The sequence below is a fragment of the Mycobacterium cajalii genome, assembly GCF_045809005.2.
GTDB lineage: Bacteria > Actinomycetota > Actinomycetes > Mycobacteriales > Mycobacteriaceae > Mycobacterium.
Window position 1 is genome coordinate 1,654,335 of record NZ_CM141436.1, and the last position, 55,343, is coordinate 1,709,677.

Annotated in this window: 52 protein-coding genes, 1 tRNA gene and 6 pseudogenes (2 of these 59 cut by a window edge); 33 read left to right on the forward strand and 26 right to left on the reverse strand. The window is 68.3% G+C overall.

Annotation, left to right across the window (positions count from 1 at the left end):
- Positions 1–402, forward strand: partial view of a hypothetical protein gene (locus tag ACJ512_RS07905; protein WP_407686738.1) — the 3' portion only. It extends 375 nt beyond the left edge of the window; the window shows 402 of its 777 coding nt (coding positions 376–777); the start codon falls outside the window, past its left edge; its stop codon occupies positions 400–402.
- 10 nt (positions 403–412) lie between these two features.
- On the opposite strand, the gene ACJ512_RS07910 is transcribed toward ACJ512_RS07905, so the two are convergent.
- A complete protein-coding gene (locus tag ACJ512_RS07910) occupies positions 413–850 on the reverse strand; it encodes a hypothetical protein (RefSeq protein WP_407686737.1) in 438 nt (145 codons plus the stop codon).
- Positions 851–869: 19 nt separating this feature from the next.
- Positions 870–1,553: a M15 family metallopeptidase gene (locus tag ACJ512_RS07915; protein WP_407686736.1), complete on the reverse strand. Its 684-nt coding sequence runs from the start codon at positions 1,551–1,553 to the stop codon at positions 870–872.
- Between the two features lie 60 nt (positions 1,554–1,613).
- Here ACJ512_RS07915 and ACJ512_RS07920 point away from each other — a divergent pair, with 60 nt between their 5' ends.
- Together ACJ512_RS07920 and ACJ512_RS07925 are read left to right on the forward strand one after the other, a co-directional pair.
- The gene (locus ACJ512_RS07920; RefSeq protein WP_407686735.1) at positions 1,614–3,119 is read left to right on the forward strand and encodes a serine hydrolase domain-containing protein; all 1,506 of its coding nucleotides are present in this window, start codon (positions 1,614–1,616) and stop codon (positions 3,117–3,119) included.
- 122 nt (positions 3,120–3,241) lie between these two features.
- Positions 3,242–3,472 carry a hypothetical protein gene (locus ACJ512_RS07925; protein WP_407686734.1) on the forward strand — a complete coding sequence of 77 codons (231 nt, stop codon included), beginning with the start codon at positions 3,242–3,244 and terminating at the stop codon, positions 3,470–3,472.
- A 20-nt stretch (positions 3,473–3,492) separates the two neighbouring features.
- On the opposite strand, the gene ACJ512_RS07930 is transcribed toward ACJ512_RS07925, so the two are convergent.
- Positions 3,493–4,344, reverse strand: a complete 852-nt coding sequence (locus tag ACJ512_RS07930; RefSeq protein ID WP_407686733.1) for a phytanoyl-CoA dioxygenase family protein — start codon at positions 4,342–4,344, stop codon at positions 3,493–3,495.
- Positions 4,345–4,462: 118 nt separating this feature from the next.
- On the opposite strand from ACJ512_RS07930, the gene ACJ512_RS07935 reads away from it, so the two are divergent.
- Positions 4,463–4,855: a nuclear transport factor 2 family protein gene (locus tag ACJ512_RS07935; RefSeq protein WP_407686732.1), complete on the forward strand. Its 393-nt coding sequence runs from the start codon at positions 4,463–4,465 to the stop codon at positions 4,853–4,855.
- A gap of 7 nt (positions 4,856–4,862) precedes the next feature.
- Here the strand turns inward: ACJ512_RS07935 and ACJ512_RS07940 are convergent, their stop codons facing one another.
- From ACJ512_RS07940 to ACJ512_RS07950, 3 genes are all read right to left on the reverse strand, one after another.
- Positions 4,863–5,384: a DUF732 domain-containing protein gene (locus ACJ512_RS07940; protein WP_407686731.1), complete on the reverse strand. Its 522-nt coding sequence runs from the start codon at positions 5,382–5,384 to the stop codon at positions 4,863–4,865.
- A gap of 212 nt (positions 5,385–5,596) precedes the next feature.
- Complete coding sequence (locus tag ACJ512_RS07945) at positions 5,597–6,196, reverse strand: DUF732 domain-containing protein (RefSeq protein ID WP_407686730.1); 600 nt, start codon at positions 6,194–6,196, stop codon at positions 5,597–5,599.
- Positions 6,197–6,216: 20 nt separating this feature from the next.
- The gene (locus ACJ512_RS07950) at positions 6,217–6,876 is read right to left on the reverse strand and encodes a TetR/AcrR family transcriptional regulator (RefSeq protein ID WP_461480023.1); all 660 of its coding nucleotides are present in this window, start codon (positions 6,874–6,876) and stop codon (positions 6,217–6,219) included.
- Positions 6,877–7,116: 240 nt separating this feature from the next.
- On the opposite strand from ACJ512_RS07950, the gene ACJ512_RS07955 reads away from it, so the two are divergent.
- Positions 7,117–7,506 (forward strand): DUF4267 domain-containing protein, encoded by a 390-nt coding sequence (locus ACJ512_RS07955; protein WP_407686728.1) that lies wholly within the window; start codon positions 7,117–7,119, stop codon positions 7,504–7,506.
- Positions 7,507–7,540: 34 nt separating this feature from the next.
- Here ACJ512_RS07955 and ACJ512_RS07960 read toward each other — a convergent pair whose 3' ends face one another.
- Positions 7,541–8,977, reverse strand: a complete 1,437-nt coding sequence (locus ACJ512_RS07960) for a protein adenylyltransferase SelO (RefSeq protein ID WP_461480103.1) — start codon at positions 8,975–8,977, stop codon at positions 7,541–7,543.
- Between the two features lie 127 nt (positions 8,978–9,104).
- Between ACJ512_RS07960 and ACJ512_RS07965 the strand changes: the two genes are divergently transcribed.
- The 3 genes and pseudogenes from ACJ512_RS07965 to ACJ512_RS07975 form a co-directional block, all read left to right on the forward strand.
- Positions 9,105–10,022: an HpcH/HpaI aldolase/citrate lyase family protein gene (locus ACJ512_RS07965; RefSeq protein WP_407686758.1), complete on the forward strand. Its 918-nt coding sequence runs from the start codon at positions 9,105–9,107 to the stop codon at positions 10,020–10,022.
- A gap of 20 nt (positions 10,023–10,042) precedes the next feature.
- Positions 10,043–10,738 (forward strand): mycothiol-dependent nitroreductase Rv2466c family protein, encoded by a 696-nt coding sequence (locus tag ACJ512_RS07970; protein WP_407686726.1) that lies wholly within the window; start codon positions 10,043–10,045, stop codon positions 10,736–10,738.
- A gap of 175 nt (positions 10,739–10,913) precedes the next feature.
- A pseudogene (locus ACJ512_RS07975) lies at positions 10,914–11,408 on the forward strand (LLM class flavin-dependent oxidoreductase); the annotation flags it as partial.
- Between the two features lie 2 nt (positions 11,409–11,410).
- Here ACJ512_RS07975 and crcB (ACJ512_RS07980) read toward each other — a convergent pair.
- Positions 11,411–11,791 carry a fluoride efflux transporter CrcB gene (gene crcB, locus ACJ512_RS07980; protein WP_407686725.1) on the reverse strand — a complete coding sequence of 127 codons (381 nt, stop codon included), beginning with the start codon at positions 11,789–11,791 and terminating at the stop codon, positions 11,411–11,413.
- A complete protein-coding gene (gene crcB, locus ACJ512_RS07985) occupies positions 11,788–12,186 on the reverse strand; it encodes a fluoride efflux transporter CrcB (protein ID WP_407686724.1) in 399 nt (132 codons plus the stop codon). The genes crcB (ACJ512_RS07980) and crcB (ACJ512_RS07985) overlap by 4 nt, the downstream gene beginning before the upstream one ends.
- A 109-nt stretch (positions 12,187–12,295) precedes the next feature.
- Here crcB (ACJ512_RS07985) and pgm point away from each other — a divergent pair, with 109 nt between their 5' ends.
- From pgm to ACJ512_RS08010, 5 genes are all read left to right on the forward strand, one after another.
- Complete coding sequence (gene pgm / locus ACJ512_RS07990) at positions 12,296–13,927, forward strand: phosphoglucomutase (alpha-D-glucose-1,6-bisphosphate-dependent) (RefSeq protein ID WP_407686723.1); 1,632 nt, start codon at positions 12,296–12,298, stop codon at positions 13,925–13,927.
- 73 nt (positions 13,928–14,000) lie between these two features.
- Complete coding sequence (locus tag ACJ512_RS07995; protein ID WP_407686722.1) at positions 14,001–14,246, forward strand: hypothetical protein; 246 nt, start codon at positions 14,001–14,003, stop codon at positions 14,244–14,246.
- A 24-nt stretch (positions 14,247–14,270) separates the two neighbouring features.
- Entirely contained in the window at positions 14,271–15,011 is a 741-nt protein-coding gene (locus tag ACJ512_RS08000) for an SDR family NAD(P)-dependent oxidoreductase (protein WP_407686721.1), read from the forward strand.
- Between the two features lie 164 nt (positions 15,012–15,175).
- Positions 15,176–16,339, forward strand: coding sequence for an MFS transporter (locus ACJ512_RS08005; RefSeq protein WP_407686757.1), 1,164 nt, complete (start codon positions 15,176–15,178; stop codon positions 16,337–16,339).
- 53 nt (positions 16,340–16,392) lie between these two features.
- Positions 16,393–16,465: transfer RNA gene (locus ACJ512_RS08010), tRNA-Ala, on the forward strand.
- Positions 16,466–16,682: 217 nt separating this feature from the next.
- Here ACJ512_RS08010 and ACJ512_RS08015 read toward each other — a convergent pair.
- From ACJ512_RS08015 to ACJ512_RS08025, 3 genes are all read right to left on the reverse strand, one after another.
- A complete protein-coding gene (locus tag ACJ512_RS08015; protein WP_407686720.1) occupies positions 16,683–16,799 on the reverse strand; it encodes a YlcI/YnfO family protein in 117 nt (38 codons plus the stop codon).
- A gap of 93 nt (positions 16,800–16,892) precedes the next feature.
- A complete protein-coding gene (locus tag ACJ512_RS08020) occupies positions 16,893–17,204 on the reverse strand; it encodes a CopG family antitoxin (RefSeq protein WP_407686719.1) in 312 nt (103 codons plus the stop codon).
- Positions 17,201–17,470: a hypothetical protein gene (locus tag ACJ512_RS08025; protein WP_407686718.1), complete on the reverse strand. Its 270-nt coding sequence runs from the start codon at positions 17,468–17,470 to the stop codon at positions 17,201–17,203. The genes ACJ512_RS08020 and ACJ512_RS08025 overlap by 4 nt, the downstream gene beginning before the upstream one ends.
- Positions 17,471–17,887: 417 nt before the next feature.
- On the opposite strand from ACJ512_RS08025, the gene ACJ512_RS08030 reads away from it, so the two are divergent.
- The 10 genes and pseudogenes from ACJ512_RS08030 (at position 17,888) to ACJ512_RS08075 (ending at position 32,894) form a co-directional block, all read left to right on the forward strand.
- Positions 17,888–22,408 (forward strand): AAA domain-containing protein, encoded by a 4,521-nt coding sequence (locus tag ACJ512_RS08030; RefSeq protein WP_407686717.1) that lies wholly within the window; start codon positions 17,888–17,890, stop codon positions 22,406–22,408.
- Positions 22,366–22,773 (forward strand): annotated as a pseudogene (locus ACJ512_RS08035) (transposase); the annotation flags it as partial. The gene ACJ512_RS08030 and the pseudogene ACJ512_RS08035, both read left to right, overlap by 43 nt.
- 103 nt (positions 22,774–22,876) lie before the next feature.
- A complete protein-coding gene (locus ACJ512_RS08040; RefSeq protein ID WP_085164402.1) occupies positions 22,877–23,983 on the forward strand; it encodes a tyrosine-type recombinase/integrase in 1,107 nt (368 codons plus the stop codon).
- 44 nt (positions 23,984–24,027) lie between these two features.
- Complete coding sequence (locus ACJ512_RS08045) at positions 24,028–26,199, forward strand: tyrosine-type recombinase/integrase (RefSeq protein WP_085164404.1); 2,172 nt, start codon at positions 24,028–24,030, stop codon at positions 26,197–26,199.
- On the forward strand, positions 26,189–26,608 hold the full coding sequence (locus ACJ512_RS08050; protein ID WP_085164400.1) for a DUF6262 family protein: 420 nt from the start codon (positions 26,189–26,191) through the stop codon (positions 26,606–26,608). Before ACJ512_RS08045 ends, ACJ512_RS08050 begins: the two co-directional genes overlap by 11 nt.
- A gap of 98 nt (positions 26,609–26,706) precedes the next feature.
- Positions 26,707–26,932: pseudogene (locus ACJ512_RS08055) on the forward strand (transposase); the annotation flags it as partial.
- 514 nt (positions 26,933–27,446) lie between these two features.
- A complete protein-coding gene (gene ltrA / locus ACJ512_RS08060; RefSeq protein ID WP_407689776.1) occupies positions 27,447–28,820 on the forward strand; it encodes a group II intron reverse transcriptase/maturase in 1,374 nt (457 codons plus the stop codon).
- A 223-nt stretch (positions 28,821–29,043) separates the two neighbouring features.
- The gene (locus ACJ512_RS08065; protein WP_461480024.1) at positions 29,044–30,030 is read left to right on the forward strand and encodes an IS630 family transposase; all 987 of its coding nucleotides are present in this window, start codon (positions 29,044–29,046) and stop codon (positions 30,028–30,030) included.
- Positions 30,031–30,299: 269 nt separating this feature from the next.
- Entirely contained in the window at positions 30,300–32,336 is a 2,037-nt protein-coding gene (locus tag ACJ512_RS08070; protein ID WP_407688309.1) for an N-acetylmuramoyl-L-alanine amidase, read from the forward strand.
- Positions 32,337–32,519: 183 nt separating this feature from the next.
- Positions 32,520–32,894: a DUF488 domain-containing protein gene (locus tag ACJ512_RS08075; RefSeq protein ID WP_407688308.1), complete on the forward strand. Its 375-nt coding sequence runs from the start codon at positions 32,520–32,522 to the stop codon at positions 32,892–32,894.
- Between the two features lie 226 nt (positions 32,895–33,120).
- On the opposite strand, the gene ACJ512_RS08080 is transcribed toward ACJ512_RS08075, so the two are convergent.
- On the reverse strand, positions 33,121–33,312 hold the full coding sequence (locus tag ACJ512_RS08080; protein ID WP_407688307.1) for a ferredoxin: 192 nt from the start codon (positions 33,310–33,312) through the stop codon (positions 33,121–33,123).
- A gap of 73 nt (positions 33,313–33,385) precedes the next feature.
- Between ACJ512_RS08080 and fdxA the strand changes: the two genes are divergently transcribed.
- Genes fdxA through ACJ512_RS08095 form a run of 3 tightly spaced genes read left to right on the forward strand, consistent with a single transcriptional unit; the run spans position 33,386 to position 34,823 of the window.
- Positions 33,386–33,739: a ferredoxin gene (gene fdxA / locus ACJ512_RS08085; protein WP_407688306.1), complete on the forward strand. Its 354-nt coding sequence runs from the start codon at positions 33,386–33,388 to the stop codon at positions 33,737–33,739.
- Between the two features lie 11 nt (positions 33,740–33,750).
- The gene (locus ACJ512_RS08090) at positions 33,751–34,401 is read left to right on the forward strand and encodes a helix-turn-helix transcriptional regulator (RefSeq protein WP_407688312.1); all 651 of its coding nucleotides are present in this window, start codon (positions 33,751–33,753) and stop codon (positions 34,399–34,401) included.
- Positions 34,398–34,823, forward strand: coding sequence for a hypothetical protein (locus ACJ512_RS08095; protein ID WP_407688305.1), 426 nt, complete (start codon positions 34,398–34,400; stop codon positions 34,821–34,823). Before ACJ512_RS08090 ends, ACJ512_RS08095 begins: the two co-directional genes overlap by 4 nt.
- Before the next feature lie 13 nt (positions 34,824–34,836).
- Here the strand turns inward: ACJ512_RS08095 and ACJ512_RS08100 are convergent, their stop codons facing one another.
- Positions 34,837–35,085, reverse strand: a complete 249-nt coding sequence (locus ACJ512_RS08100; protein ID WP_407688304.1) for a hypothetical protein — start codon at positions 35,083–35,085, stop codon at positions 34,837–34,839.
- An 83-nt stretch (positions 35,086–35,168) separates the two neighbouring features.
- A pseudogene (locus tag ACJ512_RS08105) lies at positions 35,169–37,018 on the reverse strand (glycogen/starch/alpha-glucan phosphorylase).
- Positions 37,019–37,202: 184 nt separating this feature from the next.
- Between ACJ512_RS08105 and ACJ512_RS08110 the strand changes: the two are divergent.
- The gene (locus ACJ512_RS08110; RefSeq protein WP_407688303.1) at positions 37,203–38,117 is read left to right on the forward strand and encodes an alpha/beta fold hydrolase; all 915 of its coding nucleotides are present in this window, start codon (positions 37,203–37,205) and stop codon (positions 38,115–38,117) included.
- A 227-nt stretch (positions 38,118–38,344) separates the two neighbouring features.
- Here the strand turns inward: ACJ512_RS08110 and ACJ512_RS08115 are convergent, their stop codons facing one another.
- Together ACJ512_RS08115 and ACJ512_RS08120 are read right to left on the reverse strand one after the other, a co-directional pair.
- The gene (locus tag ACJ512_RS08115) at positions 38,345–38,668 is read right to left on the reverse strand and encodes a DMT family transporter (RefSeq protein WP_407688302.1); all 324 of its coding nucleotides are present in this window, start codon (positions 38,666–38,668) and stop codon (positions 38,345–38,347) included.
- Between the two features lie 79 nt (positions 38,669–38,747).
- Entirely contained in the window at positions 38,748–39,185 is a 438-nt protein-coding gene (locus ACJ512_RS08120; RefSeq protein ID WP_407688301.1) for a hypothetical protein, read from the reverse strand.
- Between the two features lie 285 nt (positions 39,186–39,470).
- Here ACJ512_RS08120 and ACJ512_RS08125 point away from each other — a divergent pair, with 285 nt between their 5' ends.
- Together ACJ512_RS08125 and ACJ512_RS08130 are read left to right on the forward strand one after the other, a co-directional pair.
- On the forward strand, positions 39,471–40,271 hold the full coding sequence (locus tag ACJ512_RS08125; RefSeq protein WP_407688300.1) for an SDR family NAD(P)-dependent oxidoreductase: 801 nt from the start codon (positions 39,471–39,473) through the stop codon (positions 40,269–40,271).
- On the forward strand, positions 40,272–41,216 hold the full coding sequence (locus ACJ512_RS08130; RefSeq protein WP_407688299.1) for a phosphotransferase family protein: 945 nt from the start codon (positions 40,272–40,274) through the stop codon (positions 41,214–41,216).
- A gap of 90 nt (positions 41,217–41,306) precedes the next feature.
- Here ACJ512_RS08130 and ACJ512_RS08135 read toward each other — a convergent pair whose 3' ends face one another.
- The 5 genes from ACJ512_RS08135 to ACJ512_RS08155 all read right to left on the reverse strand — a co-directional run bounded on the left by ACJ512_RS08135 (position 41,307) and on the right by ACJ512_RS08155 (position 46,200).
- Positions 41,307–42,605, reverse strand: a complete 1,299-nt coding sequence (locus ACJ512_RS08135) for an acyl-CoA dehydrogenase family protein (protein WP_407688298.1) — start codon at positions 42,603–42,605, stop codon at positions 41,307–41,309.
- Positions 42,606–43,754 (reverse strand): CaiB/BaiF CoA transferase family protein, encoded by a 1,149-nt coding sequence (locus tag ACJ512_RS08140; RefSeq protein WP_407688297.1) that lies wholly within the window; start codon positions 43,752–43,754, stop codon positions 42,606–42,608.
- The gene (locus ACJ512_RS08145) at positions 43,751–44,524 is read right to left on the reverse strand and encodes an enoyl-CoA hydratase/isomerase family protein (protein ID WP_407688296.1); all 774 of its coding nucleotides are present in this window, start codon (positions 44,522–44,524) and stop codon (positions 43,751–43,753) included. Before ACJ512_RS08145 ends, ACJ512_RS08140 begins: the two co-directional genes overlap by 4 nt.
- Entirely contained in the window at positions 44,521–45,678 is a 1,158-nt protein-coding gene (locus ACJ512_RS08150; RefSeq protein ID WP_461480104.1) for an acetyl-CoA C-acyltransferase, read from the reverse strand. The genes ACJ512_RS08145 and ACJ512_RS08150 overlap by 4 nt, the downstream gene beginning before the upstream one ends.
- A 264-nt stretch (positions 45,679–45,942) precedes the next feature.
- Positions 45,943–46,200 carry a response regulator gene (locus ACJ512_RS08155; protein WP_407688295.1) on the reverse strand — a complete coding sequence of 86 codons (258 nt, stop codon included), beginning with the start codon at positions 46,198–46,200 and terminating at the stop codon, positions 45,943–45,945.
- 232 nt (positions 46,201–46,432) lie between these two features.
- Between ACJ512_RS08155 and ACJ512_RS08160 the strand changes: the two are divergent.
- Positions 46,433–46,960 (forward strand): annotated as a pseudogene (locus ACJ512_RS08160) (zinc-binding dehydrogenase); the annotation flags it as partial.
- A gap of 19 nt (positions 46,961–46,979) precedes the next feature.
- On the opposite strand, the gene ACJ512_RS08165 reads toward ACJ512_RS08160, so the two are convergent.
- The 4 genes and pseudogenes from ACJ512_RS08165 to ACJ512_RS08180 all read right to left on the reverse strand — a co-directional run bounded on the left by ACJ512_RS08165 (position 46,980) and on the right by ACJ512_RS08180 (position 50,825).
- Positions 46,980–48,434: an MFS transporter gene (locus ACJ512_RS08165; protein WP_407688294.1), complete on the reverse strand. Its 1,455-nt coding sequence runs from the start codon at positions 48,432–48,434 to the stop codon at positions 46,980–46,982.
- A gap of 25 nt (positions 48,435–48,459) precedes the next feature.
- Positions 48,460–48,573, reverse strand: a pseudogene (locus ACJ512_RS08170) (polyphosphate kinase 2); the annotation flags it as partial.
- Between the two features lie 60 nt (positions 48,574–48,633).
- A complete protein-coding gene (locus ACJ512_RS08175; protein ID WP_407688310.1) occupies positions 48,634–49,299 on the reverse strand; it encodes a nitroreductase family protein in 666 nt (221 codons plus the stop codon).
- Positions 49,300–49,310: 11 nt separating this feature from the next.
- Positions 49,311–50,825: an Hsp70 family protein gene (locus ACJ512_RS08180; protein ID WP_407688293.1), complete on the reverse strand. Its 1,515-nt coding sequence runs from the start codon at positions 50,823–50,825 to the stop codon at positions 49,311–49,313.
- A 292-nt stretch (positions 50,826–51,117) separates the two neighbouring features.
- On the opposite strand from ACJ512_RS08180, the gene ACJ512_RS08185 reads away from it, so the two are divergent.
- From ACJ512_RS08185 to ACJ512_RS08195, 3 genes are all read left to right on the forward strand, one after another.
- Positions 51,118–52,623 carry an FAD-dependent oxidoreductase gene (locus ACJ512_RS08185; RefSeq protein ID WP_407688292.1) on the forward strand — a complete coding sequence of 502 codons (1,506 nt, stop codon included), beginning with the start codon at positions 51,118–51,120 and terminating at the stop codon, positions 52,621–52,623.
- A 260-nt stretch (positions 52,624–52,883) separates the two neighbouring features.
- A complete protein-coding gene (locus ACJ512_RS08190) occupies positions 52,884–54,659 on the forward strand; it encodes an IS1634 family transposase (RefSeq protein WP_461479765.1) in 1,776 nt (591 codons plus the stop codon).
- Positions 54,660–54,916: 257 nt separating this feature from the next.
- On the forward strand, positions 54,917–55,343 hold the 5' portion of the coding sequence (locus ACJ512_RS08195; RefSeq protein ID WP_407689566.1) for a CAP domain-containing protein. It continues 62 nt past the right edge of the window; the window shows 427 of its 489 coding nt (coding positions 1–427); it begins with the start codon at positions 54,917–54,919; the stop codon falls past the right edge of the window.

Genomic DNA, 55,343 nt, shown 5'->3' on the forward strand with positions numbered 1-55,343 from the left:
TTCAACGGCAGCGCGAACACCCGGTTCTCGGTGTGGCGCGCGCCGGGTGACCGCCTCCACTTCGAACGGACCCAGATGGTCGGGCAGGCCGTCTACCCCAGCGGAGACGGCTACCTGGTCACCAACGGCGGCGGCCTGGACAGCCGGGACCTCACCTTCTACCTGCCGACCGGGGCCGGTTACACGCTGGTCGTGGTCCTGACCATCGAGGCCGAGCAGGTGGACCCCGACACGCACCGGGTGCTGACCGTCGTGTGCCGCGCCCACCAGGAGGACGGCCTGCATGCCGTCGACATGACCGCCCACCAGGCCGAGGACGCCTTCTGCGCATCTCCGGCCGCCATGGCCATCTGGCCGGGCGCCGAGCGCCTGTCCGTCCGGAAGTGGCGCCCGGGGACGTAGCGATTCGGCCCTATGGCGCGCAGTAGTCGCGGGCCGCGGCCAGATCCTGCCGCGCCTCGGCCAGATCGCCGGCGAGCCGTTCCGGGCTGGCCGGTCGGTAGGGGTCGCTCCCGTCGATCTGAGACGCCAGCATGTCCGACCGAAGCCGCAGGTCCACCGCCGCCGCACTGCGCAGGCCGTGCAGCGGAGCCAGCGCGTTGCGGATCTGGCTCGCCACGTACGACGGTGTCCCGGACGGGGATACGAGGTTGAACTCCTGCTCGAGCCGGTCGGCCGCCGGCAGGATGACGCTGCACTCCCCGTCACCGGCGGCGCCCGCCGGCGGGGCCGTCGGGCACATGGTGGCCGCGGTGACCGCGAGCAGCGGCGCGATCAGAGTTCTCCGCAGCCGGCTGATCCGCGCGACACGGCCGGGCTCCTCGATCAAACCGTCGAATGAGCGCGACATGGCATGCCATCCTTCCAGGTCATCCCGGCGGCGTCTGCTCGAAGTGCTGGTAGTCCACGGGAACCGTCCAGTCCCCGCCCCACCGCCAGCCGCTATCCGTGAAGACCCGTACCGCCGGGTCGCCGCGGTGCAGGAGTCCCGGGTCGGTGCGGCCGCGGTTCAGGTAGGCCGCCGAGTTGTGCGGTTGGAATGTGCCGTGGGCGTACAGGCACGGGTTCACCAGCGGATTGACGTCGATGGCCCGGCCGTAGGCGTGCGGGGACCAGCGGCTGCTCCCCGGGATGCCCCGGCAGTTGAACGCCGACGTGTTGTCGTCGGCCATGGACAACTCGTCGTCGGCGGCCGGATAGTGCTCGGCCGTGCGGATTTTCTCGATCGGAAAGCCCAGCCGGTACAGCCGCTCGAAAATGGTGATCACCTGCGGCACCAGGTCTTCGTGCACGATCAGCTCGCCGCGGTGGGTCCGGCCGTCGAAACCGATGTGGTCGACGACGACCCGGCGCAGCCGCTGCGGGGCGACCGGGCAACCCGGCCGCCAGCTCGCCCCGAGTTCGGCGGCGGTGACCGGCGCAACGGTCGGCCCGGCGGGTGCCGACGGCGGCGGCGCCGTGGGCGGCGGCGGGCTGGCCGCAGGAGGCGGCGGCGACCCGGCGCACTGCACCAGCACGAAACCGGCCGCCGTCACCGCCGCCAGTACGGCCACCCACCTCCTGGAGGGCGTCAACGGGGACGAATCCTCATCAGACCGATCTACCCTTGCGCTATGTCGCTGCGCAAGGCCGCCGCCGTCGCAACCGTCTTGCTGGCACTCGTCGCGGTTTCCTCGCGACGCCTCACCACGCATCCGGCCCCGGGTGACGGCGCGCGGGTGACGCCCGTGCCGGCCGCGGCGCCCGCCCCCGATCCGCCGGTGCCCTTCAGGCCGCTGGACGCGGCCGCCGCAGCCCGCTTCGCGGCCGTGTCCACGCTGTTGAACGAGGCGGTGGCGGCGGGTCAGCTGCCGGGGGCCGTGGTGGCGATCGGGCATGGCGGCACGGTCGTGTTCCACGGGGCGTACGGCGAGCGCAAGCTTGCCGGGGAGCCGGGGCTGGACGGGTCGCCGGCACCTGCGGAGCCGATGACCGAGGACACCGTCTTCGACATGTCGTCGTTGACGAAGTGCCTCGCGACCGCGACCGCCGTCATGCAGCTCTACGAACAGGGCAGGGTTCGGCTCGACGATCCCCTGCAGGCGTATCTGCCCGGCTTCAACGCGGCGAACGACCCGCAGCGCGCGAAGGTGACGGTTCGTACGTTGCTCACGCACACCTCCGGCGAGCCGGGCGACGTCGATCTCGCCGATCCCTGGGGGCTGGATCGCCCCGACAAGACCGAAGGCATTCGTCGCGCGCTCACCACGCCGCTGCAGTCGGTTCCCGGCGCGGGTTTTCGCTACTCCGACATCAACTTCGTCCTGCTGGGCGCGCTGATCGAGAAGGTGACGGGCGACGCGGAGGATGCCTACGTCCAGCAGCACGTGTTCGCGCCGCTCGGCATGAAGGACAGCCGCTACCTCCCGACGGCCAAGGCGTGTGGCCCGCACACGCTCAGCGGCGCTGCGGTGACCTGGGTCGCGCCGGCGGGCCGGGCGACGGCCGCGTGCCCCGCCGGGGCGTGGCGCACCAGTCTGCTGCCGCGCATCGCACCCACGGCTCGCGACGAGGAGAGCGCCGCCGATCCCGGCAGGAATCCCGACTACGGTCGCTTGCTGCGGGGCGCCGTGGACGATCCGACCGCACGCCGCATGGGCGGCGTGGCCGGGCATGCCGGGGTGTTCTCGACGGCGCACGACGTCAGCGTCTATGCCCAGGCCCTGCTCGATCGGCTCGCGGGCCGCCCGAGCACTTTTCCGCTGAAGCGGGCGACGCTGGAGCTGATGACGAGCCCCGAACAGCCCGGGCACACCCCCGGACAGCTCGAAGCGGCCAACGACGCGCTGCGCTCCGCCGCCGTGCGCTATCCGGCGGTCCGGGGACAGAACCTGCGCGGCCTCGGCTGGGACATCGACACCGGCTATTCCGGCCCGCGCGGGCTGGTGTTCCCCGTCGGCAGCTTCGGCCACACGGGGTTCACCGGGACCTCGCTGTGGATGGACCCGGGCTCGGACACCTACGTGCTGCTGCTCTCGAACGCGATCCATGTGCGGGGCAGTCCGCCGACCACCAGCCTCGACGGGAAAGTGGCCACGGCGGCGGCGCGGGCCCTGCATCTGTACGGGGGAGCGCGGTAGTCCCGCAAAAAACCACGGGCCCGCGGCGCGCCGAACTTGTTTGGCCCGCTTCAGAGCGGGAAACTGCTATTGCACAGCTGCCAGCTAGGTACTCGGGACATCGAGCAGAAAGAGGGTCGGCCGTGACGGTCAAGAATTCCACCGGCTTCGCCGGCGCTGTTCAGGAGGCCGTGGTGGCCGTGCTCGACGCCATCGTCGCCGTCGGCGACGAACGTCGCGAGCACCTGCAGGACGCCAAGCTGGCTGTCGAGAAGGCCTTGCATCACTCCCACAGCGGCGAGGAATGGCACCTGGCCGACCACCTGCGCCGGGGGATCAAGGACGTCGAGTTGCGCGCACCGGACGTCGCCTGAGAGCGGCGTCGTCCGGGCGCCTACGAGTCGAGCAGCCGCAGCGGGTGCAGGCCGTCGACAGCGCCGACGAACGGCGGGTGGATGCTGTAGCCGAGCATCCGGCGGATGTCGTCGGAGACCGCCCGAGCGGTTTCGCGCGGCACCGACAGGGTGAAGGCTTCCATCGGCCGCAGCCACGGCTGGCAGTACTGGGCGGTGACGGCAAGGCGATCGCGGGTGGTGGTGTTGGCGCCCCCGCCGTGCCACAGGGTGCCCACGAAGAAGACGCACGAGCCGGCGGGCATGACCACGGGCAGCGCCCGGTCGTCGGGACCCGGCCGGCGCTTGCCCCAGCGGTGGCTGCCGGGAAAGAGCACCGTGGCGCCGTTGTCTGCGGTGAAGTCGTCGATCGCCCAGATGGTGGCCGCAGCCAAGGGCGCCCGCGGACGCGGAATCGGGTAGAACCCGTCGTCGTGGTGGGCCAGCTGAGCGGCCTCCCCGGGCTGGATGTTGATGGCCTGCAGCGCCGAGAGCAGGTAGTTGGGCATCAGTAACCGGTCGAGCACCGCCAGCACCCGCGGGTTGTCGACGAGCCGGTCGCACACGCGCGTCCTGCTCAGCAGGCTGTAGATGCGTTGGGTGCGCCGGCCCTCGAAGGAGTTGCGTCCCGTGTGCCCGAGCCCCGGGCGCACCGCGTCACGGATCTGCGCGCATTCCCCGGCGCTGAGCAAGTTCTCCCACACGAGGTAGCCGTCGCGGTCGAGGGCCGCCAGGTCGGCGTCGACGGTCGCGTCGTCGACCGAGGTGCCGCCGCTCGGCGTCCACTTGTACCGCTGGGCCAGATCGCCCCTGAGGTCCTCCAGCGTGGTGACGGATTCGTCGTCGATGTTCATTGGCACCGTCCCTGTCGTGGTGGCGCATTGCCCGCACTGGGGCCCGCACTGGGGCCCACACTGGGGCCCACACTAGGCCGGGTCAGCCCCGATCCACACCGAACGCTAGCTTTGCGGTGTGACACCACCGGTGATCGAACGCTGGATCGAGATTGTCGACACCGGCCGGACCGACGGGCTGCGCGACCTGCTGGCCGAGGACGCCGTCTTCCGTTCCCCCGCGGTGTTCACGCCGCAGGCGGGTCGGGACAAGGCGGTGGCCTACCTGGTTGCCGCGGCGAAGCTGTTCTCCGGCAACGGCTTTCGCTACGTCGAGAAGTGGTATTCCGAGCGCTCCGCGGTGCTCGAGTTCGTCGCCGAGGTCGACGGCATCCACGTCAACGGCATCGACATGATCCACTGGAACGACGACGGCAAGATCACCTCGGTCAAGGTAATGCTGCGCCCGCTCAAGGCGCTGCAGACCGTCATCCCCGAGATGGGCAGGCTGCTGCAACACCCGGGGGCCTGAGGGGCTGCTACTTCTGCGCTTCCGGGCAGTAGGTGCGGATCGCGGCCTGCGTCAGGTTCTCGGTGTCGGCGCGGGTGAACTTCGGCGACCACGGATTTCCGTCGGCGACGTCTTTGTTCTCCGCCGCCATGATGTTGTCGACGATCGTCTCCAGCGGCTGCGGTGTCGGGGGCAGCAGCGAGAAGCACGTGTGATGACCGAACTCCATGAACCGCTGCTGAATGGCCTCGGTCCCGTTGTCGACGATGCCGTAGGAGGCCAGCGCCGTGAGGAATTCCCCGTCCGGCCCGTCGCTCAGCGACGGCGTCTTGTGCGAGGGCGTGACCGTCACCGTCTGCGGCCCGGACGAGGTCGCCGTCTTGTCGCGCAGGAAATAGGCGCCTATCGCACTCAGGCCCAGCACGGCGGCGATGGCGATGGACGCCGCGAAGACGAGGGATCCGGCGGATTCGGTCCAGGACGGCCGGCGGCGCCGCGGCCGCGGCGGAGGCGCCGACTCGGTCGGGACCTGGTTGTCCTCGATGGTCATGCGCTCACTCCTCTGCCTCCCCGGATGGTCGCCACGGCTGTATTCACCGCGGGGACCGCGCCCCCACCCTGTCAGGTTTGTCGAGGTCACGCCAAGTCGAGCGCCGTCGCGCGGCGGGCGACGCCACGCGCCGCATGGGATTCATGGCTGACTCGGATCCGTTGACGATGCGCCCGATCGTAACGCCGACGCGTGCCGCCGGGTAGCCCCCGTCAGCCGCCGTTGACCAGGTTGTCGTGTTGCGGGCAGTAGGCGTGGACGGAGATCGTCACGTACGTGTCGGCGTCGGCGCCGAGCGCCGGATTGCTCGCACGGAACTCGTTGACGACCTGCGGGACCGTCATGCCCTGGCTGATGTTCTGGCACACCATTTTACCGTTGTAGATGGCGGCCTGGGGATTGGCGAACGAGATGCCGCGGTCGTTGAGGTCCCGGACGTACTTCTGGTCCTGCTGCGGTGTGGAGGCGATGGACGAGGGGGCGGCCGAGGACGCAGTCGAGGTCGCCGACTTCGCCGACGGTGCCGGCGGTGCGCCGCTTTTCGCCGGCGCCGGCGAATCGGACGGGCCCATCAACCAGAAGGCGAGCACGATCGCCCCAGCCACCGCGAGACCGCCGACGAGCAACACACCGGCTTTGCGCCACGTCGCTTGCCAGGATTGACGATCCGCGGGCGGCTCGCTCGCAGCATCCCCGTCGTCCTCGCGCGACCAGGCCGGCTCCACCGCATCCGGACCCGCCGAAGCGGGCGCGGCGACGGTTTCACCACCGTCGGGTGTCGGTTCGTCGGCGGCCGGTACCGGCTCGGGCATGACGGCCATGCTAAGCCATGTCAGTCCAGGGGCGGATCGTCGGCGATCTGTTCTATCGTCTCCGGCGCCACGCCGAGGCCGCGCAGGCAGAACCGGATCGCGCGTTCGCGCACCTCCGCGCGTTTGGCGTGACCCGTTGTCCACTGCTGCTGGGTGCCCGCCCAGACCACGCCGTGGATCGACTTGGCGGCGACGGCCGGAATGATGCCGCGAAAAACGCCGAGCTCCACACCCCGCTCGAGTTGCTCGACGAGCGGCTCCAGGATGGCGATGTAGGCGGGGGAGACCAGCTCCGGGGAGTTGAGCACCCTGGCGGGGGCATCCAGGGGCAGCTGGCGCAGCTCCGGCTTGACGCTGTCGTTGAACGCCAGATCGATCCGCCCGTCGATCCAGGCAGCCACCGCCTCGATCGGCGTCCCCGCCGTCGCCATCTTCGCCTTCAACCGCCGCACTTCGGCGTGCGTCATCTCCATGAAGACGGCTTCGACGAGCTCGTCCTTGGATTCGAAGTGCCGGTAGAACGCGCGTGTGCTCAGCCGGGCGTGCTCGAGCACCGCGGCGACGCTGAGGCCCCGGACCCCCTGCTGCCGAACGGATTCCGACGCTGCCGCGACGATGGCGCGGCGCACGTCGGGATCGGGAGCGAGCTTGTTGCGTCGCGTTCGTACCTCATGCCCCACGTGTACCTGCCGTCGTGTGAGCGGATCCCCCTGGTCCGTCATAGGTAATCAAAATAATGCGCAAATCGCTTGCGGGCATCCACTTTCGCCGGAATGTCGCGATGTCGGCAACACGGGCGGCCGCCGGGACATCCCCGGTCGTCCCGGCGGCCGGTTTGCCATGCGGGCATTGCTACCCTCCCAACAGTGCTCTTGGTGAACCCTGGTTTGCCGGGGGCGGCGGACATAGGCTTGGGGGCCATGACGATCGACCGCGCCGCGCTCGTCGCCGGCAGCATCCGGTTTGCCTCGGGCGTGTCGTTTCTCGTCGACCCCCTGCGCGCGAACCGGCTCTGGGGCGACGCGCAGCAACCGGCGCCGACGGCGCGGCTGCTGCTGCGCTCGATGGGCTACCGAGACGCGCTGATCGGCGGCCTGCTCGCCGCGGCGGCGTTGCGCGGCAAGGACACCCGCGGTTGGTTCCTCGCATCGGGCGGCGCCGACGCTGCCGACCTGCTCGGCGGAATCAGCGTGCTTCCCGAATTGAGGCCCGCACAACGGGTTATCGGACTCGGCGGCGCGGTGATCGGTGTCGGCGTCGGGCTCTGGGGCGCGGCGCGCCGGCGTGCGGGCGAGCGGCCGCCGGGCTGATCGGCGAGATTCGTTGGCGCAGGGCCGCTTCGGCTCAGGTGCCGCAGAACGTTCGGTAGGCGCCGAAGTCCTCGGGGGCCGGGGCGGCGTACCGCTGCAGGCCCGGCCGTTCGTCGTAAGGGGCCGTCACGGCCTCGAGGAGTCGTTCGAGTGGTTCGAGATCGCCGTCGGTCGCCGCACTCAGGGTCTCCTCGACCAGATGGTTGCGGGGGATGTAGACGGGGTTGGTGCGGTCCATCGACTCCGGGTCTGGTTCAAGGGCCCGCCAGCGCGACAGCCAATCGTCGAAGCCGGCGGCGTCGTCGAACAGTTCACGGGCGGGCCCGGCATCGCCGCGGGCGGCCCGGCCGAGGTGGCGGAAGAAGGAGGTGTAGTCGACGCGGCCCGCCTTCAGCAGGGCGAGCAGCTCGTCGATCAGTTGCGCCGCGCCGGCGTCCGCGGACAGGCCGAGTTTCGCCCGCATGCCGGGCGCCCACACGGCGTCGTAGCGGGTGTGGAACACCCCGAACGACTCCTCGACGAGCGCGACCGCCTCCTCGGTGCTCTCCGAGATCAACGGCAGCAGCGTCTCGGCGAAGCGGGCCAGGTTCCACCCGGCGACGACGGGCTGGTTGCCGTAGGCGTAGCGACCCCAGAAGTCGATCGAGCTGAAGACGGTCTCGGGGTCGTAGGCCTCCATGAACGCGCACGGCCCGTAGTCGATCGTCTCCCCGGAGATCGTCATGTTGTCGGTGTTCATCACCCCGTGGACGAACCCGATCAGCATCCACCGGGCCGTCAGCGACGCCTGGGCGCCCACCACCGCCTCGAACAACGCGAGGTAGGGGCGCTGCGCCGCGGCGGCGGCGGGATGGTGGCGCGCGATCGCGTGGTCGGCGAGGCGCCGCAAAAGGTCCGTGTCGCCGGAGGCGGCGGCGTACTGGAAGCTCCCGACGCGCAGGTGGCTGCCCGCCACCCGGGTGAGCAGGGCGCCGGGCAGTTCGGTGTCGCGCCGCACCGGGCGCCCCGTGCCCACCACGGCCAGCGACCGTGTCGTCGGCACGCCCAGCGCGTGCATCGCCTCGCTGACCACGTACTCGCGCAGCATCGGCCCCACCGCCGCCAGGCCGTCACCGCCGCGCGCGAACGGCGTGGGGCCCGAGCCCTTCAGGGCGATGTCGCGCAGGCGCCCGTGCTCGTCGGCGAGCTCGCCCAGCAGCAGCGCGCGCCCGTCGCCCAACCGGGGAACGAAGCCGCCGAACTGATGCCCGGCGTAGGCCTGGGCCACCGGGGTGGCCCCGTCGGGTACCAGGTCGCCCGCCAGGAAGCGGACCCCGTCGGGGCTGCGCAGCCAGGTGGGGTCGAGACCGAGCTGCGCGGCGAGGCGTTCGTTGAGCACGAGCAACCGCGCGTCGGGAGGCGTCTCGGCGTGCCAGCGGACGGCCATCTCGGGCAGGTCCCGCAGGAAGCGGTCTTGCAGAGCAACGGTCATGTGCGGGGTGACGCTCACCTCATCGAGCCTACGGAAAACCCGGCAGCTCGCGCCGCACCGTTGTCAAGGCCGCTACGGTTAATGGCGACACCCTCACCACGGAACGAGCATGACGACGGATCAATCAATGTACGAGCAGGTCAACAGCCACGCGGTGGACCCCGCCGACATCGGGTCGCGCATCGACCCGGTCCTGGCCCGCAGCTGGCTGCTGGTCAACGGCGCGCACGCCGATCGCTTCCAGTCCGCGGCGCACTCCCGCGCCGACATCGTCGTCCTCGACATCGAGGACGCGGTCGCGCCCAAGGACAAGGCCGCCGCGCGCGACCACGTCGTGCGCTGGCTCGGCGCGGGCAACACCGACTGGGTCCGCGTCAACGGCTTCGGCAGCCCCTGGTGGGCGGACGATCTCGCCGCGCTGGCCGGCACCCCCGTCGGGGGGGTGATGCTGGCGATGGTCGAATCGGTCGACCACGTCACCGAGACCGCCAAGCGGCTGCCCGACGTGCCGATCGTGGCGCTGGTCGAAACGGCCCGCGGCCTGGAGCGCATCACCGAGATCGGCTCCGCCAAGGGCACTTTCCGGCTGGCCTTCGGCATCGGCGACTTCCGCCGCGACACCGGCTTCGGCGAGGACCCGTCCACGCTGGCCTACACCCGGTCCCGGTTCACCATCGCGGCCAAGGCTGCCGGCCTGCCCAGCGCGATCGACGGGCCGACCATCGGCTCCAACCCGCTCAAGCTCATCGAGGCCACGGCCGTCTCCGTCGAGTTCGGGATGACCGGCAAGATCTGCCTGTCCCCGGAGCAATGCGCGGTGGTCAACGAGGGGCTGTCCCCCTCGCAGGACGAAATAGCCTGGGCGAAAGAGTTTTTCGCCGAGTTCGAACGCGACGGCGGCGAGATCCGCAACGGCTCGGACCTGCCGCGCATCGCGCGGGCGAGCAAGATCCTCGAGCTGGCCCGCGCCTACGGCATCGAAGCGTCCGAGTTCGAGGACGAACCGGTGCACTCGCCCGCGCCGTCGGACACCTACCACTACTGATCACCATCGGGCAGGTCGTGATGAGCAACGCCGTGGACTTCCACTTCGACCCGATGTGTCCCTTCGCCTACCAGACCGCGCTGTGGATCCGCGACGTCCGGGAACAGACCGGGATCACGGTCAACTGGCGGTTTTTCAGCCTCGAGGAGATCAACCGCGCCGACGGCAAGAAACATCCGTGGGAGCGGGAATGGTCCTACGGCTGGTCGCTGATGCGCATCGGGGCGCTGCTGCGCCGAACCGACATGGCGCTGCTGGACCGGTGGTACGCCCGGATCGGTTACGAGTTGCACGCCGCGGGCGGCAAACCGCACGACCCGGCCGTGGCGCGACGCCTGCTCGAGGAACTGGACATCGACGGGGCCACTCTCGACGCGGCGCTGGCCGACCCCACCACCCACGACGACGTCCGCGCCGACCACCAACGGGTCCTCGACGCCGGCGGCTACGGGGTGCCGACGCTGTTTCTGTCCGGCCAGTGCCTGTTCGGGCCGGTCCTGGTCGACCCGCCGACCGGTCCGGACTCCCTGAAGCTGTGGACCGTCGTGACGGGCATGGCCGAACTGCCGCACGTCTACGAGCTTCAGCGCCCCAAGGCGCCGGCCGACGTGGAGCTCATCGGCCGCCGACTGCGTCCCTACCTGCAGGGCCGCGACTGGGTGAGCATCAACCGCGGTGAGGTCGTCGACGTCGACCGCCTCGCCGGGGGCCGCTGACCCGTTGAGACCGGCGCACAAGTCGGCATCCACGCGGCGGGCCGAGGTGCGACGATGGTGCGACGATCGTGCGATGCAACTCGGACTGCGTGCGCCGGGAATCGGCGCCGGCGCCGACCGGGCGGTGATCGACGCCGTCGCCGGGGCCGCCGACAGCTGCGGTTTCGCCACCTGAGAGGAGTTCGAGGCGCTCGGCGTGCCGTTCGAGCGGCGCGGGGCCCGCACCGCCGAATACGTCGCCGCGATGCGCACCCTGTGGCGCGAGGACGTCGCCTCGTTCGACGGGACCTTTGCCGGCTTTGACTCGATCCGGGTCAACCCCAAGCCGGCACGCGATCGTCGTATCCCCGTGGTGGTCGGCGGCAACAGCGATCCCGCGCTGCGGCGCGTCGCGGCGTGGGCGGACGGCTGGTACGGGTTCAACCTCGACGGCGCGGCGATGGCACGCGAGCGCGTCGCCGCGCTGGAGCGGCTGTGCGCCGCCGCGGGACGCGACCGCGCCGAGCTGCGGCTGTCGGTGGCGCTGCGGGATCCCACCGTCGCCGACGCCGGCGCACTGGCCGAGTCGGGTGTCGACGAACTGGTGCTGGTGGCGGCGCCGCCGGACCGCGCGGACGACGCCGCCGGCTGGGTTTCGGCGCTGGCCGACCAGTGGGTGAGCGCGCTTTAGACCTACAGCTGCTCGGCGATCCGCTGCCCGAGCTGCGCCGCGGCGAGCCCGAGCGCGACGCTGACGACGATGTTGGTGAGGGCGGGACGCAGCTGGCGCTCCTCGCCGAGCCGCTGGGATTCGAGCATCCAGGTGGAGAAGGTGGTGTAGGCGCCGACGAACGCGGTGTCGGCCAGCAGGGCCGCTTCCCTGCCCAGCGCCAGGCCGCTGATCACCCCCAGCAGCGCGGCCCCGCTGATGTTGACCGTCAGCGTGCCGAACGGAAACGGGCGGGCGACCCGCCGGCCCACCGTCCGGTCCACCAGGAAACGCAGCACCGCCCCGGTGCCGCCGGCGACCAGCACGCCGGCCCAGACCGCCATCGACGTCAGCGCGCCGGTCATCGGCGAAACCGCACCCGGCGGACGAAGGCGGTGGCCAGGTGCACCGCGAGGAAGCCCAGCACGATGGTGGTGACGGTGTAGGCCGCGGCCAGCGCCCAGTGGCCGCGCTGGAGCATGGTGAGCGTCTCGACCTGCATGGTGGAGAACGTGGTCAGCCCGCCGCACAGCCCGGTGCCCAGCAGCGGGCGCCGGTAGCTGGACGACGGGAGCCGCTCGAGCAGCCGGGTGGTGAAGTAACCGACCAGGAAGGCGCCGACGATGTTGACCCCGAACGTCGGCCACGGCCAGCTCGTCGGGTCATGGACGGTGAGCACGGTCACGGCGGCGCGGGCCAGCGCGCCCAGTGCTCCGCCGGCGAAAACCGCGGCCAACTCGCGGTGGTCGAGGCCTGCCACTGATCGGTCCCCTTCGGTGTCTTTGCGGTGCGCTTCGCAGCGTAACCGGACGCGCGGTGGGGAAGGCTCGGAGCGCGCGCGGGCCGAGGCGCGGGCAGAATGGGGAGCCATGGTGGCCAACCCGCGTGCCGGTCAGCCGGCCCAGCCCGAAGACCTCGTCGACCTGCCCCACCTCATCACCTGCTACTACTCGATCGAACCGGACCCGGATGACGTCGCCCAGCAGGTGGTGTTCGGCACGTCGGGCCACCGCGGCTCGGCGCTGAACGGGGCGTTCAACGAGGCCCACATCCTGGCGATCACCCAGGCCATCGTCGAGTACCGCGCCGCCCAGGGCACCACCGGGCCGCTGTTCATCGGCCGTGACACGCACGGCCTTTCGGAGCCGGCCTGGGTGTCGGCGCTGGAGGTGCTGGCCGCCAACGATGTGACGGCCATGATCGACTCCCGCGACCGCTACACGCCCACACCGGCGGTCAGCCACGCCATCCTCGCCTACAACCGCGGCCGCACCGAGGCGCCGGCCGACGGGATCGTCGTGACGCCCTCGCACAACCCGCCGCCCGACGGCGGGTTCAAGTACAACCCGCCCCACGGCGGCCCGGCCGATACCGAGGCGACCAACGCGATCGCCGAGCGCGCCAACGAGCTTCTGCGCGAAGGCTCCCCGGTCAAGCGGGTCCCGCTGGCCCGCGCGCTGCAGACCGTCCACCGCCACGACTACCTGGGCAACTACGTCGACGACCTGCCCAACGTGGTCGACATCGCCGCGATCCGCGCGGCCGGGATACGGATCGGGGCCGACCCGCTCGGCGGGGCCAGCGTGGACTACTGGGGCGAGATCGCGCAGCGGCACAACCTCGAGCTGACCGTGGTCAACCCGCTGGTCGACGCCACGTGGCGGTTCATGACGCTCGACCACGACGGCAAGATCCGGATGGACTGCAGCTCGCCGGACGCGATGGCCGGGCTCATCGCCAACCGGGACCGCTACCAGATCGCCACCGGCAACGACGCCGACGCCGACCGTCACGGCATCGTCACCCCCGACGCGGGGCTGCTCAACCCGAACCACTACCTTGCGGTGGCCATCGACTACCTCTACACCCACCGCCCGTCGTGGCCCGAGGGCATCGCCGTGGGCAAGACCGCGGTCAGTTCGTCGATCATCGACCGGGTGGTCGCGGGCATCGGCCGCAAGCTGCTCGAGGTGCCGGTCGGGTTCAAATGGTTCGTCGACGGACTGATCGGCGGCACCATCGGATTCGGCGGCGAGGAATCGGCGGGGGCCTCGTTCCTGCGCCGCGACGGCTCGGTGTGGACCACCGACAAGGACGGCATCATCCTGGCCCTGCTGGCCGCCGAGATCCTCGCCGTCACCGGTCGCAGCCCGTCGCAGCGCTACCAGGAACTGACCGTCGACTACGGCGCCCCGACGTATGCCCGCGTCGACGCGCCCGCCGACCGTGACCAGAAGGCCCGGCTGGCCAAGCTCTCGGCCGAGGAGGTCACCGCCACCGAGCTGGCCGGGGAGCCGATCACGGCGAAGCTGACCGCCGCGCCCGGCAACGGGGCGGCGCTGGGCGGGCTCAAGGTGACGACGGCCAACGCGTGGTTCGCCGCGCGGCCCTCGGGCACCGAGGACGTCTACAAGATCTACGCCGAGTCCTTCAAGGGCCCCGAGCATCTGGCCGAGGTGCAGGAGACCGCGCGCGAGGTGGTCAACAGCGTCATCGGTTGAGCACCGGGCCTTTTTGCCAACGCGTGTCCCGGGTGTGACCTCGCCGCGACGGTGACGAAGGACGCTGGTCGAGATGACCGTGCTCGCGGCGATGGCCGCTTTGGTGACGGCGGCGTGTGTCGGCTACTACTTCGGCCGGCGCGCGGCCGGGACGCCGGCGGCCCGCAGGAGGCGAGCCAGGCGGATGGCGCTGGGCAGGCTGGCGATCAGCCTGATCGCGTTGCTGGCCGCGCGCCGCGTGGCGCATGTGATGGGGGTGAGAGTGGTTGCGCCGCTTGAGCTGCTGCGGGGTAGCGTTGCGCGGATGCGCTCCTACTGAGCGAAACCGACGGCGAGGACTGGTATGTCGACGTTGCAGGGCAAAGTCGCGCTGGTGACCGGTGCGTCCTCGGGCCTGGGCGCCCAGACGGCACGTCTGTTCTCCCGCCAGGGCGCAACGGTTTTCGGCGTCGGCCGCGACACCGGGCGCCTGGCCGAAGTGTTCGCCGACGTGGCACAGGGCTCGTATGTCTCGGTGGACATCTCGTCGGCGCCGGCCTGCAGCGCGGCCGTCGAGCGGTGCGTCGGCGAGTTCGGCGGACTGGACGTCCTGGTCAACATCGCCGGGCGGCACCAGATGCGCCGGACGGAGTCGATGACCGACGACGACTGGGAGCAGGACCTCGCCGTCAACCTGAACGGGCCGTTCTACCTGTGCCGGGCCGCGCTGCCCCACCTGCTGGAGCGGGGCGGCAACATCGTCAACGTCGCCTCCATCGCCGGCGTCGAGGGCCAGGCCTACTCGGCCGGCTACTGCGCCGCCAAGCACGGGCTGATCGGGCTCACCCGCGCCCTGGCGGTGGAGTACACCGCGGATCGGTTGCGCGTCAACGCGGTGTGCCCGGGCGGCATGCTCACGCCGCAGATCGAGCAGTTCAGCGCCCCGGACAACCCGAACTACGACCTGATCATGCGCACCGCCGCGCCGCGCGGGATGATGCAGCCCCTCGACGTGGCGAACGTGATCGCGTTCCTCGCCGGCGACGCCGCGGCCGCCGTCCACGGTGCCGTCTACCGTGTCGACAACGGTAAGGGCGCCGGCTAGCGGCGGGCATTTGCCGAGGTGCCTGAAACCGCGCGTGGGACGGTGCATAAAGTCATCGGGTGACCTATTCCCTCCGATCCTTACGGCCGGTTTGCCCGGGGGGGCGCGGGTCCCGATCCGCGCGGCTGCCGCGCGAAGTCTGGATCCTCAGTTGGGCCAACATCATGATCGCGCTGGGCTACGGCGTCATTTCGCCGGTGATGCCGTCGTTCGCGCGTACGTTCGGGGTCAGCATCAACGCGGTGACGTTCTTGGTCACCGTGTTCTCGTTGAGCAGGCTGTGTTTCGCTCCGGTCAGCGGCCTGCTGGTGCAGCGGCTGGGGGAGCGGCGCATCTACATCAGCGGTTTGCTGGTCGTGGCGTTGTCGACCGGCGCGTGCGCGTTCTCCCAGACGTACTCGCAACTGCTGTTCTTCCGCGCGGTCAGCGGTGTCGGGTCGACGCTGTTCTACGTCTCGGCGCTGGGCCTGATGATCCACATCAGCCCGGCCGACGCGCGAGGCCGGGTGGCGGGCATTTTCACCACCTCGTTCATGCTGGGCGCGGTCGGCGGACCGGCGGTCGGGGGGCTGACGGCGGGCTGGGGGCTGACGGCTCCGTTCGTGGTCTACGGCGTCGCGCTGCTGGGTGTGGCGGTGGTGCTGTTCTACGGCCTGCGGCATTCGGCGCTGGCCGCGCCCGCGCCGCCGACGCGCTCGAAGGTGACGATGCGGGAGGCGCTGCGGTTCCGCGCGTACTGGTCGTCGTTGCTGTCCAACTTCGCGACCGGATGGTCGGCGTTCGGGCTGCGGGTCGCGCTGGTCCCGCTGTTCGTCTCCGACGTCATGGGCCGGGGCGTCGGCGTCATCGGCGTGGTGCTGGCGGCGTTCGCGGCCGGCAACGCCCTGGCCGTCATCCCCAGCGGCTACCTGTCCGACCGGATGGGTCGGCGCACGCTGCTGATCGCCGGCCTGGCCGCCACCGGGGTCGCGACCGTATCCATGGGGGTCGTGTCGTCGCTGCCGGCGTTCATGGCCGCGGCGTGCCTGTCCGGCACCACGACGGGCATCTTCATGTCACCGATGCAGGCCGCCGTCGCCGACATCCTGGGCAGCGAGGCGCGCGCGGGGACTCCGGTGGCGGCGGTGCAGATGGCGTCGGACCTGGGCGCGATCATCGGCTCGATGACGGTCGGCTGGGTCGCCGAGCGACTGAGCTTCGGCTGGGACTTCGGTCTCAGCGGGCTGGTCCTGCTGATCGCGGCCGCCGGCTGGGTGCTGTCGCCGGAAACGCGGACTGCGACCGGTACGGAGCTTTTGCCGGCGCAGGCGGACGTCGAGCTGGCCTGACCAGCAACTTTGAAGGACGGTTGCCGGTGGTGTAGCTTCGACAGGCACGACTTGGGGCTATGGCGCAGCTGGTAGCGCACCACACTGGCAGTGTGGGGGTCAGGGGTTCGAGTCCCCTTAGCTCCACCGGGAATAATCCGTTTCGGGCACGTCTATTCTTGTTTTCGGCGTCACCTGTCCGCGTCGTCAAATCGCGGTAATTTCGTCGAAATTGATCGGGAACCAGCCGGACACGCTGCGTTCTTGCCGATGATCTGTGCCAGATCGATTGGCGCATAATCAGAAGCGACTGCGAAACCGGACGATGGAGAACGGCCTCTCGGTACTTCATCGACTACGAAACTTAAACCGGATGGCGAAGTTCGTGTTGGACCGCCCGGCGAATCCAGGAGGAGACGGACCGGTCGTCCGCGGCTGCTGCAGCACGTACCCCCTCCGGGAGTTCGGGTGGGAAGCGCAAGGGCGCGGTGGCGCTCAGCCGGCGGCGCGCTGGCCGTTGGGGTTCCTGGTTTTCCGGGCGGGTGTAGAAGTCGTACTCCTTGTCGGAAGTCGTTTAGGAGGCGATTGGTCGGTTGTGCGCCGCGATGAACCGCTCGAGTTCGGCGACCGAAACGACCGCGTTGGGCGATGGGGTCGTCGCCTTCTCGATGACCCACTGCCGCATCAATGTGGACGCTGGGATGCCCAGGGCCGCAGCCTGCGTCCGCACCTTGTCGACCAATGACTGAGGGAGTCGGATCGAGGTGGAGACCATCACCTCGTCGGTGGTGCGGGTGTCCAATTCCGCATCGGCGAACTCGCTGGCTACGTCGGTGTTGTCGTAGTAGTCGCGGAGTTCGTTCAGCTCGTCGTTGTTCATCCTCATCGTCCCTTCTCGCGGAACAGGCGCTTCTCGCCGTCGGTCATGTCGCGCGCGGTGACGACGAAGTCTCGACCGTCGGCGGCCTCGGTGACGACAACCAACAGGTGCCGTCCTTCGTTGCTGGTGCCCAACACCAACGTTGTCCCCTTGCGTCCTGTTGTGCTCAACCGTGGACAGCCGTAGAGCGCCTGCTCTACTTCCGACGGCTGGACACCGTGGCGGGCGATGTGAGCCTCGGAGTCCTCGGTCCACATCACGTCGCCGAACACTTATCCAGCGTACTACGCGCGTAGCACGCTGGGTGGAGCACGACTCCGATCGCCGCGCATGGATCAATGCCACTCCGGGACGACAATCCAAGCGATATCGACCTCCTCGGATTCGAGGACGTCGTCGACGTAGTTCAGGAGATCGTCCTACGCCGCAATCTCGACCCGGTGACTGTCGGCGTGAATGCACCGTGGGGCGGAGGCAAGACAACAGTTCTGGGTAGAGGTATGGCGCAGTCCAGCACTGTCGCCGATGGAGTGACGCGAGCCCCTCACGGCACAGGATCGCCTACGTCTTCGGGGTGGTGCCCAACTTGTCGGACGCGGCGGACATAATCATGGCAAATTGACGCGGGTGACAGACGGCACTTCGTTCGTCACCCGTGGTGTGGATGACTTCGCGAGGGAGTGTGTGCTGTGACTGATGGGCAGGAAACTGACAACGAGCGATTGGTGCGTCGCGCGGTCAACCTGTTCACCTTCCTGAGTCGCACGCAGCAACTGCTAGTCAAGCCGATTCGAACCGTCGACGGTTTCGAGCAAACGATGTGGTTCGACGACCTGCCCGATCACCAGGCGATCCGGTCTGCACACCGGGTCGCCGAACTCGAGGTCGACGCGCCGCTGCTAACTATCGACCGGGTGCCCAAGCTGGACCCGCCTGCGGTGCCCGATGCTCTTACGGCTTGGACAGAAGGTCCACTCGATGACACCGACAAGGAACCCACGCTTCGCGACGCCATCTACCTGGTAGAGCCGGTCCCGGCTGAGCATGAGGACGATGAACCAGACCTGCGGCGCCGCCGTATTGAGTTGTCCGACCACCCCGATATCACCGAGGTATTCGAGGCGTGGCTGAGGGATTGGCGGCTTTGGGCCGAGCAGGAGCGCCGCGATGCTGCGGTGCGGGAGATCTACAAAGACCTCTTTGCGGTGCATCTGAAGTCCACCGACCACAGCGAGGAATTCGAACTGGTGCTCGGGGTGGGCTGCCTCACCTGGCGGCCCGACGACCACCCGCAGGTGTTGCGGCACGTCGCGACAGCACCGGTCGCGATCGGCTTCGATGAGAATTCGGGGCGTCTAACCGTCACTCAGGTGCCGGCCCCCGACGCAGTGTCCATCGAGGTGGACATGCTGGACCCGGCATTGATCTCCAGCCCGTCCAAGCTCGACGAGATCAAAGAGACGGCCGCCGAGTATGACGGGCACCTGCTCGATCAACCGGCGATCGGTGAGATCTGCCGGCGCCTCATCCACCGCCTCGATGCCGATGCCGAGTACGACGAGGACGCCACGACCGCGCCGACTGGGATCAGCCCACGCGGTGCGTTCGCCCCGGCGATGATCCTGCGTCGCCGTACCAACCGTGGCCTGGTGCAGATCTACGAGACGATCGTGGCGCAGATCCGTAAGGCTGGCGAGGTTCCGGCGGGCGTGCTGCCGTTGATAGATCCGGATCGCCAGCCCGAAGCGCCTACCACCGGGGAGGAGCCCGGAGCGGTTGTCACCGTCGATGAGGAAGACTTTCTTCCGCTGCCGGTCAACGACAAACAGCGTGCCATCATCGAGCGGGTCGACGGCCGCGCGCAGACGGTGGTGCAGGGCCCGCCCGGTACCGGAAAGACGCATACTGCAGCGGCTTTGGTCTCACACCTGCTGGCTCAGGGCAAGCGAGTGCTGATCACTGCACACACTGACCGGGCATTGCGGGAGGTCCGGGCCAAGCTGCCCCGGGAGATTCAATCACTGGCGGTCGCCGTCATCGGTCAGTCTCGTTCGGATATGGCCGATCTACGCACAGCGGTGGACAACATCTCTCGTCGCGCCGATGATTTCGACAGCGCCGACTCCCGACGCATCATCGCCAGTCACATCGCCCGGATCGATGATCTGCGTCGTCAGCGCGCAATGATCCGCAACCGGCTGCTGGTGGCCCGGCAGCAGGAGGTGCAGCCGCGCACCGACGGCCCGGCCGAAGGCACCTTGGCCGCGATCGCCTTCGACCATCTGCAACACGAAGCCGACTATGAATGGATCCGGCAGTTCGACGTCGACAAGGACGGGTCGGGCACCTCGGCCTCGACCGAGGAAATCCAGTTGTGGCGCAGCTTGTTACGCAGCCAGGATCTGGCGGTCAACGAAGACGAGGCGACCCGGGCGCTTCCTGAGTCCGTATCGCTCGTCGCACCGCAGGACTTCGCTGCACTGGTTGCAGCCGAGCAGCAGGCCACTGCGCGCAAGGACGGCTACCAGGCTCTCCTTACCCACGATTCGTTCGAGTTCGTCCGGTCCTTGAGCACCGAGCTGCGCGATCAGCTGCGCGGCCGTGTCTCGCAGCTGGCCGAGCGAGCCGTCAACCTTGAACGCCGGGAAGAAGTATGGATGAACGACGCGTTGCGTGACGTGCGCAGCGGTCGTCAGCAGGCCTGGCTGGCGCGTTCGGCGCAGATCAAGTCGTTGGCCGATGCTGCGGGTAGGCTCACGACGCGGATCGGGCCGACAACCCGAGTGGTGGTCGGCGACGGTGACCTCGGAGTGCATCAGCAGACCGCCAAATCACTACTCGCGCATGTGAATTCAGGGGGCGCGATCAAAGTTCGGCCGGACGGCGCGCCAAAGATCGGGGCGTTCACCTCGAAAACGGTCAAGCTCGCCGAACCGTTCTTCGCGACGGTGAAGATCAACGATCTACCGGCGGTCAGCAAGGAGCAGTTGACCACCTTCATCGATTGGGTGGATGCAAGCCGCACCATCGTGGCGATGGATCAGGCGTGGCCGGCCAACGTCGAGATCCCCGACGAAGACACCTTCGACGAAAAACTGCAGTGGCATCTCACTGAAGCCGAGCAACTCGACAAGGTATTGGCCCTGGGCGATCAGCTTGAGGTGGAACGACAGTGGTTCCAGGCCAACAACTTGCCGGTTCCGGACTGGAACAATCTCGAGGATATCCGGCGCTACGCCGACCTGGTCGAGGCAGCGACCGCGGCTGACAACGCCGTGGCCGCCACCTCGCCGATTGAAGTGCTGGCCGGGTACTTGCTGGGGCAGTCCCAGCTGCACAACGCGCCGGCCGTCACCACGCAGTTGTTGACCGCGGTCTCAGATCGCAATGCCGACGGCTACGGCACCGCCTATGAGCGGTTGGCGCACCTGCATCAGGTCGCGAGATCGGTCGCCGAGCGGGACCGGATTGGTGCAGAGTTGGACCGGTCGGCGCCGCTGCTGGCCGCAGCGATCGCCGCCGAACCGGCAGCCGCCCAATGGGATGACTGGCTGGCCGGCTATGCACGGGCCTGGCGCTGGGAGATGACTGGGCGCTGGATCCTGGCTCAGGACAGCGAGGACGTCAACGCCTTGAAGGTGCGTCTGAACGTTATCGAGGACCAGATCCGCAGCGGAGTAGAGTATCTCGCGGCCGAGCGGGCTTGGGGGCATGCGGTGGCCCCGGACCGCATAACTGGCAGTGCGCGGGCCAACCTAACCCAGTACGCCCAGTTGGTGTCCCGGCTGGGTAAGGGCACCGGCAAGTATGCGGCCAAGCAGCGGGCTGGCATCGCCGACGCGATGGACCGCTGCCGGCCCTCGGTGCCGGTGTGGATCATGCCGCTGTACCGGATCGCTGAGCAAATACGCGTCGAGCCGAACCTGTATGACGTGGTAATCGTTGACGAGGCTTCGCAGGCCAGGTTGGAGGCGTCGTTCCTGCAATACCTGGCCCCGAAGATTGTAGTGATCGGTGACGACAAGCAGGTCTCGCCATCCGCGGTGGGTGTGGATCAGCAGGAGCTGCGAAACCTTGCCGCGTTGTATCTGAGCGACGACACGTACAAGGAATCTTGGCTCGATCCCAAGCGCAGCTATTTCGATGAGGCCAATATGCGCTTCGGCGGCCGGATCACATTGACCGAACATCGGCGGTGCGTGCCGGAGATCATCGGCTTTTCCAACCGAATCGCTTACGAGCCGGAGGGCATTCAGCTCGTTCCGGTGCGCCAGTTCGGTGCCGAGCGACTCGACCCGATCAAGGTGGTCTATCTAGAGCAGGCGTACGAGTCGCCGAACAAGACAAATCTGGCCGAGGCTGAAGCGATCGTCGAGCAGATCTGCAAGTGCCTCACCGAACCGCACTACGATGGCGCGACCTTCGGAGTGGTCTCCCTGCTGGGGAAGGAGCAAGCCAAGCTGATCGAGAGCAAGCTACTCGACGCGGTGTCGCCGGAGGAATGGGCGGCCAGGGAACTGCGCTGCGGTGATGCATCGGACTTCCAGGGCTCCGAGCGCGACGTCATGTTCTTATCGATGGTCAAGGCCCCCGAAGCCGATAAACGGATGGGAGTGCTGACCCAGGCCCAGTATGTGCAGCGGTTCAACGTGGCCGCTTCACGGGCGAAAGACCAAATGTGGGTTTATCATTCGATGCCCCGCGAGTCACTCGTAAACACCGAGGACATGCGGTTCCAGCTGCTCGACTACTGCTACGGCGTGGTCAACCGGCTTCACAACGCGGGCGACGGCGCGTTCGCCACCGCGGTAGCCGAGGACGTGCCGGTGCCACCGTTCGACTCGCTGTTTGAGCAGCGGGTATTCAACCGGCTCATCAGCCGGGGCTACACCGTCATGCCGCAAGTCGAGGCCATGGGGTACCGCATCGACATGGTGGTGACAGGCGCCAGCGGTCGTCTGGCCATCGAATGTGACGGCGACTTCTGGCACGGCCCAGAGCAATACCAGGCCGACCTGGCCCGCCAGCGCGATCTGGAACGCTGTGGGTGGAAGTTCTTCCGGATCCGCGAATCGGTGTTCTATGCCGATATGCCCGGTACATTGCATAAGTTGTGGGACACGCTCGACGAGCTGGACATCCGGACTGCCGACTGGATCGATCCCAGTTCTGGCGCGAGTTTTTGGCCTCGTTGCGCGCCCGCGGTTTGAGCGGAGTGCATCTGGTCATCTCCGATGCCCACGCTGGACTCAAAGCTGCTGTGGCACAACAGTTCACCAACTCTTCGTGGCGGCGGTGCCGGGTGCATTTCATGCGGAATCTGCACACCGTGGTCTCGGCCAAACACGCCCCGGCGGTGACCGCGGCGGTCAAGACGATCTTCGCTCACACCGACCCCGAGGAGGTCGCCGACCAGTGGGACCGCGTCGCCGACACCCTCGCGGCGTCGTTTCCGAAGGTGGCCGCCATGCTGGTCGACGCCAAAACCGACGTCCTGGCGTTCACCGCGTTCCCGAAGGCCCATTGGCAGAAAATCTGGTCGAATAATCCGATCGTTATCTTGAGTGCTCCGATCAGCGTCTTTGATGTCCGACACGGGTCTGCGAGAACACCGGTTCTGCCTTGTGGACGTGGTTATCTGCAGCGGTCCAGAAGGCAGAGCTTGCGGAGGTGGCGGAGTGTTTGTGGTGCGGGTGGTCTCGCCGGTGACGTCGCGGGAGTCGTGGACGGTTGTCGGTGACGACGACCGGCCGGTGGCCCCGGTGGAGCGGTATCTGGCGTATCTGACAGGGATCGAACGGTCCCCGAATACGGTCAAGGCGTATGCCCACGATCTGAAGGATTGGTTTGATTTCCTCGCTGGCCGCGAGTTGGAGTGGCAGTCAGCTGGTTTGGAAGATGTCGGGGCATTCGTTGCGTGGCTGCGCGCTCCAGCGCAGGCACGTGATGGCCGGGTTGCGGCGCTGCCGTCGGTGGCACCGGCCTGCGGCGAGTCGACGGTGAACCGGAAGCTGTCGGCATTGGGATCGTTTTATCTGCATGCCGCCCACGACGGGGTCGACGTCGCCGACTTGTTGGCGTCGTGGCAGGTCGGCGGGTCGCGGGGCGGGTGGAAGCCGTTCCTGCATCACATCAGCAAGTCGATGCCGCAGCGGCGGCGGGCGGTGTCGCTGAAGGCGGCCAAGAAGCTGCCGCGGGTACTGACGCCGCAGCAGATGCAGGCGCTGCTGGACGGGTGCGAGCATCTGCGGGACCGGCTGCTGTTGGCGCTGCTTTATGACAGCGGGATGCGGATCGGCGAGGCTCTCGGGTTGCGGCACAACGATATCGCCGCAGCCGAGCGGGAGATCACGGTGGTCCGCCGCGACAACGACAACGGTGCCCGCGCGAAGTCGATCACCACGAGGACGGTTCCGGTGAGCGCGGAGTTGGTGCGGTTGTATGCCGATTATCTGCATGCCGAATACGGTGATCTGGACAGTGATTACGTGTTCGTCAATCTCTGGGGCGGCGCTCCGGGGCGGCCGTGGACCTACGCTGCGGTCTACGACCTGGTGCGCCGGCTGCGGCGCCGGACCGGGGTGGAGTTCGATCCGCACTGGATACGGCATACCGCGGCGACGAGAATGCTGCGCGACGGCATCAGCCTCGAAGTCGTCGCCAAGCTGCTCGGCCATTCCAACGTGACCGTGACCGCCACTACCTACGGGCATCTCACCATCGAAGATGCTCGGGCGGTGCTAGAGAAGGCGGGCTGGTTCGACGGTCGGCAGGTGGCCTGGTGACCGCTCCGGGAGCGGAAGGCCCGCAGAGCCTGCTGGGCGGGCTGATGGCGGTCGTCCGGGCCGAGTTCCGCAGTCAGACATTGATTTTCGAGCCGGATGATCCGGTGTTCGGCGGCGGAGCCTGCCGGGTGGCCGGTTGCGACCGCCATGCTCGTGGACACGGGTTGTGCCTGAATCATCGAGTGCGATGGGTCAAGCAGGGACGCCCGGACCTGGAGGAATTCATCACGCGGACCGACCCGCGGTTACAACGGCAACGACCGAACCAGCCGTGCGCGGTCACCGGCTGCGGATACGGATCCGCGCGCAAAGGCTTGTGTCAGCTGCATGCTCAGCGGTGGGAACGGGCCGGGCGGCCAGACCGCGGGACCTGGATGGCTGATCCTCCGGTGATCAAGCCGCCGCCAGCCGGGGCGAGCTGCCGCATCCGGCACTGTGAGCTTTGGCCGGAGGCGTCGGGGCCGTTCTGTCATTCTCACAACGCGACCTGGCGGGCCAACGGCCGTCCCGAGATCGACACCTTCGCCGCGAGGTTCGACCCCGGCCGGGTCGTGCCCGCCGATCAGTCGATCCAGCTCGGCCAACTGCCGCCGCAGCTGAGACTGGAACTGCAGTACACGTTGCAGCAGCGTCGTGACCGGCGCGTCGGCAAGCTCGCACCGAGCGTCGTCACTCGCGTGGTTCGGCTGCTGGCGGCCTCGTCGGTGGCGTCATTGCTCGACCACGACGAGGACACCTGGCTCACGATCGCCGACGGGACCGTCAACGACAGCCTCGGGCGCGCTCTGCTGCTCTATGCGCGTCGGGCCGTCGCCGATCTGGCCGAGAGCGGCGGCTGGGAAGCCGAATACCCGCGCGATGTCTGGCGGATGCATCGCCTCGGCTTCGACGGCCGCCGCACCCTGCAATTCGACCGGATCACCCAGCCATGGCTGCGGGAGCTGGCCAAGCGCTGGGTCCGGCTGCGGTTGTCGAGCGGACTGGGCTTGGAAGCCGGAGGCGCCCGGGCGGTGGTGGCGATCAGCCGGTTCTCGCGGTTCCTGGCCGCGGTCGGCATCGAGCACATCGAGCAACTCGATCGTCAGCTGCTCGAACGCTATCTGGCAGACCTGGGGCACGAACGCCATCCACAACGCCGCAGCGCCCACATAGGACTGCTGAACGGATTCTTCGTCGCGATCCGTCAACATCGTTGGTACCCAGGGCTTCCCGCCACCGCATTATTCTTCCCCGCCGATCATCCCCGCCGTCTCGACAAGCTGCCACGAGCACTGGCGGAGCAGGTCATGGCCCAGCTCGAACAACCCGCCAACCTCGACCGATTCGACAACCCGTCCTACCGGCTGATCACCGTCATCCTGATGCACTGCGGATTACGTGTGACCGACGCGCTGCGGTTGCGCAGCGACTGCGTCACCACCGACACTGACGGCGCCCCCTATCTGCGCTACTTCAACCACAAGATGCACCGCGACGCCCTGGTGCCGATCGACACCGAACTCGCCGATGCCATAGGGCATCAGCGGCGCCGTAACACCGATCACTGGCCAGGCGGCACACGGATCCTGTTTCCCCGGCCCACCAAGAACATCGACGGCCACCACCCGATCAGCTCCTCGACCTATCGGATGGCCCTGCAGCGCTGGCTCGATGCCTGCGACATCCGCGACGAACACGGCCACCGGGTGCATCTCACGCCGCATCAATGGCGTCATACCCTGGGCACCCGGCTGATCAACCGTGACGTCCCGCAAGAGATCGTCCGCCGGATCCTCGACCACGACTCGCCGCAGATGACCTCCCACTACGCCCGCCTGCACGACGCCACGGTGCGCCGGCACTGGGAAGCCGCCCGAAAGATTGACATCACCGGCCGCACAGTCACCTATGAGTCCGACGGGCCGCTTGCCGACGCTGCCTGGGCGAAACAACGTCTGGCCCGCGCCACCCAAGCCCTGCCCAACGGCTACTGCGGGCTGCCGCTGCAACGATCCTGCCCGCACGCCAACGCCTGTTTGACCTGCCCGATGTTCCTCACGACCAGCGAGTTCCTGCCCCAGCATCACGCGCAGCGGCAGCAGACCCTCGAACTGATCACCGCCGCCGAGGCTCGCGGCCACCAACGCCTGGTCGAGATGAACCGCACCGTGCTCAGCAACCTCGACACCATCATCGACACCCTCGAAACCCCGGAGACGGCCGAACATGCGCTCTGACAACAGCATTCACCTCACCACGGCCGCGAAACAGCGGCACGAACTCACCCGCGCCAAAGCTATCGCTGCCCTGCACGATCTCGACCGCGCCGGGGCCAAGATCACCTTCGAAGCCGTCGCCGATCACGCCGAAGTCTCCCGATCCTGGCTCTACACCCAAACCGACCTCAAAGACGAAATCCGGCGCCTGCGCGCCCGCAACCAGCCCCAACACGCCACCCCGACCCCGGCCCGGCAGCGCGCCAGCGACGACTCGGTGCGCCAGCGCCTCGACCTTGCCCTGCGCCGCAACCGCGAACTGGCCACCGAGAACCAGCAGCTGCGCCGCCAACTCGCCCACGCTCTCGGCCAGCTCCGAGACACCCCACCCCGAACACGTTGCGATCCGATAACAATCGGCCCCTGCTGAACCCACCACCAACGACACCTGTCAGCACGTCGACGACACCGTCCACGACGCGAAACCCCAGTTCAGGCACATGAATCGAAGAACGACTCAAGATAACAGTGGAACGCTTGAACAAGGAAATCAAGTGTCGAGCCGACGTCGTGGAGATCTTCCCCAACCCCGCGGCGTTCCTGCGCCTTAGCCACCGCCGTGGTCATCGAAGCCCACGACGAATGGCAGGTCACCCGCCGCTACCTCTCCGATGTCTCCATGGACGAACTACGCACCGTCATCGCCACCAAACACGCCGCGGCAGCACTTGCCAAACAACACCAAATCACCTAGCGTTCACCATGGTGCGTCCTAGAAGCTGGATCAGGCTTGCGGGTGTAAGTCCCGTCCCGGTAGGCACCGGAGCGCCGGGTAGCAGGCCCCGGTTCGTCGTTGAGAGGCGGCGGGCTAAGCGGGGTGTCGAGAGCCTCTTTGGAGGGAGCAAGTGCGCGGGCCGTAGTGCCGCTAGGCGCGAGTCCTGCAGCCTCGTCAAATGTACAACGGAGGAGCCGAGCCGCTCATGTCACGGCGAAGGCCTATGTCCGTCGAGCCCCGGTCCGGGGTTAGCTCGGCGGGTCCTTCCGGGGTATGGGGAGCGGCACGTGCACACAGTCTGGTTCGGAAGGGGAGAGACCCGTCTGCCTGGCCTGCGTCAGGCAAAGACCAAGGGTATAAGCCGATGGTGAAATCCTTTGGAGGGCAGCGGGAGTCCGAGGGGGTCGTAGTACCGCTGATCGGCGTGAGAGACACGCCGGGAGGGAAGGGCCCCTGCTTTGATCACGCGCGCGAAGCGGGTAAGCATCAGGGCATGACCGAGGTGACTCGGTCCAATTACCCCGGCAAGCCATCGCTTGCTGTAGCCGACGACGAGCCGTTGGTGGCCTCGCCGGTGAAAGTGCAACAACTGCAACGGGTGCTATGGGCTGCGGCCAAGCAGTCTGAGGGTCGGCGTTTCCACGCTCTGTATGACCGTGTCTACAGGGGTGACGTCCTGTGGGAGGCGTGGGAGCGGGTGCGTAAGAACAAAGGTGCGGCCGGGGTGGATCGGATCACCGTGGCTGCGGTGGAGGACTACGGCGTGGACCGCATGTTGCGCGAGTTGCGTCGTGACCTTCGCGAGGGTGTGTATCTTCCCGCGCCAGCCAGGCGTGTGGAGATTCCGAAACCACGAGGTGGTAAGCGGCCGTTGGGGATTCCCACGGTGCGAGATCGGGTGGTCCAGGCGGCGGCCAAGATCGTGTTGGAACCGATTTTCGAGGCGGACTTTTTGTCGTGCTCGTTCGGGTTTCGGCCGAGGCGGTCGGCGGTGATGGCCAAGGAACGCTTGCGGACCGGGTTCATCGAGGGCCAGGTGTTTGTGGTCGAGTTCGATATCGCTAATTTCTTCGGCGAGATTGACCACGACCGGCTGCTCACGCAGGTGGGTAGGCGGGTCTCGGATCGGCGGGTGCTCAAACTGCTGCGGTTGTGGCTGCAAGCAGGAGTGATGGTCGAGGGGGTGACCCAGCGGACGGTCGCGGGCACCCCGCAGGGCGGGGTGATCTCGCCGCTGTTGGCCAATATCTTTCTGCATGTGCTCGACACCGAACTCGCTGCCCGTGGGGTGGGTGAGTTGGTGCGTTACGCCGATGACGGTGTGGTGTTGTGCCGCACGGCGGAACAGGCCGAGCATGCTTTGGCGGCGGTGGGAGAGATCCTGGCGTCGTTGGGGTTGCGGCTGCATCCGGAGAAGACGAAGGTGGTCGATCTGCGGGCAGGGCGTGAGGGCCTGGACTTTCTGGGCTGTCATTTCCGCGCCCGCATGTCGGGACGGTTGTGGGAGCAGAAGCGGGTCATCCGCTACTACTTGCACCGCTGGCCCAGTCAAACGGCTATGGCCCGGTTACGGGCCAAGGTGCGCGACCGCACCGGCCGCAACCGGGTCGGTCTCGATATCCGTGACGTGATCGCGGAGTTGACGCTGATTCTGCGCGGCTGGGGCAACTACTTTCGTACCGGCAATGCCGCCGTTAAGTTCCGCCAGATCGACCGGTACGTGTGTTGGCGGTTGTTTCGCTTGATGGTTAGAAAGCGGGGCCGCAATCTGCGTGCTGGACAAGCTGAGCAGTGGACCGAAGAGTGGTTTAACGGGCACGGCCTGCACCGGCTTCGTGGCACCATCCGTTACCCGAAAGCTGCGTAACCATGTCTAGAAGATCATCGGTAAGCCGTGTGCGGGAAAACCGCACGCACGGATTGAAAGGGGGAAGGGGAAACGGGCTCAACGAGCACCGCGCCCCCGACTACCAATGACTCGTTGATCACTACGCGTTACTAAAACGGTCATTAGTTAGTCGACTTTGTGGTTGAATTATGTTGTGCGAGATGATGATGGCCGCAGGCTCGATCACGGAACGCTTGAAGCGATGAGAATGCGTGCGGTGCAGGCGGTTCTCGATGGCCAGCATCCAGAATCGGTGGCCTTGGCGTTGGGGATGCACCGCAAGACGGTGTACGGGTGGGTGGCCACGTACAACGAAGGGGGTTGGGCGGCACTGAAGGCCAGGCCGGTGCCTGGTCGTGCGCCGAAGCTGACCGATCAGCAGCTGGGCGAGCTCTACGCCTTGGTGGCGGGCAATGACCCGCGCCAGCTGCAGTTCGAGTTCGCGTTGTGGACCCGGGAGATGGTGCGGGAACTGATCAAGCGCCGGTTCGGGGTGTCGTTGGCCGTCACCAGCGTGGGGCGCATCCTGCGGGGTCTGGGTATGTCGGCGCAAAAGCCGCTGTGGCGTGCCTATCAGGCCGATCCGGAGGCGGTCGAACGGTGGAAGCGCGAGGAGTACCCCGACATCGCCAAACTCGCCAAGAAGCGCAAGGCGACGATCTACTTCGCCGACGAGGCCTCGGTGCGCAGCGATTACCACCGGGGCACCACCTGGGCGCCGGTCGGCCAGACCCCGGTCGTGGCGACCACCGGGGCACGGTTCTCGGTGAACATGATCTCGGCGGTCACCGCCAAGGGCACGTTGCGGTTCTCGATCATTGACGGCACCCTGACCGCGGACAAGTTCATCGACTTCTGCAAACGGCTGCTCCACGACGCCGCCGGCCCGGTGTTTTTGATCCTCGACGGGCATCCGGTGCACAAATCAAAAGCCCTGGCCCGCTTCGCAGCATCCACCGACGGCATGCTCACCCTATTTCGGATTCCGGCCTACTCGCCGCAGCTCAACCCCGACGAATGGGTCTGGAAGAACGTCAAGGCCGATCGGGTCGGCCGTTCCGGCATCACCGGGCCCGACCAGTTCAAAACGCTGTGTGTCAACGCCTTACGACGTTTGCAGCGGATGCCCCACCTCATACGCGGCTTCTTCGCCGCCCCAGACCTCGCCTACATCCGGGCCGCAGCATAATGCGTCGACTAACCAATGGTCGGCTTAGTAACCACGCCAGATCCGAAGTCCACCACTCAGCGGGACGCTATCGTTTTTACTCGGATTTTCTGCGCCGGGTTCCTCTTCGGGTTCAACGTCTCTCGCGCCCTAACGCTGCGATTCTGACTTCCAGCGCGTAGAAAGCGTCGGCAAGCAAAGATGTCCGAAAGTCAAGTTCAGTGTCCGATTGTTTTCCGTAGTCGTCACGAAGCTGCCTGAACATTTGTCTGAGTTCCGCGGTCACCGGCGTGGCATTGCTGAGCTCTGCTTTGAGCCATTCATTGACCATTGGCGTCTCCCGCTTCGTGCAGTACTTGACGGTCGCGATGTCAGCGGTGGCCGTGCGCCGGTGCCGTCCACTCTTTGACGACTTCGTCGCGGCCGTGACGGATCTGGACCCGACGATAACCATGGGTCGGTGCGATACGAGAGAAGTGCTTGAACATCTCCTCGGCCTGCTCTGGCGTAAGTGCCTTATCGAAGCGAACCCAGTGCCACTCGTGTTCAACAAGACCGTGGATGAGAAAGACGGACCCGCCCAGGTTGACTTCAAGGGCGAGGTTGGCCACTACGCGAACGGGTGTTTGTGGCGTTCGTTCACCGATCCGGCCAGCTGCAACCAGGCAGTCGGCGAAGCGTTGAAAGTGATTGAGGCAGAACGGGGTCCGGTGCGACGCATGATACCGCAGGCGCCCGTGATGGTGCCCTGGTGGAGTGAGATCCAGCTTTCCTCGGCCATCGTTCCGGCAAGCGGGTTCGGCGGCGTGCGCAACATCGCAGTGCCGTCCTCGGTGTCCGCGCCGGTGCTCGAATTCCACGTGCTCGGTATCGGCGCGACAACCGCGCCCAGTCTGCGGCAGCTTGAAGAACGCGCTCGGAGTTTGGCGCGCGGTATGCGCCACATCGGGTTCATGTCGGAAGGTGATCAACTGGTCGTCAAGGCTGCTGACGGAAACGACGGTCGGTTCGACCGACAGCGTCATCGGCAGCGCTACGATTCCCGTTACTCACCGGCGCGGTTGGCTGCGGCGGGTCGCACGTCAAATAGGGGTGTTGCGAGTTATCGTGTCGCCGTGCGTGATTGGTGCGGGTGCTCGACGGCGGTGTCCCGCCGTAGTGTGCTCAAATACGCTGCGGCTGCACCGCTTGCGCTCGGTTTGGGCACCGGCGCACCCGTGCTGCCAGAGGCGCCCGGCGCGCGGGCTGATACGAGCCTGGTTGCCGAGCTCGGGGCGCCCGGGCGGGCGCTCAACATCATCAGTCGTGGCGAGTGGGGTGCCGACGAGTCAATTCGTGGCCGAGCGCCCGTGTATGACAACGGTATCAAGGCGGGCGTCGTGCACCACACCGCAGGGGTGAACGATTACGGCCGGCAGGATTCGGCGGCGATGGTGCGGTCGATCTACGCCTACCACACCCGCACCCTCGGCTGGCCGGACATCGCCTACAACGCCCTGGTGGACAAGTACGGCCAGGTGTTCGAGGGCCGATTCGGCGGGATGACCAGATCGGTTCACGGCACCCACACCGGCGGGTTCAACCGCAACACCTGGGCGGTGTGCATGATCGGCGATTTCGACGCGGTGGGCCCCACGCCCGTTCAGGTGCGCACCGTCGGGCGCCTGCTCGGGTGGCGTCTCGCCCTGGACGGCGTCGACCCGCTGGGCAGCGTCCCGCTCACCTCGGAGGGGGGTCCGTACACCCGTTTCCCTTCAGGTGCCACCGTGGGCCTGCCGACCATTTTCGCCCACCGCGACGTCAGTGACACCGATTGCCCCGGCCACGTCGGTTACGGCTTGATGGACCAGATCCGCGACATTGCAGCGCGGTTCAACAAGCGCCCCAGCGCCGAGGAGCTGGCGCAGTCGCTGCAGGGCACCGCGATCTATGACCGCTGGCAGGAGATGGGCGGCATGAACAGCGCACTGGGCGCGCCGACGTCACCCGAATCGACCGGGGTGGGAACGACTCGCTACGTCGTCTTCCAGAAGGGGGCGATGTACTGGTCACCGGCCACCGGGGCCCAACCCGTCACCGGCGCCATCTACACCGCATGGGGTGCTTTGGGTTTCGAACACAGTGCGCTGGGACTCCCGACCAGTGCCGAAATCCAGGAGCCCGGGTGGGTCGTCCAGAACTTTCAACACGGCACGCTGAACATGGAGCGTGGCATGCAGGCGGTCGTCAGCGTGATCGACGGTGTCGCCGCTGCGGTGCCGTCGCCGTCGGACACCGAGCCGCCCGTGCAGCTCGAGCGGTTTTCGCCGATGCGCAACCGGGTTTGACGGTCGGCCCGATGCCCGGTGGCGGGCGTCGATGGCCGCGGTGAAAAGTGACCGGCTCCGCGCAGCCCTCGAGAGCGGGAGTTTGTGGTCGGGGCGTGGTCAAAGCTGTTCGGCCCTGGCCGATGGGGCCGCTTTTCAGCGCTTCCCCACTGGACTTACCGATGGGATCGACTGGGGTGAACGATGAGTGGTCATGTTTCCGACCGCAGGGTTTACGACGAGGTTTCGCCGTCCGACGGCGCACGCGTCCTGGTTGACCGGGTCTGGCCACGCGGCATCAAGAAAGAAGCGCTCGATCTGACCGAGTGGCTGCGTGACATTGCGCCCTCGGCCGAGCTACGCAAGTGGTATTCGCATGATCCCAGGAAGTTCGCGGAGTTCCGGCGCCGGTATGTGGCGGAATTGAAGTCGCCGGAACGGTGTACGGATGTCGAGCACCTCAAAGAGATCGCCGACGAGACGGACGTGGTGTTGCTGACGGCCACCCGCGATGTCGAGCACAGTCAGGCGGCCGTCCTGGCGGCATGGCTCGGTGACACGCCCGGTCGCGGTCGCTGATCCGCCAGGCGCGCGTTATGAACCGGTCACCTCGATGATGCCGTGGGCGCCGCGCCCGGCGTCGACCATCGGACCAAGGGGTATCGGCCGGGTTGTGACCAGCACCGCGGACCCCGCGAGCAGCACCATCTCCGCCGAGGCATGGTGGCGCCGGTGTGACCAGCAGGCACCGCGCCGGCCATGCCGGCCGACGTGATCGTCGCGTCCGCACCGGGCCGCAAACCCCCTAGCCTTCGGGGGACAGGGCCGCGCGAGGGCACCCGGCGACGGCCTGCTCGACGAGCGTCTCCTGCTCGGCGGGGACGGGGTCGGTCGTCACCACGGCGTACTCGTCATCATCGAGCTCGAACACTTCCGGTGCGGTCTTCACGCAGACGGCGTTGCCTTCGCAGCGCTCCCGGTTGACGACGAAGCGCATGAGAATCCTTCTAGGGCATAAGGTTTCGCGTCGGGGCTAGTTTCTCTAAACGAGGGTGTATAAACTCTAGGCCATGACATACGTGATTGGGAAGCCCTGTGTTGACGTGATGGACCGGGCGTGCGTCGAGGAATGCCCGGTCGACTGCATCTACGAGGGCGGTCGGGCGCTCTACATCCATCCCGACGAATGCGTGGACTGCGGGGCGTGCGAACCGGTCTGCCCCGTCCAGGCGATCTATTACGAGGACGACCTGCCCGCAGAGCTGCAGCCCTACCAGGCCGACAACGCGGCGTTCTTCTCCGAAACCCTGCCCGGCCGGGACGAGCCCATCGGATCACCCGGCGGGGCGGCCAAGATGGGTCCGCTCGGCGTCGACACACCGCTGGTGGCAGGCCTGCCCAGGCAGGACGCGCCGGGAGCGTGAACACGGTCGGTATGTCACCCGATGGGCAGCCCGATCGCCGTCGTGACGTGCTGCGCGTATTGAAGTCGGCGCCCGCCCCGATGAGCATCAACGCGATCGCCGAAGTGCTGGACGTGCATCCGAACACCGCCCGCTTCCACCTCGACACCCTGGTGAGCGACGGCCGGGTGGAGCATGCCGAGCCCGACGTCAATCGACCCGGACGACCGCCCCTCATGTTCCGTGCCATCGCGCAGATGGACCGCAGCGGTCCGCGCCATTACCGGCTGCTCGCCGAGATACTCGCGGCGGGCCTCGCCGCCGGTGACGCCCCGGGCGCCACGGCGCAAGCCGCGGGCCGTGCATGGGGAACGCAGATGAAAGGCTCGGTGCCCCAGGGAGAAAAGACGGGGGTAGACGAATCGGTCGAACAGCTCGTCGGCGTTCTCGACGAGCTCGGATTCGCGCCCGAGCGTCGCGGCGAGTGGCAAATCGGCTTGCGGCACTGTCCCTTCCTCGAACTCGCCGAGGCCCGGGCCAAGATCGTGTGCCCTGTTCACCTCGGCCTCATGCAAGGAGTGGTGGAGAGCCCGGCGGGGGTGGTGGCCGTCGACCGGCTGGACGCGTTCGTCGAACCGGATCTATGCCTGGCCCACCTGACCCCGCAGGCAGAATCCAGATGAGCACCCAAACATCGATCGTCGTCGCCTTGGCCTTCGTGTGGCTGGGCATGGTGCTTGCCATCTCGTTTCTGGAGGCACCGCTGAAGTTCCGCGCACCCAACGTGACGACGCAGCTCGGACTGGGGATCGGGCGCCTGGTGTTCCGCGCGCTCAACAGCATCGAGGTCGTTTTCGCGCTCGTGATCGCGGCGGTCGTCGTGGCCAGTCCGCCGCCGGCGGGCGCAACCGCGGCATTCGCGACCGCCTGCGCGATGCTCGCCATCCAGTTGATCGCGGTGCGTCTCTTCCTGACCCGACGTTCCGACAAGGTTCTTGCCGGCCGGGACGCACCCCGCTCCCGCGGCCACTACGCCTACGTCGGTCTGGAGGTGGCCAAGGCGGTCGCCCTTGCGGTTGCGGGGACGCTGCTGCTGGCGCTCTGAACCGACGCCCCGCCTACAACTCGCAGCGCTCGTGCGGATCCGGGTCGTAGCAGGTCAAGGTCCCGTAGGGGCAGTGCGGAAGCGCACTCACGCCGGTTTTCCGCCAGCCCTTGCGGAGCAGGTTGCGGGCCAGAAAGCGTGCGGCCGTCCGGCCCTGCGCCGCGTTGTAGGCCGGGCCGGAATGCTCGATGCCGTAGTAGGCGTCGTAGATGTCGTCGGCGAGGCGGTCGATCAGCTCCCTCACTTCCGGTGGCGTGCTCATCCCTCGAGGGTTCCCTGTCGGGTGCGCGCGGAATCGTGCAGGGGGGTGCGCCGGTCTCCGCGTCGACCTGGTATGGGCGGCGGTCAGTCGAGCGTCGCCCAGAACCGGGTCAGGGCCGCCGCGCCGCGCGCCGGGTCTTCCGACATCCACCAATGTCCCAGCCCGTCGAGCACTTCGGTCCGGGCGCCGGCCCGTTCGGCGGCTCGCCGCCGGGTCGCCTCCGAGCCGACGTAGTGGTCCTCGGTGGCAAGGATCGACAGGCCCGGCCACTCGTGGATGCGCTTGACCTGGACATCGAACATCCAGTCCGGGTTCAGCTCGACACCGGTCACCGAGCCGACGTAGGTGGCCAGGCGGGCCTTGTTCGCGCGTTTGATGTCGCGCCACTGCTGGCCGAAGGTGGTGTCGTCGACGAACGGCTCCAGTCCGCGCAGCCGCGACAGGTCCCTGAGCCAGCCGTCGCCGACAGTGCGGTCCAGCAGCTCCCGCAGCCCGGGGTTGGCCAGCGCCAGGAAGCGCCGCGGCGTCACCCCGTTCGTGTTGTTGCTGAACCGCTCCGGCCACAGCTCGTAGAAGTCTTTGAGCACACTGGTTTTCAGCAGGTCCGAGTGCAGCGCGGCGACGCCGTCGATGGCGTGGCTGCCCACGGCCGCCAGGTGCGCCATCCGCACGCACTTGCCGTCGTCCTCGCCGATCAGCGACATCCGGCGCAGCCGGTCCCGGTCGCCGGGGAACCGGGCGCGCACCTCGTCGAGGAAGCGGTGGTTGATGTCGTAGACGATCTCGAGGTGGCGCGGCAGCGACTCGGCGAACATCGCCAGCGGCCAGGTCTCCGGCGCCTGCGGCAGCAGGGTGTGGTTGGTGTAGCCGAACGTCGCGACCGTGATGCCCCACGCGTCGTCCCAGTCGAGATGGCGCTCGTCGACCAGCAGCCGCATCAGCTCGGCGACGGCGATCGACGGATGGGTGTCGTTGAGCTGCAGGGCGAACCGCTGGGGGAGAAGTACTGCTGCAGCAGGCGCAGCCGCTTGCCCACGTCCGGCTCGTCGTTGGGGTAGAGCACCTTGGTGACCGTCTCCGAGGTGACCTCGTCCTCGACCGCCTTGTAGTAGTCGCCGGTGTTGAAGGCTTCCAGCGCAAAGGATTTGACGGCGCGCGCGCTCCACAGCGTCAGCACGTTGCAGGTGTTGACGCCGTAGCCCTGGATCGGGGTGTCGTAGGCGACGCCCTTGAGCACCCGCCCCGGCACCCACCGCACGCGCTCGTGGCCGGCCTCGTCGGTGTAGTGCTCGGCGTAGCCGCCCCACTTCACCAGATAGTTGATGTCGAGTTTGGCTATCTCCCAAGGGTTTCCGGTGTCGAGCCAGTTGTCGGTCTGCTCGACCTGCCAGCCGTCGCGGATCTCCTGGTCGAAGATGCCGAACTCGTAGCGGATGCCGTAGCCGATCGCCGGACGCTCGAGGGTGGCCAGCGAGTCCAGGTAGCACGCGGCGAGGCGGCCGAGGCCGCCGTTGCCCAGCCCCGGTTCCTCCTCGCAGGCCAGCACCGTGTCCAGGTTCTGGCCCATCGCCGCCAGCGCGGTCTTGGCCGCCCGCTCCATGCCCAGGTTCAGCAGGTTGTTGCCGAGCTGCGGGCCCATCAGGAACTCGGCCGACAGGTAACAGGTCACCTTGCGGCCCAGGTCGAGCATGGTCTGCATCGAGGCCACCCGGCGGTCCTGCATGCGGTCACGCACGGCCAGCGCCAGCGCCCGGTAGTAGTGCTCGGGGCGCAGGGCCGCGGCCGGCCGCCCGATCGAGTAGCGCAGGTGATCGGTGATCGCCCGCTGCAGCGCGGCCGCGCCCATCCCGGTGCGGGAGTGCTCGACCAGGTCGGCCCTCGTGGGGCTGCTCGGGGAGATTCCGTCGGAGGGCGGCTGGCCGAGATCGGTCATCTGTGTCCTACTCCCTAGCGCATCGGCAGGCCGTCAGTGTGGCAGCGGTGCCTGCACACCAGGCGCGCAATGGACGTCCACCATGTGAACGCGTGGCCACGCGCGTGTGACGGTCCGGCGTTCGGGCCGGGCCGGCGGCCGCTATTCTGGCGTCGCGATCGACCGGCGAAGGAGCCCGCGCGCCATGACCATTCCCGGACACCCGCTGCGCTTCGACGTCAGCGAGGCGATCGGGGAGGACGCCTCGCTGGCCGCGACGTACTACCCGGCACGCGCCGGTGCCGGCGCGGTGCTGGTCTGCCTGCCCGGGGGCACCTACAGCCGCGCGTACTGGGATCTCGACATCCCGGGGCGCCCCGGTTACAGCTTCGCCGAGTTCGCCACCGGGCAGGGTCATGGCGTCGTGACGATAGACCCGTTGGGGACCGGTGAAAGTTCCAAGCCCGCAAGAGTTTTCGGCTTCGCCGACATCGCCGCCGCGCTCGATCGCGCCGTCGCGGCGATCCCCGGCGTGACCGGCGTGCACGCACCACCCGTGGCGCTGGCGCATTCACTGGGCGGCTACCTGGCGATCACCCAGCAGTCCCTGTATTCCAGCTACGCCGCGCTGGCGGTGCTCGGGTGCACCAACCAGCACGTCGCGCCGTTGAACCTGGACGCCGGGTTCATCGCCCGGGCCGCCACCCCGCACGGTCGTGCCGAACTCGCCGAAGAGATCCTGTCCGCCCTGCCGGAACCCTATTTCGAAGGTCCCCGCGAACACCTGCAGAGCTGGTTTCACCTGCCCGACGTTCCCGCCGACGTCGTGGCGGCCGACTGCGTCACCGCGAAATCGGTGGTACCGCGCGCCTTCGGCACCGCCTTGATTCCCGGCGTCGTCGCCGAGCACGCGGCCCGGATCGAGGCGCCGGTGTTCGTCGGGTACGGCGCGGTGGACGTCTCGCCGGACCCCCGGGCCGAGGCCGGCCTGTACCGCAGCAGCCGCGACATCACCACGCTGGTGCTGGACGACTGCGCGCATTGCCACAACATGGCGTCGGGCCGGCACCGGCTGTGGCGGCGGCTGCTCGCCTGGGTGGGGACGGTCACCGGGGAGTGATGCGGCCGGTGGCGCCGCCGTCCCGGGTGATCAATCCGAAAGCCGCGAGCCGGGCTTGGCTTTCTTCTCCGCGTACATCAACTCGTCGGCGCGCGCGAGCAGTTCGTCCACGGTGGGGCAGTCGGCGGCGCGGAAGGCCGGCATGCAGCCGCGGACCCCCGCCGGATGGCCCAGCTTACCTGATCGGGTTGTGCCGGTAGCAGTTTCGCTGTGCGCGGATACGGCGCTCAGTGGGCACCGGAGAGGTTCAGCGTGACGACGCCTGCGATGATCAGGCCGACCCCGACGACCTTGGCGACGGACAGGGGAGAGCCGAGGAACAGGACGGCGATCAGCACGATCGCGGCCGTCCCGATCGCCGACCACAGCGCGTAGGCCACGTCCGTCTGCATACCCCGCGAGATCGACAGCGCCAGCAGCGCGAACGCCACCGCGTACCCGGCCAGGCACACGACGGTCGGCCAGGGCCGGCTGAAGCCCTCGGTGCTCTTGAGCAGGCTGGTCGCCACCACCTCGGCGAAGATCGCGCAGATGAGGAGCAGATAGCTCACGTCGCCTCCCGGTGTACGAACCCCATGTAGGTGTACACGACGGGGACGTGCGGGCGGTCACCCGTCGCGCGTGGCGCCGCTACGTGTCGATGACGTCGGGGACCGCGCGCAGCGGTGGCCATACGCCCCGCGTGAGGCCGAAGCCCACGTGCGGGTCCGCGACGTCCGCGACGACCCGGTAGGCGTCGGCGTACTGAACCGCGAGCGTTACCAGCCGCATCCACGTGACGGGGTCGTTGCGGGTGGCTCCGAAATCGAAACCGAACCGCGGGCCGTCGAGCACGAATCGGACGCGGCCGGCGAAGGCGTCGGCCGACACCGTCAGCAGCGCGGGACCCGGCTCGATGCGGTATTCCTCGTGCAGGCCCAGCGCGGGGCTCGGCTCCGGTGCGGGGCCGGCATCCACGAGGTAGTCGCAATCGGCGAGCGCCGCGAAGACGGCCCGCGCCGAGACCCGGTAAAGGGCGCCGAATTCGATGGCGGACCCCGCGGCGGTGCGCAACGAGAAGACGATCACGATGGACGAACGATAATCACGGTGGGTTGCTCTCCTCTGCGCCGCTGCCGTCCCGATGGCTCGATCAGCAGGCCCGGAGTCTACGGGCGCGCGGCCGCGTGCGCGGCCCCGGCGGGCGATGATTTCGTCGGGGGTCACATGCCTTTCGTCGGGCGGATAGGACGTGGCGGTGCGGCCGGCCGGGCCGGGCGGGGTCGACACGCCGGCCGCACTTTGCCAGCGTCGCCGATAATGGCATTCTCTAGATCGGAGAAGCCGTTTTCGGGCGGCTGGAGGAGGTCGAGAATGAACGCCGGTCAACGGTGTGACGGGATGGTGGCGCTGGTCACCGGGAGCAGCCGCGGGCTGGGCAAGGCGATCGCCGAGCGACTGGCGGCGCGGGGTGCCACGGTCGCGCTGACCGCCCGCACCATGGACCCCGACCCCAAGTACCAGGGATCGCTGCGCCAGACCCGCGACGAGATCGCGGCCGCCGGCGGCCGCGCGGTGGCGATCCAGGCCGACCTGTCCCAGTCCGGCGAACGCGAACGGCTCTACGCCGAGGTGCACGACACCGTCGGCGCCCCGGACATTCTCGTCAACAACGCCGCCGTGACGTTCCTGCGGCCCCTCGACGAATTCCCAGAGAAGCGGGTGCGGCTGATGATGGAGATGCACGTCCTGGGACCGCTGCACCTATGCCAGTTGGCGATCCCGGCGATGCGCCGGCGCGGACGGGGCTGGATCTTGAATCTGACCTCGGTGGGCGGCGACCTGCCAGCGGGGCCGCCGTTCTCCGAGTTCGACCGCGGCGCCGGTTTCGGTGTCTACGGGACGGCCAAGGCCGCCCTCAACCGGCTGACCAAAAGCCTTGCCGCCGAACTGTACGACGACGGCATCGCCGTCAACGCCGCCGCCCCGTCCGACCCGGTGGCGACGCCCGGGGCCGGCACCCTCGACCTGGCCAAGACCGACACCGAGGACATCGAGCTGATCACCGAGACCGCTTTCCGGTTGTGCACCGGCGATCCGAAAACCCTGACCGGCCGCATCGCGCACACCCAGTCGTTCCTCGCCGAGGCCGGCTGGACCCAGCCCGCCGTCTGAATGGCCGACCTGGACCTCGACGAGCTGCGCGGTCGCCTCGCCGGCGCCGGCGTCGGCGACGTCCGCCCACTCGCCGGGGGCGCCTCCAGCCTCACCTTCGCCGCCGCGATGGGCGGCCGGCCCGTGGTGGTCAAGGTCGCCCCGCCGGGTGTCGAGCCGATCGGGCACCGCGACGTGCTGCGGCAGGCGCGCATCATCAAAGCGCTTGCGGCAAGCGATGTTCCCGTGCCCGCCGTGTTGTGGGAGGATCCCGGCAGCCCGCCGCTGTTCGTGATGTCGCGCGTCGACGGCGACTGCGTGGAGCCGCTGTTCGACGGTTGCCCGCCGGGCACCGGCCTGGCCGACCGCTACCGCAACGCCTGCCGGGCCATGGCCGCCCTGCACCGCCTCTCGCCGGCGGCGCTGGGGCTGGCCGACGAACCGGTCGTCGACCCGGGCGCCGAAGTCCGGCGCTGGTGCGACACCCTGGGCACCGTCGACCCGGCGCTGGTCCCCGGGTGGCAGGACGTGCGCGATGCGCTGCTGGGTTGCGCGCCCGAAGCCACGGGGCCCGGCGTGGTTCACGGCGACTTCCGGCTGGGCAACCTGGTCGCCGTCGGGGCCCGCATCGACGCAGTGATCGACTGGGAGATCTGGTCGATCGGCGACCCGCGCATCGATGCGGGCTGGTTTCTGATCAACTGCGATCCGGACACCTATCGTCGCGTGTCACGCGACGATGTCGCCCCACCGGTCGCCGAGCTGGCCGCGATCTACCGCGACCGGCTGGGCCGCGCCGTCGGCGACCTGGACTGGTTCACCGCGCTGGCCTGCTTCAAGTCGGCGGCGACGTGGTCGCTGATCGTCAAGCACAACCGCCGCAGGCGTTCGCCGCGGGCCGAACTGGAAGCCATGGCGCCCACGTTGCCCCGGCTGCTGCAGCGCGCCGAGGCGATGCTGCGTTAGCACCCGCGAGGGTGCGCAGAATGCCATGGTGCAGCGGCGTGTCGCGTGCAGACACGCACGCTCGCGCAACGTCTGGGATGGCCGGGGCGGCTACGTGCGCGGGATGCCCGCCAGCTTGTCGGCGAACTTCGCCTCCGCGGCCGCACGCAGCCGCAGCAGATGCTCGGACGGGAACAGGTCGGGAGCGGGCCGACGGTCTTTGAGCAGCTGGCGCGCCAGCGTCACCTTGTGCACCTCGGTGGGGCCGTCGGCCAGGCCGAGCACGAAGGACTCCACCAGATACTGCACGAACGGCATCTCGTGGCTGGTGCCCAGCGATCCGTGCAGCTGCAGCGCCCGCGCCGACACGTCGTGCAGCACCTTCTGCATCATCGCCTTGACCGCGGAGATGTCGGCCCGCACCGCCTGGTAGTCGTTGAACTGGTCGATCTTCCAAGCGGTTTGCAGGGTCAGCAGCCGGAAGGCCTCGATCTCCATCCACGAGTCGGCCACCATCTCCTGGACGAGCTGCTTGTTGGCCAGCACCTCGCCCTGGGTGTAGCGCGACACCGCCCGCTCGCAGATCATGTCGAAGATCCGCCGCACCAATCCGACCGTGCGCATGGCGTGGTGAATACGCCCGCCACCCAGGCGGGTCTGGGCGACCACGAAGGCGCCACCGCGCGGGCCCAGCATGTGGTCTCCCGGCACGCGCACGTTCTCGTAGCGGACGTAGCCTTCCCGACCGCCGCCGCCCAGCGGCTGATAGCCGAGCCCGACGTCGCGCAGAATGTTGATGCCCGGGGTGTCGCCGGGCACGACGAACATCGAATACCGCTGGTACGGCGGCGCGTCCGGGTCGGTCATCGCCATCACGATGAGGAACGACGCCATCGACGCGAACGAGGAATACCACTTCTCCCCGTTGATGATCCAGTGATCGCCGTCGGGCACGGCGTTGGTGCGGAACACCTTCGGGTCGGCGCCGCCCTGCGGCTCGGTCATCGAGAAGCAGGAGACGATGCGGTTGTCCAGCAGCGGCTCGAGGTAGCGCGCCTTGAGCTCGGGCGTGCCGTAGTGCGCGAGGATCTCGCTGTTGCCCGAATCGGGTGCCTGGGAGCCGAACACGATCGGCGCGCACTCCGAGCGGCCCAGGATCTCGTTGAGCAGCGCCAGCTTGACCTGACCGTAGCCGGGGCCGCCCAGGTGCGGCCCGAGGTGGGTGGCCCACAGCCCGCGCTCCTTGACGATCTCCTGCAGCGGCGGGATCAGCGCCTGACGCACCGGGTCGTTGAGGTCGTGGGATTCCTTGACGATCAGGTCGATCGGCTCGCACTCCTCGCGCACGAAGTCCTCGACCCATTTCAGCTGCGCCGCCCAGTCCGGGTCGGTGGAGAACTCCCACGCCATCTATCGTCCCTTCCGGTTGCTCTGGGCCACCACGCCGGCATCGACGAGGGCGGTGACGGCCTCGGGCTCTAATCCCAGTTCGCGCAGCAGCGCACGCGTGTGATCGCCGGGCAGCGACGGGGCGCCGGGCGCCGCGGGCGGGGTGCGCGAGAAGCGCGGCGCCGGCGCGGGCTGGGTGACACCGGCGACGTTGACGAACGTCCCGCGCGCGGCCAGGTGCGGGTGCTGCGGCGCCTCGGACAGCGAAAGCACCGGTGTCGCACAGCATCCCGGCGAGTCGAGGATGCGCTCCCACTCGTCGCGGGTCTTCTCGGCGAAGCGGGCGGCCAGCGTGGCGCGGTGTGCCGCCCAGGTCGCCGGCGCGTCCTCGTCGTGGGGCACGCCGACGCCGAGCCGATCGCACAGTTCGGCGTAGAACTTGGGCTCCATCGCGCCCACCGCGACATGACGGCCGTCGGCGGTGGGGTAGACGCCGTAGAAGTGGGCGGCGCCGTCGAGCAGGTTGTCCTGGCGGCGGTCGCGCCAGGTGCCGACGGGCACCATCCCGAAGTACGGCGCCAGCAGGGTGGCCACGCCGTCGACCATGGCCACGTCGAGCACCTGACCCGCACCGGACTCGCGGGCCTCGAGGATCGCGCTCAAAAGGCCGACCGCCAGCAGCATCCCGCCGCCGCCGTAGTCCCCGACCAGGTTCAGCGGCGGCACCGGCGATTCGGCGGTGCCGATCCCGTGCAGCGCGCCGGCCAGGGCGATGTAGTTGATGTCGTGGCCGGCGTGCCCGGACAGGGGCCCGTCCTGCCCGTAGCCCGTCATGCGGGCATACACCAGCCGGGGGTTGCGCCCCAGCAGCGCGTCCGGCCCGATGCCCAGCCGCTCGGCGACCCCCGGCCGGTACACGTCGACGAACGCGTCGGCGCCGGCGGCCAGGCGGTGCACCAGGTCGCGGCCGCGGGGATCCTTGACGTCGGCGGCCAGCGACCGCTGGCCGCGCCGCACCGTGTAGTCGATGGGCAGCGGGCCGTCCACGCCGGCCAGGGAGTCGACGCGGATCACGTCGGCGCCCAAGTCGCCCAACAGCATCCCGCAGAACGGGGCGGGACCCAGCCCGCCCATCATCACGACGCGCACGCCGGTCAATGGGCCGCTCATGTGGCCCACTTCGCGCGGCGGTCGGCCGCCTCGTCGGTGGCGTGGGCGAGGACCTGGTTGCGGTTCTCCAGCTCCAGCGCCGCGGACAGGCTCGCCGCGTCGGTGTTGACCTGCAGCGCGCGCTTGGTCAGCTGCACACCCAGCGGGGCGAGACCGGCGATCAGGGTGGCCAGTTCCACGGCCCGCTCGAGCAGCCGGCCGGGTTCGACCATCTCGCTGACCAGGCCGCGCCGGTCGGCCTCCTCGGCCGGCACCGTGCGCCCGGTCAGCATCCAGTCGGCGGCCACGCTGGTGCCCACGATGCGGGGCAGGTGATAGCTCATGCCCATCTCGGCGCCCGAGAGCCCCAGCAGGATCGCGGCGTTGCCGAACGACGCCGCGGCCGAACAGATCCGGATGTCGGCCGCCAGGCACAACGCCAGGCCGGCGCCGACACAGGGGCCGTTGACCGCGGCCACCACGGGCTGCGGCAGTCCGCGGACCGCTTCGGCGAGGGCGGCCATGCGCTCCTGGAAACGCAACCGGTCCAGCGCGGGCGCGGAGGCCTCCAGCATCGCGGGCCCGAAGTCGCGCATGTCGATTCCCGCGCAGAACCCTCGTCCGGCACCGGTGAGCACGACGGCCCGCACGGAGTCGTCGCCGGCCAGATCGGCCAGGGTACGGCGCAACTCGGACTGCATCTCCTCGTTGACGGCGTTGAGGCACCGCGGCCGGTTCAGGCGGACGACGACGACGCCGTCGCGCGGCCGGTCGAGCTCCAGGGTGCTCACGCGCGTTCGATGATCGTCGCGGTACCCATGCCGCCGCCGGTGCACATGGTCACCAGACCCGTTGCCAGATCACGGCGTTCGAGCTCGTCTAGCAGGGTGCCCAACAGCATCGCGCCGGTGGCGCCGATCGGGTGGCCCAGGGCGATGGCGCCGCCGTTGACGTTGACCCGCTCGGGGTCGAGGTCGAGGTCGCGCATCGTCTTGAGCGGAACCGCGGCGAAGGCCTCGTTGATCTCCCACAGGTCGATGTCGGCCACGCTCATGCCGGCGCGGGCCAGGCAGCGCTGCGCCGCGGGCCCGGGCGCGGTGAGCATGATGATCGGCTCGCTGCCGACCGCCGCCGTGGCGCGGATCTGCGCACGGGGTGAAACACTTTGAGCCTGAATCCAGTTCGCGGAGGCGACCAGCACGGCCGCGGCGCCGTCGACGACCCCCGACGAGTTGCCCGCATGGTGGACGTGCTCGACGTGGTCGATGCCCGGGTAGCGCCGCAGGCAGATCTCGTCGAAGGTCAACCGCTCGCCCTCGGCGCGGGCCGCGCCCATCGCGGCGAAGGCGGGCTGCAGGCGCGACAGCGTCTCGGCGGTGGTCCCGGGGCGGGGATGCTCGTCGCGTTCGACGCAGCCGTCGGGGGTGGTGACCTCGACCAGGGACCGCTCGAAGCGGCCGTCGTCGATCGCCGCGGCGGCCCGGTGCTGGCTGCGCGCCGCATAGGCGTCGACGTCGTCGCGGCCGAACCCTTCGAGGGTGGCGATGAGGTCCGCCGAAATTCCCTGCGGGACGGTCGGGTAACGCTTGCGGAAGTCGGGGTTGTCGCCGTCGATCGTCGGGACCCCGGCCGTGGCGTCCCAACGGGACATCGACTCGACGCCGCCGGCGACCATCAGGTCCTCGCTGCCGGCGGCGATCGCCGTCGCCGCGACGGTGACCGCCTGCTGCCCCGAGCCGCAGAACCGGTTCAGCGTCATCCCGGGGACGGTCTCGGGCCAGCCGGCCAGCAGCACCGACAGGCGCGCGATGTCGTCGGCGTGGTCCCCGGACAGGATGCCGTTGCCGGCGATGACGTCGTCGACGTCGGCCGGGTCGAACCCGGTGCGCTCGGCCAGTGCGGTCAGGCACCGGGCGAACAGGGCTTGCGGGTGTACGGCGTGCAACGCCCCGTCGGGGCGGCCGCGGCCGCGGGGTGTGCGTACCGCGTCGAGGATCCAGGCGTCGATGTCGGGCTCCAATCTTCCTCAGCCGATCGTAAGGCGTCTCTCAATCATGGAGAATAGCCTTCTCCTGAAAGGGGAAGCCGTTCTCGGCGGTCTCGGCCGCCCGCCGCCCGGAACGCGATTGCCGGCGGCTTGCGTCGAACATGCGCTTCGACGCCGGGGAGCTGATCTGCCGTGAAGGCCAGCCGGCCGACCACTTCCACCTCATCCGCGCCGGCAGGATCGCACTCGAAATCGCCGTGCTCGGCCGCGGCGGCCTGACGATTCAGACGCGGTCTTGGGCAGGAAGCCGTCGGCCCCGGCGCACAACGCCTCCTCGGCCAGCTGCACGTCGTCGGTTCCCGACAGCGCCAGGATCCGGGTGCGCGGATGGCGGGCTTTGATGTGCCGGATCGCGGCCACCCCGCCCAGCGGCGGCATGGACAGGTCGATGATGGCGATGTCGGCGTCGCAGCGGGCCACCAGGTCGGCGGCTTCCTCGACGTAGGCGGGTCTGGCCGCCCACGCTGAACAACTCGCCCCATTCGCGGGTCAGCGGCAGGGCCAGGCCCTGCGCGAAAAGCTCGTGGTCATCCACGATCACCACGACGTATGGCGAGCGCGTCATTGCCGCGATGCTAGCCGTCACCCTATGGTCAGCCCGATGAACCGCTCGATCGGCTCAGAACCGCGGTGGACCTCGGCGGCGAGTGTGGGCGGGATCGGCATGAACGCGGTGCAGGGCGCCCGGATCGCGGGCGCCCGCGTCATCGTCGCCCTCGACCCCGTCGACTACAAACGCGGACGGTCCCCCGAGTTCGGGGCGACCCACACCACCGCGACCGTCGACGAGGCGCGGGCCCTGGTCACCGACCTGACCCGCGGCCAGATGGCCGACGTCTGCGTGGTCAGCACCGACTCGGCCGAGGGCGCACACGTGGCGCAGGCGCTGAGCCTGGTCGGCAAGCGCGGCCGGGTGGTGATGACCGCGATCCCGCATCCCGCCGACACCTCTGTCGACATGTCGCTGTTCGATCTGACCCTGTACGAAAAGCAGTTGCGCGGATCCCTTTTCGGATCGTCGAACCCCAGGAGCGACATCCCGCGCATGCTCGACCTGCACCGCGCCGGACGGCTCAAGCTCGACGAACTCGTCACCCGCGAGTGCACCCTCGAGGACATCAACACCGGCTACGCCGACATGCACGCCGGGGTGAATCTGCGCGGACTCATCCGGCTCTGAGTTCGGCGGCGCGAGCCCCTCACGCGCCGCCGACGCGCTCCAGGTCGACGCCTCTGGTCTCGATTCTGAAGAGGAACGTCACCGCGGCGCCCGTCAGGAACGCGCCGACCAGGATCCAGAGCGCGGCGGCGGTGCCGATGGAGTCGAGCAGGATCGGGAACAGGAACGCGGCCGTGACCGCGGCGACCTTGGCGAAGGAGGCGGCAAACCCCGCGCCCTTGCCGCGGACCCGGGTGGGAAAGACCTCGCCGGCCACCAGGTAGGTCATGGAGTTGGGGCCCAGGTTCGACATGAAGTAGAACAGCGTGAAGCCCGCGAGGAGCAGCGTCGTGTCGTTGCCGCCGGAACGGAGCGACAGGGCGGCCAACGCCAGGCCCACCGCACAGCCCAGGAAGCCCAGGATCTCCAGCCGCATGCGCCCCGCCCTGTCCACCACCACGATTGCGGTCACGACGCCGAGGACGAACAACACGTCCATCAGGGCCGAACCCTTGATCCCCAGGATGTCGTTGTGGACGGTGCCGGGCAGCGTGTGCGCCTGCGATTTGGTGCCGATGAGCGCGGCCAGGATCGTGGGCGTGAAGATGCCGATGCCGTAGACACCGAGATCCTGCAGGAACCATGGAACGGAGGCGAGGACGGTCGCCCGGCGGTTGCCCGCGGTGAACAGCGCCCGGTAGCCGCTTTCCGGCTTGGCGGCGGTCGCGCCGCCCGGGCGGCGCAGCGATACCCGCTGCGGGTACTGCGGGTCGCGGGCCAGCAGCTCGCGGGTGGCCTTCTCGGCGTCGGCCGTCCGGCCCCGCGACAACAGCCACTGCGGGCTGTCGGTGACGGAGAGCCGACCGGCGACGACCAGGACCGCCGGCACGATCGCGACGCCGTACATCCAACGCCACGCCGTGACGTCCGGGTTCTGGTAGAGGATCACGAAACCGACTCCCGTGCCGACCAGCGCGCCCACGGCCTGGAACGCGAACGCGCTCAACACCAGCCGGCCGCGCAGCGACGACGGCGTGCTCTCGGCGATGACCATGTGCGCGGTCGGGTAGTCGCAGCCCAGGGCCAGCCCGGCGCCGAACAGGAAGACCACCAGCAGCACGAAGTCGGGTGACATGGTCAGCGCCACCAGGAACACCGAGAAGATGATCATCTCCACGACGAACATGCGCTTGCGCCCGTACCTGTCGGCCAGGCCGCCCAGGGCGCTGGCCCCGACCAGGATGCCCGCCAGTGAGGCCGCGGTGACGAAGCCCTTGTCGGAGGCGGCCAGGTGGAACTCGATCGAGATCAGCGGCAGGGCCACCCCGGTCATGAAGACCACCATGCCCTCGAAGAACTTTCCCGCCGACGCGAGCGCCCATATCCGCAGCTGCATCGAGGTCATCGGCGTGGCGGGCGTCTCGGTGCCATTCGGCCACCGCGGCCGTTCGTCGATGTACTCCTGAACTGTCTTGCAGTGAGAATCGTTGTTCATCATAATGTTTCGTCGCCCGTCCCGGTCAGTCGGCCAAGGCCCGCCCGACGATCAGCGGGTCGGGCTCGCCCACCGCCTCCTCGTCTGTGTCCTGGTAGTCGCATCTGGCGAGCAGGTGGCGCATCGCGTTGACGCGGGCGAACAACGGCGCCATTCATGAGCACTTCCCGCGCGGTCGCGGGGGTAAACGGCGGCGGCCTCAGCCCTCGAACGCGGGGCCGTCGAAGCGTTCGCGGGTGACGAACTCCGCGACCGGCCGGCGGCGCAGCCTGGTCGGCCGGCGGGTGGGTTTGCCCAGCGGCACCAGCGCGGCGACCGCGTGCGTGTCGGGGATGCCCAGCAACGCTCGGACCCGGTCCTCGGCCGCGATGGCCATCGTGGTGATCGTGCCGCCGTAGCCCTCGCCGCGGGCGGCCAGCAGGATGTTCCACACCAGCGGGTAGACCGAGGCCCCGCCGGCGATGCCGACGCGGTCCAGCTCCTGGTCGAGGGCGGCGACCACGCCCAGGTCGACGGAGATGACCAGCAGGACCGGCGCGTTCGCCAGCGGCGCGACGAACGTGTCGGGAATCTCGGTCGCGTCGATGACGTCCCGGGGCACACCGCTGGGCTGCAGCGGGTTCCACGGGCTCTCGCCCGCGGTGAGCTGGGCGAAGTAGCGGCGGGCGGCGGGCGCGCCCAGCTCGGCGAGCCGGCGACGGGTCTGAGGGTCGCGCACGACGGTGATGTGTGCGCCCTGACGGTTGCCCCCGCTGGGGGCGAACCGGGCGTTGTCGAGGATGCGCCACAACACGTCGTCGGGCAGCGCGTCGCCGGTGAACTCGCGCGCCGCGAACGCGGTCCGCATGACGTCGTAGAGGTCCATGGCGGGCCGGCTCACGACGCCGCGGCGGCGCGCCGCTCCAGCCGGAAGGTGCGCCGGAAGCCGGCCGGCTGCGTGGTGAGCGTGACCTCCACCGCACCGCCGGGCGCGATTTCGTAGCGCTCCTCGACGTCCGGCCCGTTGGTCCAGGGGCCGACGGCGTGCCGCCCGAGATCGGCGCGGTCGTACAGGGCCGGGTCGAACGGGAAGTACACCGGGTCGTACGGCATCACGTCGCCGTCGGGCCGGCCGTCGACCATGCGGCTGCACTCCACGAACCGGAAACACCCGATGTTGTGCGCGGCCCGGTAGGTGCGCCGGACGACCAGCGGGGAACGCCTGTCGGCCGGCAGGGGCGCGTCCTTGGGCACGATCGGGTCGAACACCACGCCGGTCCCGGCCTCGGTCTCGCGGAACACCCCGAAGTGCCGCGAGAAGCGTTCGGAGAGCTCGAAATCGGCCTCGGTGTCGAGGTAGACGGCCAGCCCGATGGCCGTCGCCGCGAACGGATGCGGCGAGCGTTTCACGCGCTTCTCGCCGAAGGCCGCGCGCAGCACCCGCGAGACCAGCGGGAAGCTGCCCGCCCCGCCCACCACGTAGATGCCCGCCACCTCGGACGCCGTCACCTCGCCGGCGGCCGGGTCGTGCAGCACGCGACGCAGGATCTCGACGGTCTGGTCGACGAGCGGGGTGCACGCCGCGTAGACGTCGTCGATGCCGCAGGCGAACGGCGGCCGGTCGACCGCGGTGAGGTCCACCAGGAAGCGGCGGGTCTGCGGCCCGACGGCCTCCTTGCGGGCGGCGCACTCCTCCTTGAGCAGTTCGTAGCGCTCGTCGTCCACCGCGCCCAGCCCGGACCCGGCCAGCACCAGGTCGACGATGGCACCGTCGAAGTCGTCGCCGCCCAGCCGCTGGATGCCCTCGCTGAGGACGACGTCGTTGGCGGGCCCGGTCATCTTCAGCAGCGAGGCGTCGAAGGTGCCGCCGCCCAGGTCGTAGACGAGGACGTACTCGCGTCTGGCGGTGATGGTGGAGCGGTAGCGGTGGGCGTATTCCAGACTCGCGGCGGAGGGCTCGTTGAGCAGGGCCACGACGTGGAAGCCGGCCGCCACGAACGCGTCCAGGGTCAGGAAGCGCTGGGCGCCCGAGGCGTTCGCCGGCACGCTGATCGCGGCCTCGACGGTTTCGCCCGGCGCGAGCCCGGCGTTCGAGCGGTCGTCGAGGTCGGCCCTGAGCCGGGCCAGGAATCCGGTGAGCAGGTCGGTCAGGCGGTGGCTGCGCCCGGCCAGGGTCACCTCGGTCTGGGGGCCGGCGTCGTTGAGCAGACGCTTGAACGACCTCAGCACCGACCATCCCGGCTCGTGGCGGACCGCGGCGGCGTCCGGGCCGAACCGCAACTCTCCGGCGGCGTTCGCCGCGATGATCGAAGGCCAGGTGTCCGCCCCGTCGAAGGAGACGACCGGGTAGTTGCCCCTGTCGACGGCGGCAACGACGGTGTGGGTGGTGCCGAAGTCGATACCGACTCGCATCGCCCGATTTTAGGCCGCGCCACCGGTTTGGGCACACCCTTTTCCCGGCGTGGCGACGTGGGCCCCGGCTGCCGACGGTCCCCGGTGGGCACGGTCGGCAAGCGGGATGCCGTGGAGTCTGTTTGAATGAGTCCGCTCTGTCACGGGCTTATCGGCTGACTCCGGGGAGTCAGCCGCCTCTCAGCCCCGCCGGAGCGGTCCGTCTACCGGATCAGTGGGGGATGAAGGCAACCCGCCACCACTTTTAAGATCGTGTCGGCGGGCGGTCGCGCGCACCGGAAGCAGGGAGGCGATGATCGAATCCGTACTCGTCGTAGGCGGCGGCAGCGCCGGCCTGATGACCGCGCTTGCGCTCAAACAGAGGGCTCCCCGGCTCGAGGTCCGCGTCGTGCGCAGCAAGGACATCGGTGTGATCGGCGTCGGCGAAAGCACCACGCCGCAGATCGTCAACCTGCTGTTCGACTACCTGAAGCTGCCGCAGAAGCAGTTCTATTCGATCGTCCGGCCGACCTGGAAGACGGGCATCCATTTCCTGTGGGGGCCGCGCAAGTCATTCGACTACGGGTTCCAGTTCCAGCTCGACGCCTACTACACCGACCTGGATCGCTATAACGGCTTCTACTGCAGCGACGAGTTCGACAGCGTCGACATGAACGCCGCGCTGATGGCCCAGGGCAAGGCGTTCGAGCAGCATCCGGCCGGCGAGGGGCCGTTGGTCACGCCCAACGTGGCGCTGCACCTGTACAACCCCGCGCTGGTCGAGGCGCTGGAGGCCGCTTGCGTCGCGCGGGGCATCGAGCTCATCGACGCCCGGATCACCGGCGTGCCCGTCGATGAGCAGGGCGTTCAGTCCGTCATCCTCGAGGACGGCCGTGCGTTCTCGGCCGACCTGTACGTCGACGCGACCGGCTTTCGTTCCGAGTTGCTCGGCCGCGCGCTGGGGACGCCGTTCGTCCCCTACGACAGCGCGCTGTTCTGTGACCGCGCCATCGTCGGCAGCTGGGACCGGACCGACGAATTCATCTATCCCTACACCATCGCCGAGACGATGGAGGCCGGCTGGTGCTGGCAGATCGACCACGAGCACGCGATCAACCGTGGCTACGTCTATTCGTCACAGTTCCTCAGCGACGACCAGGCGCGCGAGGAGTTCGTGCAGAAGAACCCGAAGGCCAAGACGTGGGATCACGTCGTGAAGTTCCGCTCCGGGCGCTACGAGAAGGGCTGGGTCAAGAACGTCTTCGCGATCGGCAACGCGTGCGGCTTCGTCGAGCCGCTCGAGGCGACGGCGCTCATGGTCGCGTCGTCGCAGATCAAGGCGATGGTCGAGATGCTCGTGGAGTCGCGGCTCGACCCGACGCCGAGCCTGCGGGCGCTGTACAACACGCTGTTCGTCGACTGGTGGGACGGCATCAGGGACTTCCTGTCCATCCACTACCGGTTCAACACGCGCATCCAGAACGACTTCTGGACCGCGTGCTGCAACGAGGTGGACGTGACACCGGTGCAGCCGCTGCTGGACTTCTATCGCGAGAACGGGCCGACGACTTTCTGCCGGCACTATGTGACCAGCACGATCGGGCAGGACAATCAGTTCGGGCTCGAAGGACATCTGGTGATGCTGGTGGGGCAGAAGGTGCCCTATCGCGATGCGCATCCGCCGAGCGAGGCCGAAATGGCGATCTTCCGCCGGCACTGCGCGGACAACCGCGCCCGCGCGGCGAGCGGGCTGACGGTGGCGGAAGCGCTGCAATACGTCCACCGGCCCGACTGGCGGTGGCATTCCGACTCGCAGTAAGGCACGTGGCGGTTGACCGCGCGCGCGAGCAGCGCATACCGCACGCCCGGCGTGGCGAACCGGGCCCGCGCGGCGCACCCGAGCCGCTTTGGTGACTTTGGCCCCTACGCCACGACGCGCGTTAAACCGAAGTTACTGCGGGTTTTGAGGTGGTTTGGTGGCTTGACATGCGGTATTGGGCTGTTTGACATTTTGAATGTAGTCAAAATACTGGTGTGTCGCACCTGGTAAGTGGACCGTGATCAGCTATATTGCTGATTATGTCGCGCGGTAGTGGGAAAGTTCACGTAGTCAAAGTTCGGCGGTCTCATGTGAATAAGCAAGGCCAGCAGCGTGATTACGAATCGGTGTATTTACGCCGCACGTTCCGTGACGGCGCTAAGGTCCGCAACGAGACGGTGGCCAACCTGTCGATGTTGCCCGCGGAGACGATCGCCGCGATCGAGGCCACCTTGAAAGGCCAAACACTGGTGGCGGCGGGCTCGGAGTTCGACACCGTCCGTAGCTTGCCGCATGGGGATGTGGCGGCGGTGGCGGCGATGGCGGCCAAGGTGGGTATGTCCGCCCTGCTGGGTCCGGCATGCCGGTCACGGGATCTGGTGTTGGGGTTGATCATCTCCCGGGTGGTTCGGCCGGCGTCCAAGCTGGACACTGTGTCGTGGTGGGCTGACACCACCTTGGGTGCTGATCTGGGTATCGCTGGCGCGTCCACCGACGAGATCTACGCCGCGATGGACTGGCTGGTCGGGCGCCAAGACGGGATCGAAAAGAAATTGGCCGCCAAACACCTTGACCCGCGCGTCAACCCCTCGAAGATGGCGTTGTTCGACCTGTCGAGCACGTGGATGACCGGCAGCCACTGCGAGCTGGCGGCACGCGGGTATTCCCGGGACGGCAAAAAAGGGTTGCCGCAGATCAACTTCGGGGTGCTCGGTGACCGGGAGGGCCGTCCGGTGGCGGTGCGGGTGTTCCCCGGCAACACCGCTGACCCCACAGCGTTCACCAAGATCGTGGCCGATCTGCAAGACACGTTCAAACTCGATGATCTGGTGATGGTCGGTGATCGGGGCATGATCACCACCGCCCGCATCAACGCCCTGCGTGAACTCAACGAAGCGGGTGCGAGTTTCGGGTGGATCACCGCTTTGCGCAACCCGGCGATCGCCGCGCTGGCCGCCGACCAAGGACCCTTGCAGATGAGCCTGTTCGATCAGCAGGACCTGGTCGAGATCGCTCACCCCGACTATCCCGGTGAACGCCTGATCGCCTGCCGCAACCCGGCATTGGCTGACCAGCGTGCCCGCAAACGTACCCAGCTGTTGGCCGCGACCGAGAAACTGCTAGAACCCCTCACCAAGCGGGTGGCAGCCGGCCGGCTCGCCGGGGCCGCTGACATCGGCAAGGCGGTGGGCAAGGTGTTGGGAAAATACAAGATGGCCAAGCATTTCCACACCACCATCACCGACAGCGGTTTCACCTACCACCGCAACCAACACAACATCGATGCTGAAGCCGCCCTCGATGGCATCTACGTGATCCGCACCAGCGTCGACGCCACGGAACTGACCCCAGCCCAGGTGGTGGAATCCTACAAAAACCTGGCCAACATCGAACGTGACTTCCGCAGCATCAAAACCGACGACCTGCAAGTGCGCCCCATCCGCCACCGGCTGCAAGACCGCGTCAAAGCCCATCTGCTGATCTGCATGCTGGCCCGCTACCTGCTCTGGCACCTGCGTAAAGCCTGGGCGCCACTAACATTCACCGACGAAAACCCGCCGGTCCGGGACAATCCCGTAGCCCCCGCACAGCGCAGCACCGACGCCGCGGCTAAAGCCGCCACCAAACAAGACGCCCACGGCCACCCCTTACGGAGTTTCGCTGGCTTACTCCAACACCTCAAGACTTTGACCCGCAACAGGATCCGCTACCACAACACCGACATCGAGATCGACAAACTCGCCGACCCCACCCCCGAACAACGCCGCGCATTCGACCTCATCGAAGCCACCATCCCCCTCACCATCGCCGCATAGCCAGGTAGACAAACACCACACCACCAAACCCGCCAAAACCCCAGCTCAAACCAGGAAAACCCCTACCAAAGCAGCAGTAACTTCGGGTTAACGGGACGATCACGGCAGCGATTGCTCAGTTCGCGCCGGCCATCGGCTCGATTTCGGGCCGCCGCGCCGATCCCGGATGACGCGGAAGGGGAGAACGCATGCGGCGGTTCGTGGCCGGCTTTCCCGTTTCCCCTGTGCGGCAACACGATGCGGCGCGCAAGGCGGTGATGCCCGCGCATGGAGTGCCGGCCGTTTGTATCGTCGCCGCGGTGCTCAACGGCGCGCCGGTCGCCAACGCGGACAACAAGCGGCTCAACGACGGCGTGGTCGCGAACGTCTACACCGTCCAGCACAGCGCGGGCTGCACCAACGACGTGCGAGTCGACCCGCGGCTGCGGTTGGCGGCACAGTGGCACACCGACGACGTGCTCGCCAACCGCGCCCTCGACGGTGACATCGGCTCCGACGGATCGACCCCGCAGGACCGGGCCGATGCGGCGGGCTACCGCGGTGGCGTGGCCGAGACCGTGGCGGTCAATCCCGCGCTGGCCATCAGCGGCCTCGAGGTCATCAAACAGTGGTACGCCAACCCTGCCTACCTGGCCGTCATGCGGAACTGCTCCTACACCCAGATGGGGGTGTGGTCGGAGAACA

What these genes read in the sequence shown, in the direction of transcription:
- ACJ512_RS07910 (WP_407686737.1), bottom strand. Translation starts at nt 850, where the DNA reads ATGTCGCGCTCATTCGACGGTTTGATCGAGGAGCCCGGCCGTGTCGCG.
- ACJ512_RS07920 (WP_407686735.1), top strand. Translation starts at nt 1,614, where the DNA reads ATGTCGCTGCGCAAGGCCGCCGCCGTCGCAACCGTCTTGCTGGCACTC.
- ACJ512_RS07930 (WP_407686733.1), bottom strand. Translation starts at nt 4,344, where the DNA reads ATGAACATCGACGACGAATCCGTCACCACGCTGGAGGACCTCAGGGGC.
- ACJ512_RS07940 (WP_407686731.1), bottom strand. Translation starts at nt 5,384, where the DNA reads ATGACCATCGAGGACAACCAGGTCCCGACCGAGTCGGCGCCTCCGCCG.
- ACJ512_RS07945 (WP_407686730.1), bottom strand. Translation starts at nt 6,196, where the DNA reads ATGCCCGAGCCGGTACCGGCCGCCGACGAACCGACACCCGACGGTGGT.
- ACJ512_RS07955 (WP_407686728.1), top strand. Translation starts at nt 7,117, where the DNA reads ATGACGATCGACCGCGCCGCGCTCGTCGCCGGCAGCATCCGGTTTGCC.
- ACJ512_RS07960 (WP_461480103.1), bottom strand. Translation starts at nt 8,977, where the DNA reads ATGACCGTTGCTCTGCAAGACCGCTTCCTGCGGGACCTGCCCGAGATG.
- ACJ512_RS07965 (WP_407686758.1), top strand. Translation starts at nt 9,105, where the DNA reads ATGTACGAGCAGGTCAACAGCCACGCGGTGGACCCCGCCGACATCGGG.
- ACJ512_RS07970 (WP_407686726.1), top strand. Translation starts at nt 10,043, where the DNA reads ATGAGCAACGCCGTGGACTTCCACTTCGACCCGATGTGTCCCTTCGCC.
- crcB (WP_407686725.1), bottom strand. Translation starts at nt 11,791, where the DNA reads ATGACCGGCGCGCTGACGTCGATGGCGGTCTGGGCCGGCGTGCTGGTC.
- pgm (WP_407686723.1), top strand. Translation starts at nt 12,296, where the DNA reads ATGGTGGCCAACCCGCGTGCCGGTCAGCCGGCCCAGCCCGAAGACCTC.
- ACJ512_RS07995 (WP_407686722.1), top strand. Translation starts at nt 14,001, where the DNA reads ATGACCGTGCTCGCGGCGATGGCCGCTTTGGTGACGGCGGCGTGTGTC.
- ACJ512_RS08000 (WP_407686721.1), top strand. Translation starts at nt 14,271, where the DNA reads ATGTCGACGTTGCAGGGCAAAGTCGCGCTGGTGACCGGTGCGTCCTCG.
- ACJ512_RS08005 (WP_407686757.1), top strand. Translation starts at nt 15,176, where the DNA reads ATGATCGCGCTGGGCTACGGCGTCATTTCGCCGGTGATGCCGTCGTTC.
- ACJ512_RS08020 (WP_407686719.1), bottom strand. Translation starts at nt 17,204, where the DNA reads ATGAGGATGAACAACGACGAGCTGAACGAACTCCGCGACTACTACGAC.
- ACJ512_RS08045 (WP_085164404.1), top strand. Translation starts at nt 24,028, where the DNA reads ATGGCGGTCGTCCGGGCCGAGTTCCGCAGTCAGACATTGATTTTCGAG.
- ACJ512_RS08050 (WP_085164400.1), top strand. Translation starts at nt 26,189, where the DNA reads ATGCGCTCTGACAACAGCATTCACCTCACCACGGCCGCGAAACAGCGG.
- ltrA (WP_407689776.1), top strand. Translation starts at nt 27,447, where the DNA reads ATGACCGAGGTGACTCGGTCCAATTACCCCGGCAAGCCATCGCTTGCT.
- ACJ512_RS08065 (WP_461480024.1), top strand. Translation starts at nt 29,044, where the DNA reads ATGAGAATGCGTGCGGTGCAGGCGGTTCTCGATGGCCAGCATCCAGAA.
- ACJ512_RS08075 (WP_407688308.1), top strand. Translation starts at nt 32,520, where the DNA reads ATGAGTGGTCATGTTTCCGACCGCAGGGTTTACGACGAGGTTTCGCCG.
- ACJ512_RS08080 (WP_407688307.1), bottom strand. Translation starts at nt 33,312, where the DNA reads ATGCGCTTCGTCGTCAACCGGGAGCGCTGCGAAGGCAACGCCGTCTGC.
- fdxA (WP_407688306.1), top strand. Translation starts at nt 33,386, where the DNA reads ATGACATACGTGATTGGGAAGCCCTGTGTTGACGTGATGGACCGGGCG.
- ACJ512_RS08090 (WP_407688312.1), top strand. Translation starts at nt 33,751, where the DNA reads ATGTCACCCGATGGGCAGCCCGATCGCCGTCGTGACGTGCTGCGCGTA.
- ACJ512_RS08095 (WP_407688305.1), top strand. Translation starts at nt 34,398, where the DNA reads ATGAGCACCCAAACATCGATCGTCGTCGCCTTGGCCTTCGTGTGGCTG.
- ACJ512_RS08100 (WP_407688304.1), bottom strand. Translation starts at nt 35,085, where the DNA reads ATGAGCACGCCACCGGAAGTGAGGGAGCTGATCGACCGCCTCGCCGAC.
- ACJ512_RS08110 (WP_407688303.1), top strand. Translation starts at nt 37,203, where the DNA reads ATGACCATTCCCGGACACCCGCTGCGCTTCGACGTCAGCGAGGCGATC.
- ACJ512_RS08125 (WP_407688300.1), top strand. Translation starts at nt 39,471, where the DNA reads ATGAACGCCGGTCAACGGTGTGACGGGATGGTGGCGCTGGTCACCGGG.
- ACJ512_RS08130 (WP_407688299.1), top strand. Translation starts at nt 40,272, where the DNA reads ATGGCCGACCTGGACCTCGACGAGCTGCGCGGTCGCCTCGCCGGCGCC.
- ACJ512_RS08135 (WP_407688298.1), bottom strand. Translation starts at nt 42,605, where the DNA reads ATGGCGTGGGAGTTCTCCACCGACCCGGACTGGGCGGCGCAGCTGAAA.
- ACJ512_RS08140 (WP_407688297.1), bottom strand. Translation starts at nt 43,754, where the DNA reads ATGAGCGGCCCATTGACCGGCGTGCGCGTCGTGATGATGGGCGGGCTG.
- ACJ512_RS08165 (WP_407688294.1), bottom strand. Translation starts at nt 48,434, where the DNA reads ATGAACAACGATTCTCACTGCAAGACAGTTCAGGAGTACATCGACGAA.
- ACJ512_RS08175 (WP_407688310.1), bottom strand. Translation starts at nt 49,299, where the DNA reads ATGGACCTCTACGACGTCATGCGGACCGCGTTCGCGGCGCGCGAGTTC.
- ACJ512_RS08180 (WP_407688293.1), bottom strand. Translation starts at nt 50,825, where the DNA reads ATGCGAGTCGGTATCGACTTCGGCACCACCCACACCGTCGTTGCCGCC.
- ACJ512_RS08185 (WP_407688292.1), top strand. Translation starts at nt 51,118, where the DNA reads ATGATCGAATCCGTACTCGTCGTAGGCGGCGGCAGCGCCGGCCTGATG.
- ACJ512_RS08190 (WP_461479765.1), top strand. Translation starts at nt 52,884, where the DNA reads ATGTCGCGCGGTAGTGGGAAAGTTCACGTAGTCAAAGTTCGGCGGTCT.